The sequence below is a fragment of the Streptomyces sp. NPDC001634 genome, assembly GCF_040298185.1.
Lineage (GTDB): Bacteria > Actinomycetota > Actinomycetes > Streptomycetales > Streptomycetaceae > Streptomyces.
Genome location: NZ_JBEOZU010000030.1, coordinates 1 through 57,671, shown reverse-complemented (window position 1 = coordinate 57,671; position 57,671 = coordinate 1). Strand labels below are relative to the sequence as shown.

Below are 57,671 nucleotides of genomic sequence, written 5' to 3'. Positions count from 1 at the left end.
AAGCGGGGCGGCGCCTACTACTCGGAGGCGGCGGTCGACCTCGCCGCCTCGCTGCTGGGCGGCGGAGGTTCCCCGTACCAGGTGGTGAACGCGTACAACAGGGGCACGCTGCCCTTCCTGCCGGACGACGCCGTGATCGAGGTGCAGGCGGCCGTGGGACCGCACGGACCCACACCCCTGCCCGTGCCGGAGGTCGACCCGCTGTACGCGGGCCTGATGGCGAACGTGACGGCCTACGAGGAGCTGGCCCTGGAGGCGGCCCTGCGCGGCGGCCGGGACCGCGTCTTCCGGGCGCTGCTCGCCCATCCCCTCATCGGCCAGTACGCGTACGCCGACACCCTCACCGACCTGCTCATCGCGCACAACCGGGAGCACCTCGCGTGGGCCTGACCGCAAGTGTCCTCGCCATCGACGCGGGCAACAGCAAGACCGACGTCGCCGTCGTGGCCGCCGGCGGGGACGTCCTCGGCACCGCCCGGGGCGGGGGGTTCCGGCCGCCGGCCGTGGGCGTCGAGACGGCCGTCGACGCCCTGGCAGAGGCCGTCGAACGGGCCTTCACGGCGGCCGGAGTCACCTCGGCAGGCCATGTCTCGGCCTGTCTCGCCAACGCCGATCTGCCCGTGGAGGAGGAACAGCTGGCGGCCGCGCTGCACGCGCGCGGGTGGGGCACGTCGGTGGAGGTGCGCAACGACACCTTCGCCATCCTGCGCGCGGGTATCGCCGAACCGAGGGGCGTGGCGGTGGTGTGCGGCGCGGGCATCAACTGCGTCGGCATGCGGCCCGACGGCCGTACCGCCCGCTTCCCCGCGCTCGGCCGCATCTCCGGTGACTGGGGCGGCGGCTGGGGCCTGGCGGAGGAGGCCATGTGGTGGGCCGCCCGCGCGGAGGACGGCCGGGGCGGGCCCACGGATCTGGTGCGCACGCTGCCCGCGCACTTCGGGCTCGACTCCATGTACGCGCTCATCGAGGCGCTGCACCTGGGGTACATCGAGCACGACCGGCGCCACGAGCTGACGCCGGTGCTGTTCGCCACGGCCGAGGAGGGCGATCCGGTGGCCCGGGCGATCGTGCACCGGCTCGCCGAGGAGGTGGTCGCCATGGCCACGGTCGCGCTGACCCGTCTGGACCTGCTCGACGAGGAGACCCCCGTGCTGCTCGGCGGCAGCATCCTGGCCGCCCGCCACCCGCAACTCGACGACCGCGTACGGGAACTGCTGACGGCCCGCGCCCCCAAGGCGGTCCCCCAGGTGGTCACGGCCCGACCGGTCCTCGGCGCGGCCCTCCTCGGCCTCGACCACGTACAGGCCCCCACTCAGGTCCACGCGCGCGTGCGAGCGCATTACGAGGGCGAGTGACCACAGCCCGCAGCCGCGGCAGCCGCCGCGGCTGCGGGCATTCGTACCGCCGGTGCGACAGGGTTCCCCCGCCCCGTCCCCGGGAACCGAACACGTGCACCTCGCGTATTCATGAGCGAGGGGTGAAAGAGCGGGACTTACGGTGACCGCCGTCGGCACATACGCTGCGATCCGATCAAGATCGCGCCAAGGCCTTGTGCGGATGTCGGCCCCGGCAGCGATACTTGCCGCGGCACACCTGCGTCCGCTCCCGCGCACCGGGCGGAGGTAGCCGACGGATGACCAAGGGGGAGGTCAAGTGACACATCCGCAGCAGGGCGCCGCACCACCGGCGACGTCCACGATGCCGGCCGTACCGTCGCAGGCCGTCCCCGCCCCGCCGCGCCGCACGGCCTTCGCCGAGGGCGTCGACCAGCTGCGCGCCGCCGCGACCACCGAGCCCGGCCGGCTGCGCCTCATCGGCGCCGTGCTCGCCCTGCTCGTCGTCGCGTTCGGGGCCGTCACCGCCTGGCAGATGACCGACCGCTCGAACGCCGCCGACGACGTAGTGCACAGCAGCCAGCCGCTCAGCGCGGGCGCCGCCGACATCTACCGCTCCCTCGCGGACGCCAACACCGCGGCCTCCAGCGGTTTCCTCTCCGGTGGCCAGGAGCCCGCCGCGACCACCGCGCGGTACGAGAGGGACATCCAGACGGCCGCCGCCAAACTCGTCACGGCGGCCGCCAGCACCGAGCCCGGCTCCCCCTCCGCCGACACCATCGCCAAGCTCAACAAGCTGCTCCCGGAGTACAAGGGCCTCATCGAGCGGGCCCGGGCCAACAACCGGCAGGGCTTCCCGGTGGGCGGCGCCTATCTGCGGGCGGCGAACGAGACGATGCAGCAGGAGATGCTGCCGGCCGCGCAGGATCTCTACACCAAGGAGAACCAGCGGCTGCGCTCCGACTACGCGGGCGCGACCCCGTACCCCTGGTTCGCCATCGTCCTCGGCGTCCTCGCGCTGGCCGCCCTCGGCTGGGCCCAGCGGCGCCACTACCTGCGCACCAACCGGGTGCTGAACCAGGGTCTCGTCGCCGCCACGGCCGCCTGTGCGGTCGTCCTGCTGTGGCTGGTCGTCGGCCACAGCGTCGCCCGCGCGGGGCTCGACTCCTCGTACGACCACGGCGTCCGCTCGCTGAACGTGCTGCACGACGCCCGCATCGCCTCCCTGAACGCACGCGGCAACGAGAACCTGACGCTGGTCAGCCGCGGCGCCGAGACCAAGAAACTGTCCGACGGGACGGTCGAGGACGCGTACGACTACGCGTTCCAGCAGGACATGAAGACGCTCTCCGCAGGCCTCACGCAGGCCGAGTCCCTTGCCGACGACCAGGCGGGCAAGCAGCCCGTGACGGCCGCCACCGGCAATATGAAGGTGTGGCAGCAGCGCCACAAGCAGGCCCGGACCGCCGACGACGAGGGCGACTACCAGGCCGCACTGAACAAGATCATCGGTTCCAAGGCGGACCAGCCGACGGGCGAGTGCTTCGACAGCGTGGACGCGAACCTGGCGAAGGCGCTGGATCACGAGGAGAACGAGTTCAAGCAGGCGGCCGGCGACGGCCGGGGCGCGATGACCGGTCTCCCGGCGGGCTCGGCGGCCCTCGCCGTGCTGGGCGCGGCAGGCGCGCTGCTGGGCATCGGGCGCAGGCTTTCGGAGTACCGGTGAAAGGGGGACCGGCGGTGATCGCACGACGCCTGAGGGCGAGCCTGAAGGGCTGGGGCGGTGTGGGGGCGATGCTGGTCGCCTGTGTCCTCACCGCGGTCTTCGCACTGTGTCTGCCGCTGAGCCACGCAACCGGGGACGGCTCCTCGGGCACCGGCGGCCCGGGCCTCGCCGAGGCCACGCAGGCCAAGGACGACTCCTGCGGCCCCCACCCCGAGCAGCAGAGCCTGCCGCCGTCGAGCGACGAGGGGGGTCCGGCGGTCTCGGCCATCAAGAAGCGCGGCTATCTGTCGGTGGGCGTCGACCAGAACAGCTACCGCTGGGGCTACCGCGACCCGAACAACAAGGGCAGCGACCTGGAGGGCTTCGACATAGACCTGGCGCACGAGATCGCACGCCAGATCCTCGGCGACCCCAACTCGATCCGCTTCCATGCCATTCCCACCAACCAGCGCATTCCCGCCATCCGGAGTGAGCAGGTGGACATGGTGGTGCGCACGATGACGATCACCTGCGACCGGCTGAAGGAAGTGGCCTTCTCCGACCCGTACTTCAAGACCGGACAACAGGTCCTGGCCCCGAAGGCGTCGGCCATCACGGGCTACGACAAGTCGCTCGCCGGCAAGAAGATCTGCTCGGCGGAGGGTTCGACGGCCAACACCAAGCTGACGGAGGACAAGAAGTCCAGCCGTCTGGTGGCGTCCGCGGACATCTCCACCACCGTCCCCAACCAGCTCGACTGCCTGGTCAAGCTGCAACTCGGCGAGGTCGACGCGGTCGTGACCGACGGCGCGCTCGCCGCGAGCCAGGCGGCCCAGGACCCGACGGTCGAACTCAAGGGAAAGCCCTTCACCACCGAGTACTACGGCGTGGCGATGAAGAAGGAGGCCAAGGATCTGGTACGCCGGGTCAACCAGGTGCTCGTGGACTACCGCAAGAGCGGCTGGCAGGCCTCGTACGCCAAGTGGCTGTCCCAGACGCTGGGCTCCGATTCGGCGTCCTCGCAGCCGTCCTCCTGAGAGAAACAACCGACCTGATACCACTGGAGAGTCACCCCGGCGCACCGGACACGCGCCCAGGGCACGACGAGAGCGAGAGGTGATCGATGGGCGTCACGGGACCCACCGGGCCGGTACTGGACCGGGACGAGGTGGACCGTGCGCTGGCGCGGCTCGGCGCGGAGCACGAGGCCATAGAGACCTCGCTCCTCGCCCTGCAGGACCACGCGGGCCGCAGACTCCTCGAAGGCGCCGAGCTGACGGGCGTCACCAAGGAGCGCTGGACGTCGGCGGAGGCGTCGATCACCCTGCTGTGGGCGTACTTCGACGCCTACACGGACGCCCTGCGCCGCGCGCGAGAGATCCGCGCCCGCCGGCGCTGGTCCAGCCGCGAGGACCTGGCCGAGCTGACCGAACTGCTGCGCGGCGCGAGCGTCACCGTGGCGGGCAGCGCCGTGGCGGCGGCGAACGCGCCTTCGATCACGGGCAGCGGCAGGCTCAGCGAGCAGTTCACGCTCGCGCAGCTCGTGGAGCGGATGAACGAGCTGTACGCGTCCTCCCTCGACATGGTCGTCGCGGCCGACGCGGTGTGGTCGGCGCTGCCCGCCCGGATCGATTTACTGGCCGCGGAGTTGCAGCGCACCCGCCAGCTGGCGCACTCCGTGGGAGTCCGGCCCGGCGAGCATCCGGCGGGCGACGACCTGGAGCGGATCACGCGCACGCTGACCGCGCTGCGCGAGCAGGTGGTCTCCGACCCGCTGGCGTACTGGGTTCCCACGCAGGGGAGTTCGGCGCCCGGCGGCGGCCGGCCGGACACGACGACGTACGACCGCGAGGCGCGCGCCCTGGAGGAGGTGCGCCGGGAGATCGACGCCGTACTGACGGTCCGTCAGGACGCCGAGGCGCGGCTGGTCAAGCTGCGCGATGTGCTCAGTCGCGCGGACCGCACACTGGCGGAGGCCCGCAGCGCGCGCGGTGAGGTCCTCGCGAAGATCGCTGCCTCCGAGGTGCCCGCGGTCAGCGGTCCGCCGACCGCGCTGCAGGAGCAGCTGGCGACGGCCGCCGAGTACCGCAGACACGCCCAGTGGCACCGCCTCTCGCCGCTCCTGGAGTCCCTGGAGCAGAAGGCGGAGGACGAGCTGCTGCGCGCCCGCGAGTCGCTGACGGCGGTCACCGCGCCGCTCGCCGTCCGGGCGGAGCTGCGCGGCCGTCTCGACGCGTACAAGGCGAAGGTCGCCCGGCACGGCCTGGCGGAGGACCCGCTGCTGGTCGAGCGGTACGACGCGGCCCGCCGCATGTTGTGGAGCGCGCCCTGCGACCTGAGGGTCGCGGAGCAGGCGGTGCTGCGTTACCAGCAGGCGGCCGCCGAGTTGCTCGGCCAGCGCCGGCCCCAGCCGGGCGCGCCGGCCGACCGGAGGGGGGAAGCATGAGTCAGGCAGGGCAGAAGTGCCAGCGACCCGGCTGCGAGGGCTCGTACGAGGACATGGGCGGCGGCGAGCTGTACTGCGACACCTGTGGCCTTTCGCCGGTCGTCTCGGCGTCCGGCACGGCCGGCTCGTCGGCCACGCAGAAGTGCCAGCGGCCCGGCTGCGAGGGCTCGTACGAGGACATGGGCGGCGGCGAGCTGTACTGCGACACGTGCGGGCTTGCGCCGGTCGTCTCGTCGAGCGGCATGGTCGGTTCGACGGCGACGGGGATCACCGCGGGCGGAAAGGGCTCCCGCAGCTCGGGAAGCGCCGGTTCGCGCTCCAGTACCCGTATGTCGTCGCGGTCGTCGCAGTCCCGGCGCTCGGTGTCGGGCCGGCTGTCGGGCAAGTCCACCGGCCGGTCGGTGTCGGTGCGCAGCTCCGGTACGTCGTCCGGGAGTTCCGGGCGCAGCCGGCTCGGCCTCGGCCTGGTGCAGGTCCCGGACGTGCCGCGGCCCGACCCCCGTGCCATGGTGCTGGAGAACCCCGAGGTGCCCGAGCGCAAGCGGTTCTGCTCGCGTTCCGACTGCGGGGCCCCGGTCGGGCGGGCGCGCGGCGAGCGGGCCGGTCGCACGGAGGGTTTCTGCACCAAGTGCGGCCACCCGTACTCGTTCGTGCCGAAGCTGCAGGCCGGGGACATCGTGCACGGCCAGTACGAGGTCGTGGGCTGCCTCGCGCACGGCGGGCTCGGCTGGATCTACCTGGCGGTGGACCGCGCGGTCTCCGACCGGTGGGTGGTCCTCAAGGGTCTGCTGGACACCGGCGACCAGGACGCGATGGCCGCGGCGATCTCCGAGCGGCGCTTCCTCGCGGAGATCGAGCACTCCAACATCGTGCGCATCTACAACTTCGTGGAGCATCTCGACCAGCGCACCGGCTCGCTCGACGGCTACATCGTCATGGAGTACGTCGGCGGCAAGTCACTGAAGGAGATCGCCAACTCCCGCCGCACGCAGGACGGGAGACGAAATCCGCTACCGGTGGAGCAGGCGTGCGCGTACGGCATCGAGGCGCTGGAGGCGCTCGGCCATCTGCACAGCCGCAACCTCCTGTACTGCGACTTCAAGGTCGACAACGCGATCCAGACCGAGGACCAGCTCAAGCTGATCGACATGGGCGCGGTGCGCAGGATGGACGACGACGAGTCGGCCATCTACGGCACGGTCGGCTACCAGGCGCCGGAGGTCGCGGACGTCGGCCCGTCCGTGGCGAGCGACCTCTACACGGTCGCGCGCACCCTCGCGGTGCTCACCTTCGACTTCCAGGGCTACACGAGCGTCTTCGTGGACTCCCTGCCGGACCCGGACACCATCGAGGTCTTCCGCCAGTACGAGTCCTTCTACCGGCTGCTGGTCCGCGCCACCGACCCGGACCCGGCCCGCCGGTTCGCCTCCGCACAGGAGATGTCGGAACAGCTGACGGGCGTACTGCGGGAGGTCGTCGCCCTGCAGACGGGCCGCCCGCGTCCCGCCCTGTCGACGCTGTTCGGCCCGGAACTCAAGGTGACGGACACGGAGCTGTTCCCGAAACCGGCCGGGGACGTGTCGCGGCTGGGGGCGAGGGTGGTGCCGTCGCGGCGGACGCCCGGGGCCGGCCCCGCGTCGTCCAACTCCCTTCCCGCTGCCGCTTCGCCGGCCTCCGGAGCTCCCGGTGCCCCGGGCACGCCGGCCGTCGTCAAGCAGGTCAACGCCTCCGCCGCCGCCCTCGCCCTGCCGGTCCCCCGCGTCGACCCCGGTGACCCCAACGCCGGTTTCCTGGCCGGCCTCATGGCGTCCGCGCCCGCGGAGCTGATCGCCGCGCTGCACACCGCACCGTCCGCCTCCCCTGAGCTGCGGCTGCGCGAGCTGCGGGCCCGGCTGGAGATGGGCGAGACAGACAGCGCGGGACGGGCCCTGGACGCCCTGGAGGCGGACCACCCCGACGACTGGCGGGTCGTCTGGTACCGAGGCGTCACCGCGCTCGTCACCGGCGACCACGAGGCCGCCGCGCTCTCCTTCGACGCGATCTACGACGCGTTTCCCGGCGAGCCCGCCCCCAAGCTGGCCCTCGGCCTGTGCGCGGAGGTCCTCGGGCAGCTCGACAACGCGGCCGAGTACTACCGGCTCGTCTGGACGACCGACCCCAGCTATGTCAGCTCGGCGTTCGGCCTGGCCCGTGTACAACTGGCCGCCGGTGACCGCCAAGGCGCCGTACGCACCCTGGAGTCCGTGCCGGAGGCGTCCATCCACTACACCGCGGCCCGCGTCGCCGCCGTACGGGCGAGGCTGCGGCAGCGTACGGGCCAGGGTCCCGATCCGGCCTTCCTGGACGACCTCGTGGCCGCCGCGGGGCAGGTCCAGGCACTGGAGGCGTACGGCCTGGACGCCGTGCGGCGCGAGCAGTTGTCCACAGAGGTCCTCGGCAGTGCGCTGGACTGGGTACTCTCCGGTAGCCAGGGGGCCGCGCCGGCTGCGGGCCACGGACGGGCGCTGCTCGGCAGCGAGTTGGACGAACGCGGCCTCCGCTTCGGCCTGGAGCGCTCGTACCGGACGCTGGCCAGGCTCGCGGCGGGCGGCGAGGAGAGGATCGACCTGGTGGAACGTGCCAACCGTTACCGCCCCCGGACGTGGGTGTGATCGATGTCTCAGATGCCCCAGCCGACGGCGCTTTCGAGGTGCCCCAGTTGTGAGGAGCCCCTCGAGTCGGGCGACCGCTTCTGCGGCGCCTGCGGGTACGACCTGTCGGTGGTGCCCGCCCCGCCCTCGGACACCCCGACCCTGACCATGAACGGCGCGGCGCCGAACCTCCCGCCGGAGGCGGCGGCCTCCGTGGACTGGCCGGCCGCCCCGGCACCGGGCGGCCCGCACACGCCCGCCGCGGTGCATCTGCCGACCGACATCCACGGCACCGACTCCGGCGGCTCCGCCCTGCCCACCACGCCCGCCGTCCCGGGCGCCTCCAAGGGCGTACGGTTCGACCGTCCGTCGGAGCAGGACGACTACCACCTGGCCTCCCCCAAGCTCTCGGCTCCTCCCCCACTCTCGACTTCGCTCGAGCGGGGGGACCCCCATGAGCCGGGGGACCCCCATGAGCAGGGGGGACCCCCATCCCAGCCGGCCGACCCGCGTACCGCCGCCCCGTCGGCGCCCCCCGCCGGCGCGAAGGTCTGTGTGGCCTGCCGCGCGGGCAACGTGGACAGCGACGGCTACTGCGAGAACTGCGGCCACGCCCAGCCGCGCGAGCGCGACCACATGGAGCAGGAGCTGGCCGCGGTCGCCGCGGTCAGCGACCGGGGTCTGCGCCACCACCGCAACGAGGACGCGTTCGCGGTCTCCTCGACCGCGCTGCCCGACGGCTCGCCCGCCGTCGTCGCAATCGTGTGTGACGGCGTCTCCTCGGCGACCCGCCCCGACGACGCTTCCCTCGCCGCCGCCGAGGAGGCGAGCGAGGCGCTGCTGGAGGCCCTGCCCCGGGGCACGCACCCCCAGCAGGCCATGCACGAGGCGATCGTGGCCGCCTCGCACGCCGTCAACGCGCTGGCCACCGAGCCGGAGACGGCCCAGGAGCACACCCCGCACCAGAACGCGCCCGCCTGCACCCTCGTCGGCGCCGTCGTCACCGGGAGCCTGCTTGTCGTCGGCTGGGTCGGCGACAGCCGCGCCTACTGGGTCCCCACGGACCGTGCCGCTCCCCCGGCCCGGCTCACCGAGGACGACTCGTGGGCCGCGCAGATGGTCGCCGCGGGCCTGATGAACGAGGCCGAGGCGTACGCCGACGAGCGGGCCCATGCGATCACCGGCTGGCTCGGCGCGGACGCGTACGAACTGGAGCCACACACGGCTTCCTTCAAGCCGGACCGGCCGGGTGTAGTGGTGGTGTGCACGGACGGGCTGTGGAACTACGCCGAGGGCGCCGAGGAGATGGCCGAGGTGGTGCCGCCCGACGCCGGGCAGCGGCCGCTGCACACCGCACAGGTGCTGGTGGGTCACGCCCTGGACGGCGGGGGCCACGACAACGTAACAGTGGCGGTCGTCCCGTTCCCTGCCTCGCCCCAGGGGGCAGGATCCGCCTGAGGGTGTCCCCGGACACGCCCGGGGCCGGCGGGGCCGGCCCAAGGACCGGAGGGGACCGGTCCGCATCCAGTCATCACCCCACAGCAGTGGGGTCCTTGAGGGGGATCTGAGAAGGCATGGCCAATTTCTCGAAGTCGAACGTGCCGCAGTTCTCGGTCGACGTCTACCAGAACGAGTACCTGCCGGAGGGCGGCCGCGAGGTCAACGCCATCGTGACGGTGACGGCGACCGGCGGCGGCACGATCGGAAGCGCGGTCGCGGCGCCCCATCTCTACGCACCGGGACAGGGGCCGAACGCGGCCGTGGCGATCATGGTCGACTGTTCGGGATCGATGGACTACCCGCCGACGAAGATGCGCAACGCGCGCGACGCGACGGCCGCGGCCATCGACACCCTGCGCGACGGCGTGCACTTCGCGGTGATCGGCGGCACCCATGTCGCCAAGGAGGTCTACCCGGGCGGCGGGCGGCTCGCCGTCGCCGATGCGGCCACCCGTGACCAGGCCAAGCAGGCGCTGCGCAGGCTCCGTGCGGGCGGCGGCACCGCGATCGGCACCTGGCTGCGGCTGGCCGACCGGCTGCTGTCCTCGGCGGACGTCTCCATCCGGCACGGCATCCTGCTCACCGACGGCCGCAACGAACACGAGTCCCCCGAGGACCTGAAGGCCGCGCTGGACGCCTGTGCCGGCCGTTTCACGTGTGACGCGCGTGGAGTGGGCACCGACTGGGAGGTCAAGGAGGTCACCGGGATCGCCTCCGCGCTGCTCGGCACCGCCGACATCGTCGCGGATCCGGCGGGCCTGGCCGCCGACTTCACACAGATGATGGAGACGGCCATGGGCAAGGAGGTCGCGGACGTCGCGCTGCGGCTGTGGACACCGGTCGGCACGGAGATCAAGTTCGTGAAGCAGGTGGCGCCCACCGTCGAGGAGCTGACCGACCGCCGGACCGAGGCGGGCCCGCGCGCCGGGGACTACCCCACCGGCTCCTGGGGCGACGAGTCCCGCGACTACCACGTGTGCGTCCAGGTCCCGGCCGCGGCCGTCGGCCAGGAGATGCTGGCAGCGCGGGTCTCGCTGGTGATTCCGCAGGCTGGGGGCGCCCAGAACCTCGGCGCCCAGGGGCTCGTACGGGCCGTGTGGACCGACGACATGTCCGCGTCCACGTCGATCAACCCCCAGGTCGCGCACTACACGGGCCAGGCCGAACTGGCACAGGCGATCCAGCAGGGCCTCGATCTCCGCAAAGCGGGCGATTTCGATGGCGCAACGGCCAAACTGGGCCGCGCCGTTCAGCTCGCCAGTGCGTCGGGGAACGCAGATACTGCGAAACTGCTTGCGAAGGTGGTGGACGTCGTCGATGCCACGACAGGTACTGTGCGACTGAAGACGAAGGTCGCGGAGGCCGACGAGATGACACTCGAGACACGGTCCACAAAGACTGTTCGTGTAAAGAAGTGACGTAAGACCCGACAGCAGCGAGCCCGACCCCCAGGGGTTGGAGAACCACGCCGGTCACATCGACCGGCAGAAGGAGAGGGGGACGCGCCGACATGCCGACCTGCCCGAACGGACACCAGTCGGGTTCCGACGACTGGTGCGAGGTCTGCGGTCACCGTATGGCCGGTGCCGTGCCCCCGCCGCCTCCACCCCCGCCGCCCGCATCCGGCTACGGCTACCCGCCGCCCGGTTCGCCCCCGCCGCCTCCTGGTCCCGGCGGCCGGCCCGCGGGACATCCGAACATGACGGCCGAGCCGGAGCTCTGCCCGCAGTGCCGCACGCCCCGCGAGGGCGGCGCCCCGTTCTGCGAGGAGTGCCGGTGGAACTTCCTGACCAACACGGCGACCTCGTACACCCCCGCCGCACCGCGCCCGCCGGCCCCCAACCCGGCCATGCGCTTCCAGCAGGGCGGGCAGACCGTGCCCGGCCCCGACTCGTTCGACTACGAGCGCTCCCGGCCGTCGCAGGTGAACCGGCCGGCGGAACCGATTCCGCCGGGCCCGCCCTTCGGCAGCGAGCCGTCCGGGCCGACGCCCTTCGGCGCCCCCTCGCGTCCCTCCGGCTTCGGGGGCGACTCCGGGCCCCCGCCACCCTTCGGTGCGGATCCCTCGCGTCCGGTTCCTCCGCCGCCCGGGCCCACGTCCGGTGGTCCGGGTGGGCCGGGTGGCCCCGGCGGTCCGCAGACCACCGCTCCGGGAGTCCCGTCGGCGTTCCAGCCGAGCGGTCCGCCCGCCGCGTTCCAGCGGCCGGGCCCGCCTCCCCCGCCGCCGGCCCAGGGCTTCCCGCCGCCCGCTCCGCCGCAGTCCGGCGGTCCGTCCTTCGGCGGCGGTGACGACGACTGGGTCATCTCGCCGCCGTCGTCCTCCCCGGAGACCGGTGTGCCCGGCGTCCCGGGAGGCCTCGGTGGCGGTCAGGGCAGTGGCTACGGCTACCCGCCGCCCGGCCCCACCCAGGCGCCGCCCCACCCCTACGAGCAGCAGCCGGCGACCTGGACCGCGACCATCGGCCCGGACCGCGAGTACTTCATGGCGATGATGCAGCGCTCCGGCCCCGAGGCCGCGGGCCTGAACCTTCCTGCGTACTCCCCGGAGCAGCAGCGCACGCTCACCGGCAACCAGGTCACCATCGGCCGCCGCCGCCACTCCACCGGCGACACCCCCGACATCGATCTGTCGGTGCCGCCGGAGGACCCGGGCGTCTCGCACCAGCACGCGGTCCTGGTCCAGCAGCCGGACGGCTCCTGGGCGGTCGTCGACCAGAACTCCACCAACGGCACCACGGTCAACGGCGGCGAGGAACCGATCCAGCCGTTCGTGCCGGTTCCCCTGCAGGACGGGGACCGGGTGCACGTGGGCGCGTGGACGACGATCACGATCCGCCGGGGCTGAGCGGCGCGCTCCGCGTACGCGTACGGAACTCCTCACGGGCTCTCGTACGCGTACGCGGCCGTGTCTGCTCATTCCCGCGGCGTTCATCGCCTCATTGCGGCCCGGCGGTCACGGCAGCGGCCAGGCGTAAGGGCCGTCCGGGTCGTCCAGCCAGGCCCATGAGCGCTCGCCCCTGACCGTGATCCCGAAGCGTTCACGCGCGGGCAGGTCCTCGCGCTCCCACAGCATGTACGCCTCGTACGGGTCGAGGCTGCGCTGTGTCAGGCCGAGCAGGAACCGGAACAGCTCATGACTGCGAGCCCGGCGCGGCAGCCCGCCCAGGTCCTGCGGCTCCGGCTCGTGCCGGGTGCCGCCGCGCAACGGCACGAAGTAGGCGGGCGTGTGCAGGAAGCGCCCCTCTGCGTGCCCGGCGTCCCGCACTCGCAGCGCGATCAGCCCGGTCGCGAACGGCGCGAGGACAAGCGCCCCCGGATTGCACTGCGCCAGCCAGGCGCCCGGGATCGAACTCAGCGTGCAGGTCACGATGATCCGGTCGAAGGGCGCGCGCTCCGGTACACCGGCCGCGCCGTCGCCCGTGACCACGGCCGGGTGGTATCCCGCGGCCTCCAGGTGCTGCCGGGCGGACTCGGTGATCTCCGGGTCGAGGTCGATGGTGGTGACCAGTTCGCCGCCGAGGCGGTGGGCGAGCAGGGCCGCGTTGTAGCCGCTGCCCGCGCCGATCTCCAGGACGGCGTTGCCGTCCTCGACCTTCAACTCGGTCAGCATCTGCGCCATCAGGGAGGGCTGGCTGCTGGAGGAGACCAGTTCGCCGTCCTCGCGTACGAGGGTGGCGAGCGGGACATCGGCGTACGCGCCGCGCAGCCACTGCTCCCTGCGTTCGGGGTCGGGGTCGTCGCACCTTCTGCGCTCATAGCCGCCCAGGACGCCGATGTAGTACGACGGCACGAAGAGATGGCGCGGCACCGCCGAGAACGCCTGCCGCCAGACGGGATCGGCGGCCCAGGCTCCGCCGGCGTCGATCTCCCGCACCAGTTCGGCCCGCGCCGACGTGGCGAGGTCCTCCAGATCGTGGTCGAGAGCGTACGCGCCCATATCTCCACTGTGCTTCATCTCCACCGTGCTTCGGGAGACGACGACCCGATGCGGGCACGCGCGCACCCGGTCCGGGGCCCTTCGCCGGGGCCGGCCCTTCTCACCCCTTGGACCGCTGGTCCTAAGCCTTCGGTCCTCGGTCGCCGCGTCTGAGACCATGGACCATGTGAATGAGATCCGGCGCGGCACGCTTCAGGAGCAGACCTTCTACGAGCAGGTCGGCGGGGAGGAGACCTTCCGCCGCCTCGTCCACCGCTTCTACGAGGGAGTCGCCGAGGACCCGCTCCTCAAGCCCATGTACCCCGAGGAGGACCTGGGCCCGGCCGAGGAGCGCCTCACCCTGTTCCTGATCCAGTACTGGGGCGGCCCCACGACGTACAGCGAGAACCGCGGCCACCCCCGGCTGCGTATGCGCCACGCCCCGTTCACCGTGGACCAGGCCGCCCACGACGCCTGGCTCAAGCACATGCGCGTCGCCGTCGACGAACTCGGTCTCTCCGAGGAGCACCGGACGACGCTGTGGAACTACCTGACGTACGCCGCCGCGTCGATGGTGAACACCCCCGGCTGAGCCCTCGTGACCCCGGCCGACCGGCGCCGGGGTTCCCTCCGCGGGCCGCCGTCAGCGGACGCTGACGCCCAGCACACCGAGCCCGGCCCGGCGTACGGCGATCGACCCGTACGGCGTGCGCAGCCTCAGCCACGCGCCCGACGAGAACAGCCCCAGCGGCTCGTCGGCGGGCGCCTTCGGGGCGGGGCGCAGGAAGCCGAGCGACTGGGCCGCGTGGACGGCCCGCACCGGGAGCCCGGTGTCCCCCACCTCGCGGGACCAGATCTCCCTGCCGATCCGGTCGAGTTCGGGGCGCGTCCGCCGCTCCGGCGGCAACTCCTCCGTACGCGACCGGAATTCGGCCACCGCCGCGGCCACGGTCGCCCGCAGCTCGTCCGGCGTCGGCAGCCCTCGCTCCTGCCGCCAGCCGCCGCGCGGCGGCAGAACTCCGGCCCACGGCGGCCCGGTGACGGCGTCGGGCACGGCGGCCGTGGCCGCCGACTCGTCGACGGACTCCAGGAGTTCACCCGCGGACACGGTCACATCGAGTTGGACGTCCAGCCCGTTCTCGTACGGCTTGGCGAGCCGCACCGCACGGACCGCGAGCACCTCGAACGACGGTGGGCGCCCGAACACCGCCAGCGTCGTGCCGGTCGCCTGCAGGCGCACCGCGGCGCTGCGGTCGTAGTGGATCAGGCGGGCCAGGAAGGCGGCGAGGTCCGCCGCCTCCCCGTCGTCGGCGAGATGGAGCACCGTCATGCGGCGACGGCCTCCTCCTCGTCGTCCGTGTACTCCTGAAGGAACTCCCGTTCCTCCGCGGTGATCCGGCGCGGCCGCTGGGTCTCGAAGTCGAACGGCACGACCACCGTCGAGGCCCGGACGTAGAGGTGATCCTCGTCCTTGACCTCGTAGGTGATCGTGAAGGACGCCGCCTTGATCTCCGCGACCCACAGCTCCACGTCCACCGGCTCGCGCCGGTGGACGAGCTGCCGCTTGTAGTCGATCTCGTGGCGCGCCACCACCGACCCCTGCTTGAACTGCTTGTCCGGGCGCGTCAGGAAGTCGATACGTGCTTCCTCCAGGTAGCGGAGGAAGATCGCGTTATTGACGTGGCCGTACGCGTCCATGTCCGACCAGCGCAGCGGGCAGCGGTAGAGGTGCCGCAAGATCGATCAGCCCCGGGTCAGCTTCTTGTAGGTGGCACGGTGCGGACGGGCCGCATCCGGGCCGAGCCGCTCGATCTTGTTCTTCTCGTACGACTCGAAGTTGCCCTCGAACCAGAACCACTTGGAGTCGCCCTCGTAGGCGAGGATGTGCGTCGCCACACGGTCCAGGAACCACCGGTCGTGGGAGACGACGACCGCGCAGCCGGGGAACTCGAGCAGCGCGTTCTCCAGCGACGACAGCGTCTCGACGTCCAGGTCGTTGGTCGGCTCGTCGAGGAGCAGCAGGTTGCCGCCCTGCTTCAGGGTGAGCGCCAGGTTGAGGCGGTTGCGCTCACCACCGGACAGGACACCCGCGGGCTTCTGCTGGTCCGGCCCCTTGAACCCGAAGGCGGAGACATAGGCGCGGGACGGCATCTCGACGTGTCCGACGTTGATGTAGTCGAGCCCGTCGGAGACGACCTCCCACAGCGTCTTCTTCGGGTCGATGTTCTCGCGGCTCTGGTCGACGTACGAGATCTTGACGGTCTCGCCGACCTTGATGTTGCCGGAGTCCGGGGTCTCCAGGCCCTGGATCATCTTGAACAGCGTGGTCTTGCCGGCGCCGTTCGGGCCGATGACGCCGACGATGCCGTTGCGCGGCAGGGTGAAGCTGAGACCGTCGACGAGGACCTTCTCACCGAAGGCCTTGTTGAGCTGGTCCACCTCGACCACGATGTTGCCCAGACGCGGGCCCGGCGGGATCTGGATCTCCTCGAAGTCCAGCTTCCGCATCTTGTCGGCCTCGGCGGCCATCTCCTCGTAGCGGGCCAGACGCGCCTTGGACTTGGCCTGCCGCCCCTTGGCGTTGGAGCGAACCCACTCCAGCTCGTCCTTGAGGCGCTTCTGCCGCTTGGCGTCCTTCTGGCCCTCGACCTTGAGGCGGGTGGCCTTGGTCTCGAGGTACTTGGAGTAGTTGCCCTCGTAGCCGTGAAGGCGACCGCGGTCCACCTCGCAGATCCACCCGGCGACGTTGTCCAGGAAGTACCGGTCGTGGGTGACCGCGACGACGGTGCCCGGGTACTTGGCCAGGTGCTGCTCCAGCCAGTTCACGGACTCGGCGTCGAGGTGGTTGGTGGGCTCGTCGAGGAGCAGCAGGTCGGGCTGCTCCAGCAGGAGCTTGCAGAGCGCGACGCGGCGCTTCTCACCACCGGAGAGGTTGGTGACGGACCAGTCGCCGGGCGGGCAGCCCAGCGCGTCCATGGCCTGCTCCAGCTGGGAGTCCAGGTCCCACGCGTTGGCGTGGTCGAGGTCCTCCTGGAGCTTGCCCATCTCCTCCATCAGCGCGTCGGTGTACTCGACCGCCATCTGCTCGGCGATCTCGTTGAACCGGTCGAGCTTGCCCTTGATCTCGGCGACACCCTCCTGGACGTTCTCCAGGACGGTCTTCTCCTCGTTCAGCGGGGGCTCCTGGAGCAGGATGCCGACGCTGTAGCCGGGCGTGAGGAACGCGTCACCGTTGGAGGGCTGCTCCAGCCCCGCCATGATCTTGAGGACGGTCGACTTACCGGCGCCGTTCGGGCCGACGACACCGATCTTTGCTCCCGGGAGGAAGCTCAGGGTGACGTCGTCGAGAATCACCTTGTCGCCGTGCGCCTTGCGCGCCTTGCGCATGGTGTAAATGAACTCAGCCAAGAGAAACCGTCCGGCAGCTTGAAATCTGGCAGTGGGCAGATACACCCCATCTTGCCTGACCGCTACCCCTGGACGGAAACCCGTCTGGCCAGGGGGCTCTGACCTGGGGTTTCGCTGCTGGCGGCTGGGGCTCGACGTCGCTGTCGGTCGTCATCGATCGGCTTCGGGCGCCATCGCACGGCTCCGGGACGGCCCAGCGATCGGCCGCTGAGCAGGCCTTGCCCCGCAGAACAAGATCATCAGCCATGGACGTTATTTACGCAGGTCAGGGCGTTGGTATGAGTTGGTCTCGCCTGGTACGCGAGTTGGGCACGGCCGAACCGCCCACTATGGGCGACCACTTCCGGATCGCATCCAACACCAAGACCATGACCGCAGCGCTGATCCTCCTCCTCGCCCAGGACGGCAAGCTGCGGCTGAGCGACCCGGCGTCCGCCTACGCTCCCGGAGTGCCGGGCGGCGAACACCTCACCATCGCCGAGCTGCTGAAGATGCGCAGCGGACCAGTCCGGGCTCGCGCTCAAGGTCGCTGACACCCAGGGCGAGCCGAGCGCGAGCCGCGACAAGGCTCCCATCGGGTTGCATTACTGCCCGTCGCTGCAAAATTCCGCGCTGGATCGAAGACCGCAGCGGAATCAGATTAATCAGCTGGAAATATCTCCCGAGTTTTTCTGCAAGTTGGGCCGGGCGAGGGAAATTGCCACAGGCGCGAACTCCACGTTCTCCATACGGCTGGGCTAATTCTCAGCCGTCTACACATATCATTCCTCAACATTTCGCCATCGCCCCCAGTAAGCGTGTCGGGCAACATCGTCACGGGTCGCCCCTGTTAATCTGCGGCCCCCAGGAATCGTCCACAAAGGATTCAACGCGCCAGCTGGCGGACGAGATTTTCCTTAGCCAATTACTGGCGTATCCCGGTAGAGAGGATACGGACCATGCACGATTTTTCTCGCCGCGGCATGCTCAAGGCAACAGCGGCCGCCGGCGTCGGCGCGGTCGTTGTTCCGGGCATTGCGGCCGTAGGTGCCCCGGCCGCGAGCGCCGCGAGTGCCGCGAGTGCCGCGGGCGAAGGGGCCGGAAGGAAGTGCCCGCCGGCCCAGCTCACCGGCCGCATCGTCCGCCCCGACGACCCCACGTACACGGACGCGCGCCTCGGCTGGGACCAGCTCTTCTCTCACTATCCGCTGGTCATCGTCTTCGCCCAGAACACCCAGGACGTGGTCAACGCCCTCACATGGGCGCGGCAGAATGACGTCGCGCTGCGGGTGCGGAGCGGCCGCCACGCCCTCGAGGGCTGGTCGAACGTGGACAACGGTCTCGTGATCGACATCAGCGAATTGAAGTCGGTCCACATCGACACCGACTCTCGTATCGCGACAGTCGGCGCCGGGCTCAACCAGCTTGAAGCGGTGACCACGCTCGCGAAGCAGGACTTCGCGGTGACGACGGGAACGGAGGGCAGCGTCGGCCTGTCCGGTGCGACACTCGGCGGCGGCTTCGGCTTCCTCACCCGCTGGCTCGGCATGGCCTGCGACAGCCTTGTGGGGGCTGAGATCGTCGTCGCGTCGGGTGACGAGTGCGCCAAGGTGATCAAGGCGGATCTGCGCCAGAAGTCGGACCTGCTCTGGGCGCTCCGCGGGGCGGGGAACGGCAACTTCGGGATCGTCACGTCACTCACCTACAAAGTGGCACCGTTGAAGAGCGTCACTTATCTGCAGGCGACGTGGCAGGGTATTGGAGACCTCCACGCCATCTTCGACGCATATCAGCGTACGGCACCGACCACCGACGACCGCCTCGGAACCCAGCTCGAGATCCACAGAAACCAGATCTTCCTGTTCGGGGTTCTCCCCGAAGGAACGCCGGACGAGGCGAAGCAGTTGCTGGCCCCGATCCTGTCGATCGACAGCCCCGATGTCACGACGCAGGTCGGTAACTGGGGCGACGTATATGCGGGATTCCAGATTCCCACCGAGCTCGAACCCGCGAACTGGAAGTTCTTCTCGCAGTTCACCAGAAAGCCGTTCCCAAGCGAAGCGATCGACATCGTCACCTCGTTCATGCAGGACGCCCCGACGGATGACAGCAACTTCTTCGTCCAGGCCTTCGGCGGGAACGTCAGGAAGAGCCCCCGCGGCGGCACTGCGTTCCCGCATCGCGACGCGCTTTTCTACTCCGAGCCCGGCGTCGGCTGGGGAAAGCGTGGAACACAACCAGGCGTCTGCGACCCGCTCACCTCGCAGTGCCAGGCCTGGATCGCCGAGTTCAGCCAGGCGCTGCGGCCCTACGTGAACGGCGCCTACGTCAACGTGCCGAACATCGGACAGCAGGACTGGGAAACCGCCTACTGGGAATCCAACTTCGACCGGCTGCGCCAGATCAAGGCGAAGTACGACCCCCACAACGTCTTCCAGTACGACCAGAGCATCCCGCCCGCGTCATCGTCCCGGTCAGAGCACGACCACTGGTGACCTGCGTCCGCCCGGTTCTGAACTGATCCCCCGAAACTCAGCCACGATGGCGGGTGCTCCTACTGAGCACCCGCCACGTGTGTTTCCAGCAACCCCGCGCCGGCCTCAGCCGCGCTTCTCTCCACGTGCGACCCCTGTCAGGATTCCTTGACGGGCCGTGGCGGCATCCCAGGACGCGGCGCTCGCGCTGAAGCACGACTTCATCGGCACCGGCACCTCCTGCTCGGCCGGGCCCAGACCGCGGGTACGGCGAGCGAAGTGCTCCGCCGACAGGGCCTCGAACTGTCACAGGCGCGCCGCACGACCGTGCAGCTGCTGGAGGACGCCGGCGTGGCCGCAACCGGTGGTCAGGCAGCGAAGGATGCCCCCGCCTCCCTCGGCATGGACGTGGCCGAGGCCTGTAGCGGCCCTCGGCCACGCGGGCGCCTGAAGGCCATCCGGCAGTGTGGCATCGTGGCCGCCGTGGGAGAACTGGTGGAACGGGTGGACGAGCAGGATCGGGTACTGGGCGTGGTCGATCGAGGCGAAGCCATCCGTCACGGGTGGCTGCACCGTGTCGCCACCACCATCTGCCGCGACGCCGACGGCCGGATTCTCGTTCACCGGCGCCCTGATCACGCCTCCCGCTTTCCCGGCCAGTACAACTGGCTGATCGGCGGCGCCGTGGACATCGGCGAGTCCTATCCGGCCGCCGCCTCCCGTGAACTCGCCGAGGAACTCGGAGTCCGCGCCCCTGCGCGGTTCCTCTTCAAGTACCTGTGCCAAGGAGCGATCAGCCCGTACTGGCTCGGCCTGCACGAAGCCGACCTCGACCTGCCGATCGCGCCGGATGCCTCAGAGATCGCCTGGCACACCTGGCTGACGCCGGTCGAACTGCGCGACGCGATACGCATCAGGAACTTCGTTCCCGACGCCCGTGACTGTTTCGACCGCTACCAAGCGTTGACCGAGCGCTGAGCGACTCCTCGGCGCACGCCCGGTGACCGTCGTCCACAGAGTGTGGGTGGCCCCGGGCATCCCAGGAGGCGCGTCCGGGTCGCCGGTACCGGTCAGTCCTGCGTCGGTGGCGTCTTCTTGCGGATCAGGAGGAGGGCCGCGCCGCCGAGTACGACCAGGGCCATGGCCGTGCCCGCAATGAGCGGGGTCGCGTTCGAGGTGCCTGTTTCGGCGAGGTTGGTGTCCGTGGGAGCCGTGACGCCCGCAGTCGCGGGGCTGGGCTCACTGAGCGTCTGGGTGGTCACGTCGCTCCTGCTGCTCTCGGTCTTGCAGTCGAGGACCCCCTTGAACCATTTCTCGTAGCCGCCCGGCCCCTTGATCGTGAAGTCGTAGGCCTGGTCCTCCTGCAACGGGATGGTCACCGTCTGCGACCTTCCGGCCGGGATGGTGTGCTCGGACCCCATCAGCGCGAACGTGAACGCCTCGTCGCCCTTGTTCACCGCGGTGATGTCCATGCCGCCCTTGGCGCAGTTCCTCTCGGCCGACAGCGCGGGTATCGCGCCGGTGGCGGCCCAGTCCGCCGCCGCCGTCGCCGAGACGGTGGATTCGCTCGAACCGGCGAGTATCTGCGTCTGGCTGCGGGTCTCGGAGGCGAAGGCCCGGCCGACCGGCACGGTGGTCGACGCCTGGACGGTCAGCTCGGCCGAACCGTCCTGCGCCTTCTTCGGCACCTCGAAGTAGATCCGGCTGCCGTCCTTCGCGGACGAGATCTCCTTGCCGTCCTCGCCGACGATCTTCACTCCGTTCGCGACGGCGTCGGCCGGGGGCGTCACCGTCACGCCGTCCGCGTTGGTGTGCACCGTGACCGGGCCGAGCCGCTCACCCGGGTGGCCCGAGACGGCGGGCGGGTCGAGCGTCAGGGAGGCGGCGGGCTCCGGGAGGTTCTGCGCGTGCTTCTCCAGATAGTCGGCGAGCTTCTGCGCCTGCGGGGCGACCGCGTCCACGTCGGCACCGTCCGAGTAGCGCCAGATCGCCACCTGTGTGCCGGCCGCCGCGTCCTGCTCGGTGAGGCCCTTCGCCCCGGCCTCGGCCGCCAGCGCCGCCAGATCGTTGACCTGCGGGTAGGAGTTGCGCAGGATCCAGCGGATCTTGCCGGCGTTCCTGTTGCCGTTCAGGGACGTGCCGCTCCACGCCGTCTCGTGGTACTTGGCGTCCCTCTGCGAGGGGTTGTGGATGTCGATGCAGTAGGTCTGCAGGGTGCCGCCGCCGTCGACGGACATTTCGAACAGACCCGCGGCCACCTGCTCGTCCGTGCCGCCGTCGTGTATGACAGCGGCTCCGAACGTCTTGAGGCCGCTCATGGTCGCGGTCGCTCCCCCTTCGCTCTGCGGTGTCCCGTCGGCGGCCGCCACGCCCGCGGTGGCCAGCAGGCCCGCCGCGACGAGTCCGGACACCAGCGTCGCGGCGGCGAGGCGGGCGGCCCCTCGCCTGTGCGCGGACGCCGCAGAGAACGAAACAAACACAGAATTCCCCTTCGAGCAGGACCCGTTGATGTGGGGGGGTACGGTCCCACCAGCAGAGTCAGAAGCCCCGAGAGCTATGCCCGGCATCCTAAGGACGCGGCGCACCCCTCTCCCCAGTCATGACGTCGGATAACCGATCCGACTCGGAATCGTTATCGCTCACACAGCCTGTGAGCTGCGCTTATCGACAAATCCATGGGGATGTTCGGGCATCCTCCGCCGCATTCGCCGATAAACGGCAGTTCGGCCAGGGCAGGGCGAACCCGCCCTGACGTCATGTCACTCCGGCTGGCTCCGCGTGCGGTTGAGCCGCCGCCTCACGTTGATCCGCATGCTCGGGCCGACTTTCCGGATCTGTCTCCCAGTTGGGTTCGGGCTGCGGCGAGCCCCCGGTCTGTGCCTCGGGCCTGGACGACCGCCGGAAGGCCGACGTGCCACGCGACAGATCGTGGCCGATCGCCGCCGCATCCAGGTCCGCCGACAGCCAGCCCTGTCCGTCCCGCTGCTCGGTCCGCACCTTCAGCCGCCCCTGTACGACGAGCGGGTCGCCCACGGCCACGGACGCGGCGACGTTCGTGGCCAGGGAACGCCGGGCCCACACCGTGAAGAAGTTCGTATGCCCGTCCGTCCACGCGTTCTTCTCGCGGTCCAGATAGCGCGCCGTCACCGCCAGCCGGAAGCGCGCTGTGGGACCCGTCGGCGATTCCCGGTACACCGGCTGGGTGGCGACGTTGCCGACCACGCACACCATCGTCTCGTTCATGCGATACCCCTCCCTCGGCCCGGCTGCCGCGCCGGGCCCACAACGCGTACGGGCCCATCCCGTACGGCGGCGTCTGCCGCGGCGGTCACGCCATGTCGCATGCCGCCGCCGGTGCGACGACCGCGTTCGCTGCGATCGCCGCGAGATCAGACTGCCTCCGCCGGCCCGAACCCGCTGAGCGCTGTGGGCCACCGCCTGGTTGTGGACAACTCCGCCACCCGAACGAGTACTTCCGCTCCGGTCCGGCCGCCCCTCCCCACGGAACGCACGGCAGGACTCGCGGTGGGGGCGCGGCAGGACCCGCGGCGGGACTCACCCCACCCGCGCCCCCGCCACGGCCCCGGTGGCCTTGGCGTACTGCTCCCGCACCTCCCCGTACCGCAGCAGCTCCGCCGCCACCGGATCCAGCACCCGGGCCCGCCCGCATCCGGCGGCCGCGTCACGCAGCCGCCGTTCCGCCTCGAGCCCGTATCGCCGGGCCGGTCCCCGCGCGGCCATCCTGCAGCCCCACTCGATGGCCGGACCTCCGACCAGGCCGACCGCCATCAGCAGCAGCGGCACCCCGAGGACCGGCGCCATGAAACCGACCATCTGCCCCAGCAGCCACAGCACGCCCACGACTTGAAGGAGCGTCATCACAGCCTGTGCCAGCACCGCTACGGGCCACCAACCCGGGCGCGGCGGCCCCGCGGGTGGCACCGCTTCGCGCACGGCCAGTTCGTCCAGCGCCTCCGGCAGTCCTTGCGCGCTGCGTACCGCGGCCTCACGCACCGCCTGGGCCCAGGGCACGGGCAACCCGGCCGCGGCCCGGTCCGCCACCGTCCGCACGGCCTGCTCCACGCGCTGCCGGGCGGCCGTCTCCTCGTCGGCGGGCGCCCCCACCGACAGCCGTCCGGTGGAGGGTTCGCGCCGGTCCAGACACCAACGCCACAGCCGTAGCCAGGGCGCGCCGCACGCGCGATTGGCGTTGCGCAGCCACGCGCGCTCGGCCGCCTCTCCCGCGGCCGTCGCGCCCACCGCGTCCGCGAGTCGTCCGGCGAACTCCTCGCGCGCCTCCTCACCGAGCCCGGTACGCGCCCCGGTCGCGTAGACGGGACGCAGCCGGGCCGCGGCAGCGTCCACGTCGGCGGAGATACGGCGTGCGGCCGCCCCGCGCTCGGCCACGAACTGCCCGAGCGCCTCGCGCAGTTCGCCCACACCCTCCCCGGTGAGCGCGGACAGCGCGAGCACGGTCGCGCCCGGTTCGCCGTACTCCCCCAGGGCGATCCCGTCCCCGTCGAGCAGCCGCCGCAGATCGTCCAGCACCTGGTCGGCGGCCTCCCCGGGCAGCCGGTCCACCTGGTTCAGGACGACGAACATGACCTCGGCGTGTCCGGCCATGGGACGCAGATAGCGCTCATGGAGGACTGCGTCGGCGTACTTCTCGGGATCGACGACCCAGATGACCGCGTCGACGAGTGCCAGGATGCGGTCGACCTGCTCCCGGTGCTGCACGGCCGCGGAGTCGTGGTCGGGCAGGTCGATCAGGACGAGCCCCCGCAGCTGCGACTCGCCGTCCGCGCTCGGCACGGGGCGCCGGCGCAGCCGCCCGGGGATGCCGAGCCGGTCGATGAGCGTGGCCGTGCCGTCGCTCCAGCTGCATGCGATCGGCGCGGCGGTGGTCGGCCGCCGCAGACCGGTCTCCGAAATGGTCACTCCGGCCAGCGCGTTGAAGAGCATCGACTTGCCGCTGCCGGTGGCACCCGCGAGGGCGACCACGGTGTGCTCCCCGGAGAGCCTGCGCCGTGCGGCCGCCTCGTCCAGGACCCGGCTCGCCTCGGCGAGAGTGCGGCTGTCCAGTCGGGTCCGTGACAGGCCCACCAGCTCCCGCAGCGCGTCCAGTCGCGACCGCAGGGGGCCGTCGTAGGCGAGGGAAGCGGGCTGTCGTACGACCGCGCCGAGTACGGCCGTCTCCTGCCCGGAGGCCGTGTCGGGCGCGCGTCTGGCGATCAGTCCGTCGTCCCATACGGTCCCGGACTCCTGACGCGCCCCCGGTTCGTCGAACTCCACGCGCGCGTGCCGGCAGTCGTCCTCGATGCCCCCGTACTGGCCGCCAGGCCCCTCGTCCCCGTACCGGACTTCAGCTTCCCGGCCTCCGTGCCGGGCCTCGGTCTCCGCACACCCGCATCGGTCCCCACCCGCCACGCACCCGTTCCGGGCCCCGTCTCCCAGGTACACCTGGCGGGCCTCGTCCTCCACGCTCGCGTCCATGCCCTTGTCCGATGAACGCACTGCCGGGAATCCGTCTGAACGCACCGCCGGGAATCCGTCCCGTGCGGCCGCATCCGGGGTATCACCTTGCTCAGGCGACTCAGTTTTCACATCCGTTTGCCCGAAATCGTGTTCCACGCGTGCGTGCTCACCGTCGTCGTCCCCTTTGGGGAGTGCGGTGGCGCACCGCTCGCCCTCGGGCCGTTCATCGGTCGCGGCGGCGGTCCTGTCCGTGGGCTCGTCCTCGGAGTGCTCGGCGTGCTCAGGGTGCTCGGTGGCGGCGGTCACCGCGGTCACCTCTCCTTCTGCAGTACGGACAGCGCGGCGATGAGTTCGGCCTGGGGCTCGGCCTGGACGTCGAGGGCGTCGAGAGGGGCCATACGGCGCTCGCGTTCGGTGCGCAGCGCCCGGTCGAGGTATTCGGAGAGCAGTCGCGCGGCGCGGTCACGCAGCCGCAACGCCCCTTGTGCACCGATCCGTTCGGCGAGACCCTCGCCGGCCGTCTGCGCCCTGCGTCCGCCCAGCAGGGCCGTGGCGACGAGGGCGGCCACCGACTCGGCATCCGAGGCGGTGCTCTTGTCGAGGTCGCGCACCAGTTCCTCGGCGTACTCCTCGAGGATGCGCCGCCAGCGTCGTACGGTCATCCCGATCCGGTGCTCGGCGCTCTCCAAGGTGGGATCACGGTCGGTCAACCCCGCGACGCCGGCCGCCGGTTCGCGCCGCCAGGCGTCGTCGATGCGCTCGTCGGCGGCCGTGACGGCGCACAGCAGCAGAGCGCCCAGGCTTCCGACGAGGGCGTCGAGCAGTTCACCGGCAGTGCAGTCCAAGGGGTAGCTGCGCCACCGCTTCAGGGCGTCGCCGGCGAGGACCGCACCGGACTGCAGGCGCTCCTGCACACGCGCGTACTCGGTGTCGTACGCCGTGTCGACGGCGGCCGTGAGCCGCAACGCCGCGGCGTACTGGGCGGCGGCGGCCCCCGCCAGCTCGGGCATGCGCGAGTTCAGGGAGTCGAGGACGCCGTGTGCCGTCCGGAGCATGGCGGCCTCACGGGCGGCTGGATCCTGTACCTGGTGCGTGAGCCACGCGTGCAGGGGCGCGACGGCGGTGGCGGGCAGGAGTCCCCCGCCCCAGGCGGACTCGGGCAGTTCGGGGACGGTGAAGCGGGGCACGTGGCCGAGCCCGGCCTTGGCCAGCAGGGCGCCGTACTGCCGCGACACCTCGGCCACCACCTGGTGGGGTACGCGGTCGAGCACGGTGATGAGGGTCGCCCGGTGCTCCTTGGCGGTCCGCAGCAGGTGCCACGGGACGGCGTCGGCGTACCGGGCGGCGGTGGTGACCAGGACCCAGATGTCGGCGGCGCAGATCAACTCGGCGGCAAGAATCCGGTTGCCGGCCACCAGGGAGTCGATGTCGGGCGCGTCGAGCAGGGCGAGCCCGCGCGGCAGCGTGTCGGCGGTCTCGATGCGCAGCACCCGTTCCTCGCGCCCGACGAGAGGGGACAGCTCGTCGCCGCAGTCCTGATGCGGCACCCACACGCGCGTGAGGTCGGGCAGGATGCGCAGGCCGCTGAACCAGTGGTGGTCCTCGGGATGGCAGACGAGAACGGGCGTACGGGTAGTGGGCCGCAGGACGCCGGCCTCGCTGACCCTGCGCCCCACGAGGGAGTTGACGAGGGTCGACTTACCGGCCCCGGTGGATCCGCCGACAACGGCCAGCAACGGCGCTTCAGGCTCTCTCAGCCGGGGCACCACATAGTCGTCGAGCTGTGCAAGGAGTTCGTCGCGGTTGGCACGCGCGCGTGGAGCCCCCGCCAGGGGCAGCGGGAAGCGTGCGGCGGCGACACGGTCGCGCAGGGCGAAGAGTGCGTCGAGCAGCTGAGGCCGTACGTCCAAGGTCACCACATGCGAAGAATGCCCAATTTTGGATGCTTTCTGAAGCATATGGGCGTGTCTGCGCGCCAACAGGACACACGGGACGGAAGGGGCGACTGGGACGCAGGCATAACGAGTGCACAACACCCGGGGCGCGAGACGTCAAAAGCGATGCACGATTCGTACCTGCCTGCGATTATCAGGACCGCTTCACCGAACCTCCACATCGAGCCACGGAGGCGAAGCATCAGGGACAGGGACCCGGGAGCCCTATCCTTGTCCCCGGCAAGGTCACGGATCAGCCCGACCCGGGCACCACGACACGCCATCACACCGGCCCCCGTAGCTCAGTGGATAGAGCAGGCGCCTTCTAAGCGCTTGGCCGCAGGTTCGAGTCCTGCCGGGGGCGCCACACCCCGCCCTCCCTTCGGGAGGGCTTTTTTGCTGGGCCGTACCGGTGGGCAGCGGCGACAATCCCATACCGAGGAATACATTTCGGGACGCCCGCCGGACGTGGCCACTCTTTCGCCACCCAGGTCGCGTATGCGAAATTATCCGAGCCGCGATCGTTTGTCGCCACCCGCACACCCTACAGGCCGGTGACCTGCACATATGCCGGGAAGGGCGATATCGGAACACTCAATTTGAACGACATTTACGTGTCGACAAAACGATTCCCTTCGGGATCGCGTGTTGTGTATGAAAAAGGCACCATTGGAGCTAAAAGGACCTGGTCAGCCGTGCCATAAGCGATCAATAAAGCTCACTTGTGTTCTTCTTCAGCTGGAATCTTCCGACAGGCTGCATTCGGCAGCTGACGCCTGTCCTCAGCTGTGTTGCGCCTACGGCATGAAGGGGTCAAACCTCGTGAGTCAAGGTAACGGCATGCGACTGGGTGCTCGACGCACCGGAGCACTGTCGGCGCTCACCGTCGTGAGCATCATGACCGCGCTGGCTTCGGGCATGGCATCCTCCACCGCGGCCGCCGCTGCCCTCAGCCACGTCGTTCAGGCCAAGGGGGCGCGTTCCCTCGCTCAGGCGCAGCCGATCCCCGCCCCCTGCACCGGCGAGATCTACGAGTCGGTCGGCGGTGCCGGCGCCGGCACCGTGCTCAATCTCGGCACTCCGGGAGCGGGCACCATCACTTTCGCTCCGGTGCCCCCGGGTACCGCGTACACCAACGGCTACAACGCCATGGGTATCCACCCGACCACTCGCGTTCTGTACGCCATCGACTCGACCAACAACCATCTGGTGTCCATCGACGCCACTACAGGTGCGGTCACCGATCTCGGCGCGACCACGCTGCCCACCCTCACCACAGGCGCGTACAACATCGGTGGATTCGACGCGAACGGCAACTTCTATGTCACGGTGACGGGCTCCGCCACCCTGTACCAGATCGATCTGACCGGCACTACTCATACGGCCACCGGGATTCCGCTCCACAACGCGGCCGGTGTCTCGCAATCCCTCAGCGACGCGGACATCGTGTTCTCGGGCGGCTACTTCTGGGGCGCCACCACGACCGGGGACATCGAGCGCATCGCCCTGGACGGCACCGTAACGGTCTTCGCCAACCCGGGTCTGCCCGGCGGCGCCGGAGGTGCCTACGTTTACGGCAACGGGGACCTGGGGTTCATCCACAACACCGTCACGACCGGCCCCGCCGTTGTCTCCCGGGTCTCGGTGAACAACCCGATCAACCCGACCTTCACTGTGGTCTCGACGCAGACGGCGCCGAACGACGCCGCCATCGACGCCACATCGTGCTTCGGAGCCAACGCGAACATGGCGATCACCAAGCAGGTGAGCCCCACCAGCTACAAGCCCGGTTCCCAGATCACCTACACGCTCACGGTGACGAACAACGGCCCGGACCCCTCGAGTGGTTACGCGGTCGACGACACGCTGCCGATCGGCTTGAACAACGTCAACGTGGTCACCGGTGCCAACACCAACTGCACCCTCAACGGCACGAGCATTTCGTGCACTGGCGGCGCGCTGGCGAGCGGGGCGAGCGACGTCATCACGGTGACGGCCACCGTCGGGCTGAACTTCTCGGGCCCCCTGACCAACACGGCGACGGTCATCGGCAACGACATCGACTCGGACCTCACCGACAACACCGCTTCGGTGACGACCGCGCAGGCGAGCGCCGACCTGCAGGTGACGAAGACGGGCACGGCGTCGGCGAAGCCGGGTGACCCGGTCAGCTACACCATCACCGTGCACAACAACGGCCCGGACGACTCCAGCGGCTGGACCGTCACCGACCCGCTTCCTCCGGGGCTGGTCAACCCGGCGACCAGCACCGCCGGTTGCGGCATCCTCAACAGCGTACTGACCTGCACCGGTGGTCCGCTGGCGGCCGGCGCCGACTTCGTGATCACCGTGACCGGCTACGCGGGCCAGGGCTTCACCAGCATCCAGAACACCGCGGGTGTCACCGGCACGGACCCCGACCCGGACACCTCCAACAACCAGAGCACGGCGGCCATCCCGATCTCGCCTCGATCGGCGGACCTGGCGATCTCGAAGGCGGGCCCGGCTTCGGTGAAGGTCGGCGACCCGGTCACCTACACCCTCACCGTGCACAACAACGGCCCGGACGACTCCACCGGCTACACCATCACCGACGCGCTCCCGCCAGGACTACTCAACCCCACCACCAGCAACCCCGGCTGCAGCATCACCAGTAGCCAGCTGACCTGCACCGCAGGCCCACTGGCCAACAACGCCAGCAACACAGTCACCGTGACCGGCACCGCCGGCCCGGGCTACACCACCATCCGCAACACCGCCTCAGTCCAAGGCAACGAAACCGACCCGAACCCCAACAACAACACAAGCACCGCAAACACCCCCGTCACACCACAACAAGCGGACCTGGCGATCACCAAGACCGGCCCCGCCACGGTGAAGGAAGGCGACCCGGTCACCTACACCCTCACCGTGCACAACAACGGCCCGGACGACTCCACCGGCTACACCATCACCGACGCGCTCCCGCCAGGACTACTCAACCCCACCACCAGCAACCCCGGCTGCAGCATCACCGGTAGCCAGCTGACCTGCACCGCAGGCCCACTGGCCAACAACGCCAGCAACACAGTCACCGTGACCGGCACCGCCGGCCCGGGCTACACCACCATCCGCAACACCGCCTCAGTCCAAGGCAACGAAACCGACCCGAACCCCAACAACAACACAAGCACGGTGGAGACCCCGGTCACGCCGGTCACCCCGCCCCACCAGGCGCACGCCGACCTGCAGCTGACGAAGTCGGGCGCGGCGTCCGCGGACCCGGGTGACCCGGTCACGTACACCATCACGGTGAAGAACAACGGCCCGGACGACTCGACCGGCTGGACCGTCACCGACCACCTCCCGTCGAAGCTGCTCGACGCGCACACCTTGACGCCGGGATGCACCATCTCCGCCGGCGTGCTGACCTGCACCGGAGGCCATCTGGCGAAGGGCGACAGCGTCACGATCACCGTGACCGGCACGGCGGACCAGGGCTTCTCCAACATCGAGAACACCGCGTCCGTCGAGGGCAAGGAGGACGACCCGAACCCGGACAACAACAAGGGCAGCAACGAGACCTACAAGCCCGGCAGCCTGACGATCACCAAAACGCAGGAAGGGCCCAGCACGGTGAGGCCCGGCGACACCGTCAAGTACACCATCGAGGTGCACAACACCGGTGACATCCCCTACACCTCCTCCCACCCGGCCAACTTCAGCGACGACCTCTCCGGTCTGCTGGACGACGCCCAGTACAACGGTGACGCGGAAGCCAGCACCGGAGACGTCACGTACGACGAGCCCACGCTGAGCTGGCAGGGCGCGCTCGAGCCCGGTGAGACGGCGACCATCACGTTCTCCGTCCACGTCGACCGGCGGCCCTTCGGCGACCTGAGGCTGAACAACACCATCGTGTCCTCCTCCGAGGGCAGCAACTGCCCCGAGAGCGGCCCTGCCACGGAGTGCTCGACCGAGGGAAGGGTCGACGCCCGGGACAAGGACAAGGACAAGGACCACCGCAAGGACCACCACAAGGGCCACAAGAAGGACAAGGACAAGGACCACAAGCGCCGCGGCATTGAGGCGGACAGGCCTCGCGTCGCTCAGCACGTCTGATCGATGGCAGTGTGCCCCGGGCCCTGTGTCGGGTCCGGGGCACTGTCACGTCTTCACCTGGTTGTTGACCTGAAGGAGACACGGAACGTCTTCGGCCAGTATTTTCCGGTCAGCAGGAATTCACCGGTTCCCGGAATGGCCGCGATTCCGTTGAGGACCGAGGCGTGTGACTTCTCGTCAGGTGTCAGCAGGCCGGAGGCGTCCACCTCGGCGGTGACATGCCCCGTGGCCGGATCGATGCGTACGATGCGGTCGGTCTCCCAGAGGTTCGCGTAGACGGAATCTCCCGAACACTCCAGTTCGTTGATACGGGGTACCGGCTTCCCCTGCTGCGTGACCTCGACCCCACCGACTTCGGCGAACGTATCCGGGTCCCGGAAGGCCAGGTGTGACGTTCCGTCGCTCATGACCAGCCGCTTCTTTCCGCTCTCATGGCAGAGCCCCCACCCCTCGCCGGAGTACGTGACCCGACGCAGCTCCCGCAGAGTCTTGGCATCCCGTTCGATGGCCACCCCGTTCTGCCACGTGATCTGCCACAACCGCTGTCCGAGCACCGTCAGCCCCTCTCCGAAGAGAGGTGCGGGCAGGTTCATCTGACGGTCCGGGGGCTTTGCGGGCGGTCCGACCCGGATGGACGAACCACCTTCGCCACCCGTGCTCTCGAACAGGAGGCCGTCGGACAATTCCAGTCCTTCGGTGAAGGCATCTTCGTCGTGAGGGAGAACCTGCAGAACCTCGGCTCTCAGGTGTTCGACGCTTGTGTCGGACGACGGTTCAGCCCGGTTGAGCAGCGTCGCGGCAACAGTGAACGAGGCCGCCGCAACCACGGCAGTCCTCTCCAAGGTGTGCACGGTGTGGGGCTTCCTTCCCTCTCGCGCATATCGCTTCGACCATGCCGGGAGTGCCGATCGGCAATGAGGTGACAGCTGCGATGTGATTGTTTGACAGTATGAGGCAATGTCAACGGGTTCGAATGACGCATCGGGGTTCCATCACCATGGCACACCGCAGCATCGAGGAGGAACCTGATGGCAGCGAAGAAACGAGCCCGCTTCGGTCGAAGTCATATCTGGGTGGCCATGGCGGGTATGGCGTTTCCTCTGGTGCTGGCAATCGCATCGGGAGCCACGGCCATGAGCCCCCGTCAGCCACTCGCTCCGGAACCGGACGACCCCGCCGAAAAATGCGATGTTTCCACTGGGCCTTATCAGCGCCAAGTGGAAAAGTACCTGAGCCTGCCACAGGACGGAAAGCAGTCAGCGGCGGACTGCGCGGCCATTCAGAAGATGCAGCAGAAGTACGAGATCAGCCCGGCGGACGGATATGCCGAGCTGGAGAGCTACCGTGCCGCGATGGTGGAGTGGGCCACGGCGCACAAGAGGTCACTCAAGGGATGCCCCAAACGGCCGCGGCGCGTGGTATGCGTCGATCAGTCCCACCAGGTGCTGTGGGTGCAGGTAGCAGGGAAGGTCACCTTCGGGCCCGTCCCCGCGCGTACCGGGATGCCCGGCCATAGTACGCGGAACGGATTGCATAAAATCTACCGCCGTGTGCAGGATTTCTGGTCCGATCTGTACCCTGGTCCGATGCCGTACAGTCAATTCTTCGACCGCGGCGAGGCCCTCCACGCCAGCTACCGTTTCATTTTCGAGGACCCTGGCTCACACGGCTGTGTTAATCTCCGTTACGACGATGCCGAGGCGCTCTGGCCCTTGCTCCGTATCGGTGACAGTGTGTACGTCTGGGGCAAGCGGAACGGCGATTGACCGGATCGGTGGGGGCTGAATTCACTCGTCCGGTGCGGATACACCCGAGGGGCGTGTCATACAGCATCACCCCCTGAACGGCGCGATTAGTCTCCGCTATCGCTCACCCTTGTCAGAAGAATCCAGGGGAATCTCGTGCCTGTCATCTCTTCACCCGGCCCTCATGTCCGTCGCCTCCTGGCAACGGCAGTCATCCTGGCCGGCCTCGGTGGTACAACGGCCGCCTGCGGTCTCACGGGTTCCCGCGATGCCGCGGACGGCCACCACCCCGGACACAGCGCTTCGACCGCGTCGGCCGTGGCACCGGGCGATCCCATGAGCGCTTCGAAGCCGGTGGAACTCAAAATCCCGTCCGTCCGCGTATACGCCAAGCCGCTGCTGAAGCTGGGACTTGACGACAAGCATCAGTTCCAGGCTCCGCCCGTGGACAAAGCGGATCAGGCCGGCTGGTACACCGGCGGTGTCACACCCGGCGAGAAAGGTGTGTCCGTCGTGCTCGCGCACTACGCCACGGTCAAGGGCCCGGGGCTGCTGTGGGACGCCGGACGGGTGAAGGTCGGAGATCCCATCGAGGTGAAGCGGGCCGACGGGCGTACGGCCAGGTTTGTCGTGCAGAAGATCGAGCAAGTGAGAAAGGAGAAAGTCACCGCACGCGATGTGAAGCTGAACTCGAAGCATGCGGAACTACGCCTCATCGTGCCCGGCCGCAGTCTCGTCAGGGAGGGACTCCCCGGAGCAGGCCGGAAGAACGACGTGCAGAAAGAGAAAGGTGACGGGGACGCTGTGCTTCGTTACAACATCGTTTTCTATGCCGACCTGAGAAAGTAGCTGCCGACGGTCGTCCCGTCGCTCTCGTCGCGCCATCCGGCCGCCGCACACCGTTCGATAAGGTGCTCCCAGCTATCAAAAAGGGGGCTGGCATGCGGCTTCGCTGCGCCGTGCTCGACGACTTCCAGCAGATCGCGGCCTCCATCGCCGACTGGTCGCCGGTGGAGGACCGGGTCGATGTCGTGTCGTTCACCGAGCACTTCGTCGACGAGGACGCCCTGGCCGAGGCGCTCGCCGAAGTCGACATCGTCGTCACCCTGCGCGAACGAGTGCCGTTCCCCGCTTCGCTGTTCGCCAGGCTGCCCCGGTTGAAGCTGCTCATCGCCTCCGGGATGCGGAACAGCGTCATCGACTACGCCGCCGCCGAGGCGCACGGTGTGACCGTGTGCGGTACCCAGAGCTCCTCCACCCCGCCCGTCGAGCTGACCTGGGCCCTGCTGCTCGGTCTCGCGCGCGGCATCGTCGAAGAGAGCAACGCCCTGCGCCACGGCGGGCCCTGGCAGAGCACCGTGGGCGCGGATCTGCACGGACGGCGGCTCGGGCTGCTCGGGCTGGGCAAGATCGGCAGCCGGGTGGCGCAGGTCGGGCTCGCCTTCGGGATGGAGGTCGTGGCCTGGAGCCAGAACCTCACCAAGGAGCGGGCGGAAGAGGTCGGCGTCGAACTCGCCCCGTCCAAGGACGAATTGCTCGCGGGCAGCGACTTCGTCTCCGTGCACCTCGCGCTCGGCGACCGCACCCGCGGGCTGATCGGCCCCCGTGAACTCGCGCTCATGAAGCCCGGCGCGTATCTGATCAACACTTCACGCGCCGCCATGGTCGACCAGGACGCCCTGCTCGGGGCCCTGCACGAGGGACGCATCGCCGGTGCGGGCATCGACGTGTTCGACGTGGAGCCGCTCCCGGCCGACCATCCGATGCGAACCGCGCCGCGCCTGCTCGCCACCCCGCACCTGGGCTATGTATCCCGGGCCAACTACGCGACGTACTACGGCCAGGCGGTCGAGGACATCCAGGCATACCTCGCGGGGAAGCCCGTACGCCGCCTGGGCTGACCGGGCGCCACCTCGATCCGTCCCCGTCCGGCGTCGGCTCAATCCGACCGGGACCGCAGCAATCCGTCCCCGCCCGGGGCGTCGGCTCAAACCGACCGGGACCGCAGCAATCCGTCCCCGCCCGGGGCGTCGGCTCAAACCGACCGGGACCGCAGCAATCCGCACCCGTCCGGCGCGCCGGATCAATCCGACCTGGCGCCACCTCAATCCGCACCTGTCCCGGCGGGGACCAACCCGACCTGGCGCCACCACGATCCCCACCCGCCCCGACACCGGACCAACCCGACCAGGCACCACCACGATCCCCACCCGCCCCGACACCGGACCAACCCGACCAGGCACCACCACGACCCCCACCCGCCCCGACGCCGAACCAACCCGACCAGGCACCACCACGACCCCCACCCGCCCCGACGCCGAACCAACCCGACCCGGCGCCACCACGACCCCCACCCGCCCGGCGCCCGACCAACCCGGCCGCGACCGCAGCAATCCGCACCCGTCCCGACGCCGGGACGAGCCGAACGGGCGTGGGACGGATGCTCCGTCCTACGCCGCGTGCGCCCGGCGGCCGGGCCAACGCCTCGTGTCATCGGCCTCGTAGGCTGCGGGCCGGTAGGAGCACGTGCGCGGCGGTGTTCAGGGTCTCCTCGGCGCCCGCGAAAGCGGCCAGCCGTTCCGGCTCGACCGGCCTGCCGGGCACGGCTTCGGGCCAGGGCCGGGTGGCGAACAGGAAGTAGGCGATGCCGCGGGCACGGACCGCGGCCAGCCACTCCGGCGGTGCGGTGCACTGGGCTTTCAGATACGGCATGGTGACGACGGCCTGGCCCGCCTCGACCAGCAGCGTCACCGGCAGACTGGGCCGCTGGGTGCCGTCGGTGATCTCCTCGCCCACGTTCAGGCCGTTCGCGTGCAGCAGCGCCCTGATGGCGGCCGTGGAACCGTCGGGGCCGCTCTCGCCGTCGCCGAGGGAGTAGGCGAGGAGATAGGGCATGTCTCCGTCGGGGGCTTCGCCGCTCCAGGCCATGACGACGAGCGTGCCGAGGTCGGCGGCGCGGAAAGGGCGCGTTTCGCTGGAAGTTGTGGTCACCGCGGCACCGTATCGACGGGCCGGGGCATCGCCGGACGCTTGCTCGCCCGACCGGGGGATTCGGCCGACGGTGACCACACGAACGAGGGACCTGCGGGGACGAGGAGGAACTCAGCCGCCCTGGAGGCGGAGTCCGCCGAGCAGCCGGGCCGGGCCGCCGTGCTGGTTCAGGTCGGTAGCCGCGCTCTTCACGGTGCTGAGCAGCGAGTCCTTGTTCTCGGTGTCCAGGGAGTCGGACTGGTGCTGGAGGGGGTTGACGTCGAGGGTCTGCTGTCGGGCGATGGTGTCCAGGGCGCCGTTGAGGCTCGTGGGTGGGAGGCCGGGGGCGCCGTCGGCGAAAGCCGGGGCGGCGGCTCCGGCGAGGACCAGGGACCCGGCGACGACGACGGCGGCCTTGAGAGACTTCATGGTGTTCCTTTCTTCGGCAATTCATGTCGGCTGGGTGAGTCGGCCGTTGTCCGTCCGATGCACGGCACAACGCCAACCGGCCGCCCTCCGGAGGGAGAACGGCCGGCAGAAGGGTCCGCTGAAACTTCAGCCGTTGGTGCAGGCGTTGCCGAATGCCGGGTTCAGCAGGCCGACGACGTCGGCCGAGTTCCCGCACGCGCCCACCGGGACGTGGATCGGGGCCTGCGCGGTGTTGCCCGCCACGACGCCCGGGGAGCCAGTGGAGGCGCCGGATGCGCCAGCGTCGGCGGCGGCGATGCCGGCGGTGCCCGCCAAGGCCGCAGCGGCAACGGTGGTCAGGGCCAGGCTCTTCGCGATACGCGACATGGAGAGGTACTCCTTGGGGGATCGTCACAACAGCCGGACGGAATGCCCGACGTTGAGACAACTGCGCACTGCTCGCCCGGGTTGCGCGCCCGATGGGGTGATATCGGGTATGACCATGTTTCATCGTTCCGACACACTTGACTGGTTTCGCCACCACATGGTTTCGCCACCGCATAGGAACAGTGGCGGGAGTGGCGATCCTCCCCCGCTGCCGCGCCGGGCACGGCGGGCATCTGGGCGGGCAGTACGTACGTCCAACTGCAGCGCTTCTCCCGCGCGATGCCATCGACCGAGCCGGCCTCCGCGTCGCGGGAGGTGAACGGTCCGGCAGGAGCGGGCGCGGGCCTCATGGCCGTCGCGCGTACGTGTCGTAACACTCACGGCACCTGGCGGACGCCATCCGCGCGGCACACCTGGCCACCCGCAGCCGCGCAGACGGGCCGGACCCGCTGCGCCGGGCCCGGCCCGCCGGTCCCCGCGTCCCCCCGAAGCGACCGCCGGAGGCCCAGCGTGCCGTCAGGTGATCCGGCCGGTCTTGGAAAAATGCGCACTCCGGTGCGGGGAGAGCACAAGACTCGTCGCCTCACCCGTCATCCGGTCCGCCCCCGGCAGCCCCGGCCGCGCCACCGCCCCCCGCGCGGCCGCGAACTCCCGCGGCGTGCATCCGGTCATCGCCCGGAACTCCCCGCTCAGATGCGCCTGGTCGTAGAACCCGCAGAGCGCCGCCGTCTCGGCCGCCGACCGGCCGGAGGCGAGCAGCCGCCGCGCCCGTTGCAGCCGCAGTACGCGGGCCGCGGCCTTGGGGCCGAGCCCGATCTGTTCGCGGAACCGGTTCTCCAACTGCCGTACACTCCAGCCGACCTCCTCCGCGAGCCGCGGCACCGGCACGGCGCCCCAGGTCCGCCGCAGCACCGACCATGCACGCACCACCCGGGCCGAACTCGGCGTCCCCTCCTGGACCCAGCGCGCAAGCACGTCGTCGAGCAATCCGAAACGTTCCGCCCAGCCGGGTAACGCGGACAGCGCGGCGGCGAGTTCACCGACGCCCGCCCAGCGCGACCCGCCCGGGCGACCGCCGCGGCCGAGCAGATGCGGCAACACGTCCGGATCCACGGGCCGGTTGGTCAGCTCCCACTGGGGTGTGCCGAAGAGCGTGAACGCGGCCCACGGCGTGAGCAGCACCTCGATGCCGGAGATACGGCCGCCGTGTTCACCGACGGCCGAGGTGGTGGTCAGCCCGGAGTACACCGACACGAGTGTCGCCGGGGGCCGGCCGGCGCGCGAGATGCGTATGGGGCCGTCGAAGCCCAGCAGGAGCGTCGCCGCGCCGATGGGTGTCTCCAGACGGCTGCGGGGACCGTCGAGTGCGAGCCGGATCCCGCGGTAGCTGATGATCCCGGGACGCAGCCGGGGATGGGGCGGTGCGACCACGGTCTCCCAGCTGCCGCCGGGCCCGTGTCCGCGCCGCGTCACGATCCCACTCGTCATCCGCCCTCCCCCAGCGCACACCGGAAACCACCCATGGTGCCCGCCGGCGAAAGGCGCCGGAAGCCCCGCCGGCCGCCGGGTTCGGTGTGTACGCCGGCCCCGGGAGCAGCTTTGTCTCCTGCGAAGGCCTACACGCCTACGCCCCGCACGACCTCAGGAACGCCCGCGTCCGCTGCGCGATCGGCAGCGGCTTGTCCGGCTCGCACGGGTACATGTCCTGCTCGACGATCGCGAACAGGTCGACGTCCAGCTTCTGCGCCGCCTCCAGCACCGGGCCGAGCGCGGGCACACCGGACGGCGGCTCGCACATGACGCCCTTCGCTACGGCCGGGCCGAACGGGATCTCCTGCGCCCGCACCTCCGCCAGGATCTCCGGGTCCACCTGCTTGAGGTGCAGATAGCCGATGCGCTCGCCGTACGTCTCGATCAGCTTGACGCTGTCCCCGCCGCAGTACGCGTAGTGCCCGGTGTCCAGGCACAGCGACACCAGGGAGGAGTCGGTGCCGTCGAGGAAGCGGACGACGTTCTCCTCACTGTCGATGTGGGTGTCGGCGTGCGGATGGACGACGATCCCCAGGCCGTACCGCTCCAGCACCTCGCGCCCGAGCCGCTCGGTCAGCGAGGTCAGGTTGCGCCATTGCTCGGGCGTCAGCGTGTCCGGCTCCAGCACCTCGCCCGTCTTGTCGTCCCGCCAGAAGGAGGGGATGACGACCAGATGCGAGGCGCCCATCGCCTGGGTGAGCGCGGCGATGTCCGAGACGTGCGCCCAGGTCCTGTCCCAGACCTCCGGCCCGTGGTGCAGGCCCGTGAAGACCGTGCCGGCCGACACCTTCAGGCCACGTTGCGATGTCTCCTCGGCGAGGACGGCGGGATCGGTCGGCAGATACCCGTACGGACCCAGCTCGATCCACTCGTACCCGGACTGCGCGACCTCGTCGAGGAAGCGCTGCCAGGGCACTTGCCGGGGATCGTCCGGGAACCAGACGCCCCAGGAGTCGGGAGCCGAACCGATCCGGATACGGGAAAGTGAGGACGGAGGTGACAACGACGTCATGGGCGTCAGCGTGCGGGTGCGAAGAAGAGGTGTCAAGCACTGGTCCGAATGTCTGGACAAAACATTGACAGGGTTCGGCGTGCGGGGCTAGAAAGCCGGGGAGAGCCGATTCGAAGGGGACTCGATGGCGTACGACGTGATCACCATGGGGCGGATCGGAGTGGACCTCTATCCGCTGCAGACGGGTGTCCCGCTGCACCGGGTGACGTCCTTCGGGAAGTTCCTCGGCGGCTCGGCGACCAACGTCGCGGTCGCGGCGGCCCGCCTCGGGCACCGCACAGCGGTGATCACCCGTACGGGCGACGACCCCTTCGGCACATACCTCCACGAGGCGCTGCGCGGCTTCGGCGTGGACGACCGCTGGGTCACGCCGGTCCGGGGACTGCCGACACCGGTCACGTTCTGCGAGGTGTTCCCGCCGGACGACTTCCCGCTGTACTTCTACCGGCAACCCAAGGCGCCGGACCTGGAGATCGACGCGCACGATCTGGACCTGGACGCGATCCGCGCGGCCCGGATCTTCTGGATGACAGGCACGGGCCTGAGCGAGGAGCCCAGCCGCACCGCCACGCTCGCCGCGCTCGCGCACCGCGCCAAGGCCGGTACGACGGTCTTCGACCTCGACTGGCGGCCCATGTTCTGGCACGACCCCGCCTCCGCGCGCCCGTTCTACGCCGAGGCCCTGCGCCACACCACCGTCGCCGTCGGCAACATCGACGAGGTGGAGATCGCCACCGGCGTGCGCGACCCGCACAGCGCCGCCCGCGCCCTCCTGGACGCCGGCGTCGAACTCGCGGTCGTCAAGCAGGGCCCCAAGGGTGTCCTCGCGGTCAACGACAAGGGCGAGTCGGCCGAGGTCCCTCCGCTGCCGGTCAATGTGCTCAACGGCCTGGGCGCGGGCGACGCCTTCGGCGGGTCGCTCTGCCACGGACTGCTCGCAGGCTGGGACCTGGAGCGGATCATGCGGTACGCGAACGCCGCGGGCGCCATCGTCGCCTCCCGGCTGGAGTGCTCGTCCGCGATGCCCACGGCCGACGAGGTCGAGGGCGCGGTCACGGCGGGAGCGGTGCTGTGAAGGCCGTGAACAGCACCACCGCGCGCGTGGACGCCGAAAAGAACACCACCGCGCGCGTGGACGCCGAAAAGAACACCAACGCGCGCGTGGATACGGAAAAGCGCGCCCCCGCGCGCGTGGACATCGCCGAGCTCGTCGATCTCCGCACCCGCCGGCCCGAGGCGGTCGCCGAGGCCGCCGCCCGCCGGGCCCGGCGTCCCCTGATCGACGGCACCGGCCGGCTGATGATCGTCGCCGCCGACCACCCGGCCCGCGGCGCCCTCGGCGTCGGTGACCGCAAGATGGCCATGGCGAACCGCGCCGAACTGCTGGAACGGCTCTGTCTGGCGCTGTCCCGCCCCGGAGTCGACGGGGTGCTCGCCACCGCCGACATCCTTGACGACCTGCTGCTGCTCGGCGCCCTCGACAACAAGATCGTCATGGGGTCGATGAACCGCGGCGGCCTCCAGGGCGCCTCCTTCGAGCTGGACGACCGGTTCACCGGCCACCGCCCGCAGGACATCGAGCGGCTCGGCTTCGACGCGGGCAAGCTGCTGCTCCGCATCGACTACGACGACCCGGGATCGCTCAACACCCTGGAGGCCACCGCCCGCGTCATCGACGAGATGGCCGAGCGCCGGCTCCCGGTCTTCGTCGAGCCGTTCATCAGCCGCCGCACCCCCGAGGGCCGGGTCCGCAACGACCTCGGCGCCGAGGCCGTGACCAGGTCGATCGCCATCGCCAGTGGCCTCGGCGGCAGTTCGGCGTACACCTGGCTCAAGGTCCCCGTCACCGAGAACCCGGACGACATGGCCCGGGTGATGGAGGCCTCCACCCTGCCGGCCGTGCTGCTCGGCGGCGATGTCGGCGAGGACCAGGAGGGCGCGTACGAGAAGTGGCGCGGCGCCCTGCAACTGCCCACCGTCAAGGGCCTGGTGGTCGGCCGTTCGCTGCTGTACCCGGCGGACGGTGATGTCGCCGGAGCCGTGGACACCGCCGTAGGACTTCTGTGAGGGTCGCATGAGCAACGAGCTGTACGTCCCCAGGGGCGCCACCGCGAACGCGCAGTACGTCCTGGACATCGACCCGAAGCGGGCCGGCTGGAGCCACAGCAGCCTGCGGATCGTGGAGCTCGGGCCGGGTGGCACACACACCTTCACCACGGGTGACAGCGAGTGGATCGTGCTTCCCCTCGAAGGCACCGCTACCGTGCACATTGAGGACAAATCGTTTCAACTCCTGGGCAGGGACAACGTGTTCGCGGGGGTTTCCGACTTCGCGTACGTGCCCCGGGACGCCCGAGTACAGATCGCCTCCGGCGCGGGAGGCCGCTTCGCCCTGGCAGGAGCGAAGTGCGAGCGCCGACTCCCCGCCCGCTACGGCCCCGCGCCGGAGGTCCCCGTCGAAGACCGCGGGAGCGGCAGCTGCGCCCGCCAGGTGCGCAACTTCGCCTCTGCCGACGCCTTCGAATGCGACAAGCTCATCGCCGTCGAGGTCATCACGCCCGGCGGCAACTGGTCCTCGTATCCGCCGCACAAGCACGACGAGACGCGGCCGGGCGAGGAGACGGAGCTGGAGGAGATCTACTACTTCGAGATCCAGGGACCGAACGGTTTCGGGTACCAGCGCGTATTCCCCTCGCGTGAGGGCGGATCCGACGTCCTCGCCGAGGTCCGCACCGGCGATGCCGTCCTCGTCCCCGACGGCTGGCACGGCCCTTCCATCGCCCAGCCCGGACACACCATGTACTACCTGAACGTCATGGCCGGCCCGGGCGAGGAGCGCCAGTGGCGGATCTGCTTCCACCCGGCCCACGTAGAAAGCACAGGGGGATACCGATGACCTCGACGACGAGGCTCACGGTCGCTCAGGGGCTCGTACGCTTCCTGGCCGCCCAGTACACCGAGCGCGACGGCGTGCGCCGTCGGCTGATCGACGCCACCTGGGGCATCTTCGGCCACGGCAACGTCGCGGGCCTCGGGCAGGCGCTGATCGAGTACGGCGACGTCATGCCGTACCACCAGGGCCGCAACGAGCAGTCGATGGTGCACGCGGCAGTCGGCTACGCGCGGCAGTCGAACCGGCTGTCCACACACGCCGTGACGACGTCCATCGGCCCCGGCGCGACCAACCTGGTCACGGGCGCCGCCCTCGCCACGGTCAACCACCTTCCGGTCCTGCTCCTGCCCGGCGACGTCTTCGCCACCCGCCCGGCGGACCCGGTCCTCCAGCAGCTCGAGGTCCCGTACGCCGGCGATGTGTCCGTCAACGACTGTCTGCGCCCGGTCTCGAAGTACTTCGACCGGATCACCCGCCCCGAGGCGCTGATCCCGGCCGCCCTCCAGGCGATGCGCGTGCTCACCGACCCGGTCGACACCGGCGCGGTCACCCTCGCGCTGCCGCAGGACGTGCAGGCGGAGGCGTACGACTGGCCTCAGGAGTTCTTCGCCGAGCGGACCTGGACGGTGCGCCGTCCGGGCCCCGACCCGGTCGAGCTCGCCGAGGCCGTCCACGCGATCCGTGCCGCCCGGCGCCCGCTCGTGGTGGCGGGCGGCGGAGTCCACCACAGCAGCGCCGAGGGAGCCCTCGCCGAGTTCGCCGAGGCCACCCTCATCCCGGTCGCCTCCACCCAGGCCGGCAAGGGCTCGCTGACCTGGGACCATCCGCAGGACGTGGGCGGCATCGGCCACACCGGCACGGCGACCGCCGACGAACTGGCCCGTACCGCCGACCTGGTGATCGGCGTCGGCACCCGCTACACCGACTTCACCACGGCCTCCGGAACCCTCTTCGCCCGTGACGGCGTCCGCTTCCTCAACCTCAACGTCGCCCCCTACGACGGCCACAAGCTCTCCGGGCTGCCTCTGATCGCGGACGCACGCACCGGCCTGGAGGAGCTGACCGAGGCACTGGAGCTGCACGACCACCGCGTCGATGCGGCGTACGTCGCCGAGTACACGGAGGACAAGCAACGCTGGGAGCACCGCGTGGACGCCTGCTTCGAGGCCGAGGAGCCGGACGTACGGCCGACACAGCCGCAGGTCATCGGCGCCCTGGACGCCTTGGTGGACGAGTCCGACATCATCATCAACGCGGCCGGCTCGCTCCCCGGCGATCTGCACAAGCTGTGGCGGTCCCGTTCCCGTGACCAGTACCACCTCGAGTACGGCTACTCGTGCATGGGCTACGAGATCCCGGCCGCGATCGGTGTGAAGATGGCCGCGCCCGACCGGCCCGTGTGGGCGCTGGTGGGCGACGGCACGTATCTGATGATGCCGACGGAGATCGTCACGGCCGTGCAGGAGGGGATCGCGATCAAGATCCTCCTCGTGCAGAACCACGGCTACGCATCCATCGGCGGACTGTCGGAGACCGTGGGCGGCGAGCGGTTCGGCACCGCCTACCGCTTCCGCTCGGCCGACGGTACGTACACGGCGGCGCCGCTGCCCGTGGACCTCGCCGCCAACGCGGCCAGCCTCGGTATGCGCGTGCTGCGCGCGAAGACCGTGAGCGACCTGCGGGTCGCCCTGGCCGAGGCGCGCGCCGCGGACACTCCCACTTGTGTCTACGTGGAGACCGAAACCGCAGACACTGTGTCGGGCGCGCCTCCGGCGCAGGCCTGGTGGGATGTACCCGTGGCCGAGACCGCGACCCGATCGTCTGCGGTCAAGGCGCGCGAGGAGTACGACCGGCACGTCTCGACCCGACGCCGCCATCTGTGAAGGAGTTCTTGGGCATGACGAAGATCGTCAACCACTGGATCGGCGGCAAGACCGTCGAAGGCGCGTCGGGCACGTACGGGCCGGTGACGGACCCGGCGACCGGCGCGGTCACCACGAAGGTCGCCTTCGCGACCGTGGACGAGGTGGACGCGGCCGTCGCGGCGGCCAAGGACGCGTACCGGACCTGGGGCCGGTCCTCGCTCGCGCAGCGCACGTCCATCCTCTTCAAGTTCCGTGCACTGCTGGACGCACACCGCGACGAGATCGCCGAGCTGATCACCGCCGAGCACGGCAAGGTGCACAGCGACGCGCTCGGTGAGGTGGCCCGCGGCCTGGAGATCGTAGACCTGGCCTGCGGTATCAACGTGCAGCTCAAGGGCGAGCTGTCCACGCAGGTCGCGAACCGTGTGGACGTGGCCGCGATCCGGCAGCCGCTGGGCGTCGTCGCGGGCATCACGCCGTTCAACTTCCCGGCGATGGTCCCGATGTGGATGTTCCCGATCGCCATCGCGTGCGGCAACACCTTCGTGCTCAAGCCGTCCGAGAAGGACCCGTCGGCGTCGATCCGTCTCGCCGAACTGCTCGCCGAGGCCGGTCTGCCGGACGGCGTCTTCAACGTCGTCCACGGCGACAAGGTGGCCGTGGACCGCCTCCTGGAGCACCCGGACGTCAAGGCGGTGTCCTTCGTCGGCTCGACCCCGATCGCCCGCTACATCCACACCACCGCCGCCGCCAGCCACAAGCGCGTGCAGGCGCTGGGCGGCGCCAAGAACCACATGCTGGTCCTGCCGGACGCCGACCTGGACGCGGCGGCGGACGCCGCGGTCTCGGCGGCGTACGGCTCGGCGGGTGAGCGCTGCATGGCCATCTCGGCCGTCGTCGCGGTCGGCTCCATCGGCGACGAGCTGGTGGCCAAGATCCGCGAGCGCGCCGAGAAGATCAAGATCGGTCCGGGCAACGACCCGGCCTCCGAGATGGGCCCGCTGATCACGAAGGCGCACCGCGACAAGGTGGCGTCGTACGTGGCGGGCGCCGAGGCGGAGGGCGCCGAGGTCGTCCTCGACGGCACCGGCTACACGGTCGAGGGCTTCGAGGACGGCCACTGGATCGGCATCTCGCTCCTCGACAAGGTGCCCACCACGGCGAAGGCGTACCAGGACGAGATCTTCGGCCCGGTCCTGTGCGTGCTGCGCGCGGAGACGTACGAGGAGGGCGTCGACCTCATCAACGCCTCGCCGTTCGGCAACGGCACCGCGATCTTCACCCGGGACGGCGGCGCGGCCCGCCGCTTCCAGCTGGAGATCGAGGCAGGCATGGTCGGCGTCAACGTGCCGATCCCGGTCCCCGTGGGCTACCACTCCTTCGGTGGCTGGAAGGACTCGCTCTTCGGCGACCACCACATCTACGGCAACGACGGCACGCACTTCTACACCCGCGGCAAGGTCGTCACCACCCGCTGGCCCGACCCCTCCGAGGCCCCGGCAGGCGTGGACCTCGGCTTCCCGCGCAACCACTGAGGGTGACCCGAAGCCCTGATGAGGCCGTCCGTTATACGGACGGCCTCATTTTTTTACGCATCCTTGCTGCGGTTCCCGTACGGTGAAAAGCCGCCGAGCGGCAGTGCATTCGACACGTGAATCAGTTGTAGATCACCGTTTCGCCACTGATTTCGTAGGTGAACACCCATTGACGTGACGGTTTTCGTCGGGGTTCCATCAGCGCCGGGAGCGGACGAAGTGACGTACGACAAGAGCCGCCGGAGGCGATAGCGCTCCCGACCGCCATCATCTGCCACACGAGTCGATCGGAACCGCCACATGACCGACACGCTCCGTCCTGTCGAGAACGCCGTCACAGTGGAGTCGGACAGTCCACAGAAGCTCAAGCGTTCCATCGGCGTGGTCGGCGGCACCCTGCTCACCCTGTCGTGCGTGACGCCCGCCTCCACGCTCTTCGTGGTCGTCCCCGACCTGTTCGGCTCGCTCGGCACCGCCACCGCCCTCACGATCGCCATCGGCTCCGTCCTCTGTATCGCCGTGGCGTTCTGCTACTCGGAGCTGGGCACCCTCATCCCCAGCGCGGGCGGCGAGTACGCCATGGTGTCGACGCTGGCCGGACGGCTCGCGGGCTGGCTGGTCTTCGTGCTGTCCCTGCTGGTCGTCATGATCGTCCCGCCCGTGATCGCGATGGGCACCGCGGACTACCTCGCGCCGGTCGTGCATCTCGACCCCTCGATGACGGGTGCCGGGGTCATGCTGCTGGCCACCCTCGCCGGCCTGCTCGACCTGCGTGCCAACGCGTGGATCACCGGTGTCTTCCTCGTCCTCGAAGTGGTGGCCGCGGGCCTCGTCGCGGTCCTGGGCTTCGCGCACGGCCAGCGTGGCGTCGACAGCCTGGTCTCGATGCAGGTGGCCGGTTCCGGCGCCCACGCCGACACCGTGACGGCCATGATGGTGGTCTCCGGGCTCGCCATCGCACTCTTCGTCACCCAGGGCTTCTCGACCGCCGTCTACCTCTCCGAGGAACTGGAGCACCCGCGCCGCAACGTCGCCCGCACGGTCCTCGCCACCCTCGCCATCTCCACGGTCGTCATCCTGGTCCCGGTCGTCGCGATCACCATGGGCGCCTCCGACCTGAAGGCACTGACCGGCGGCGACATCAGCTCCATGGTCACCGCCTGGTCCGACTCGGCCGTCGGCACCTTCGTCAGCCTCTGCGTCGCCCTGGCGATCATCAACGCGGGCATCGTCATGGTCATCCAGAACTCCCGCGTGCTGTTCGCCTCCGCCCGCGACAAGGCCTGGCCCGAGCCGGTCAACAACGGCCTCGCCAAGCTCGGCCGGTTCGGCTCCCCGTGGGTGGCCACCCTCGTGGTCGGCGTCCCCGGCGCACTCCTGTGCTTCGTCAACCTGGACACCCTGTACGGCGTCACGGGCGTCTCGGTGACCGGCATGTACCTGTTGGTCGCGGTCGCCGCCCTGCTCGCCCGGCGCGGTGGGCACGAGACGGCCCCGGCCTGGCGGATGCCGCTGTGGCCCGCGATGCCCGTCCTGCTGATCGCGGTCCTCGCGTACATCCTCAGCCAGCAGGAGACGAGCTACCTGCTGTGGACGGGCGGCATCACGGCGGTGGCCACGCTGTACTGGGTCCTGTACCTCCGCCCGCGCCGCGACACCCGCTGGCTGGTGTCGATCCCGGAGGACGCGCAGGCCTGAGCCCGCCCCCACGGGCTCGGATGAAGCGGACGGAATGGCCGAAGAGGTGCTCGGCGGCGGCCACTTCGGCGGCGGTGGTGGCACGGCGGATCCATGGGCCTTCGTACCACGGCTGCGGTATGCGGCATCAGGTCCATACGCCCCTGGGAGGGGGCGCAGTTCAGCCCGGCGGCTGCCCCGGTTGTCGGTGGCGGCGCTTACCGTTGACGCATGGATCTTCGACTGCCCGCGGTCCGCGGGCTGCGCCGAGGGACCGTGGCCGCCGTGGCCGCGGTCCTTCTCGTGCTGGCCTGTGTCGGTACGTGGACGGCCGTCGCCTCGGACGACGCGCCCGCCGTGCACCACACCGACAGAGTGATGGACATGGGCGGCGGAGTACGGATCGACACCTCGTACTTCACCTCGGGGTCCGGCGGCCGCCGCCCGGCGGTCCTGCTCGGGCACGGCTTCGGCGGCACCAAGGACGACGTCAGGGACCAGGCGGAGAAACTCGCGCGGGACGGATACGCGGTGCTGACCTGGTCGGCACGCGGCTTCGGGAAGTCCACGGGGAAGATCGGGCTGAACGACCCGAAGGGCGAGGTCGCCGACGTCTCGAAGATGATCGACTGGCTGGCGAAGCGGCCCGAGGTCGAGCTCGACAAACCCGGTGACCCGCGCGTGGGCATGGCCGGTGCGTCCTACGGCGGGGCGATCTCGATGCTGGCCGCGGGATACGACCACCGCGTGGACGCGATCGCCCCGGCGATCACCTACTGGAACCTGGCGGACGCCCTCTTCCCGAACGGCGTGTTCAAGAAGCTGTGGGCCGGCATCTTCATGAACTCCGGCGGTGGCTGCGACAAGTTCACCGCCGAGCTGTGCCGGATGTACAACCGGGTCGCGGAGTCCGGAAAGCCCGACGCCCAGGCACGCGCCCTGCTCGATGCGCGCTCGCCGTCCGCCGTCGGCAAGGACATCAAGGTGCCCACACTCCTCCTGCAGGGCCAGTCCGACTCGCTGTTCCCCCTCGGCCAGGCGGACGCGGCGGCCAGGACGATCCGGGCCAACGGCGCGCCCGTGGACGTCGACTGGATCGCAGGCGGGCACGACGGCGGTGACATGGAGACGAGCCGCGTCCAGGCGCGTGTCACGACGTGGTTCGACCGCTATCTGAAGGACGAGAAAGGCGTCGACACCGGGCCCGCCTTCCGGATCACCCGTACCGGAGGCATCGACTCCACGAACGGCGTGGCCCTGCTGCGGGGCGCGAGCGGGAACGCCTATCCCGGTCTGGAGAACGGGCAGCGGACCATCGAGCTCAGCGGTCGCGAGCAGCACTTCTCGAACCCGGCGGGCGCGAACCCGCCCGCCGTCTCCGCACTCCCCGGCCTGGGCGGCTCGGGCGGTCTGTCCCAGCTGTCGTCGCTGGGCATCGGGGTCTCGCTCGATTTCCCCGGGCAGTACGCACACTTCGACTCACGGCCCGTGCGCAACGACCTGTGGATCACCGGCTCGCCGACCGTGACGGTCCATGTGACCTCGACGAGCGACGACACCGTCCTCTTCGGGAAGGTGTACGACGTCGGCCCGGCCGGCACCCAGCAGGTACTGCCGTCACAACTGGTCGCCCCGGTCCGGGTCGAGGGCGCCAAGGGCGGCAAGGACGTCACGCTGACGCTGCCCGCCGTCGACCACGAGGTACAGAAGGGCCACCGGCTGCGGCTCGTCCTCGCCTCGACGGACCTCGGCTATGCGTCCCCGGCGGCGCCCGCCACGTACACGGTCTCCCTCAAGGGCACCCTGAAGGTGCCGACCGCGCCGGGCGTGACGACCGCGGCGGCCCCGCTTCCCTCGTGGGTCTGGTGGCTGCCGCCGGCCGGTGCGGTGATCGCCCTGGTCCTGCTGCTGACGGGCCGGCGCCGTACGACGGCACCGGCACCCGACCCCGCCCTGACCGAAGTGCCGCTGCAGATCACGGACTTGAGCAAGCGGTACGCGAAGTCGGCGGACCGGTACGCGGTGCGGGACCTGTCCTTCCGCGTGGAGAAGGGCCAGGTGCTGGGCCTGCTGGGGCCGAACGGCGCGGGCAAGACGACGACGCTGCGCATGCTGATGGGCCTGATCAAGCCGGACGGCGGCGAGATCCGCGTCTTCGGCCATGCGATCCGCCCGGGCGCCCCGGTGCTGTCACGGGTCGGGGCCTTCGTGGAGGGCGCGGGCTTCCTGCCGCACCTGTCCGGCCGGGAGAACCTGGAACTGTACTGGCAGGCGACGGGCCGTCCGCCCGAGGACGCGCACCTGGACGAGGCCCTGGAGATCGCGGGACTGGGCGACGCGCTGGCCCGCGCGGTGCGCACGTACTCCCAGGGCATGCGCCAGCGGCTCGCCATCGCCCAGGCGATGCTCGGCCTGCCGGACCTGCTCATCCTCGACGAACCGACCAACGGACTGGACCCGCCACAGATCCGTGAGATGCGCGAGGTCATGATCCGCTACGCGGCGGCGGGCCGTACGGTCATCGTCTCCAGCCATCTGCTGGCGGAGGTCGAACAGTCCTGCACCCACCTGGTGGTCATGGACCGCGGGCGCCTGGTCCAGGCGGGCCCGGTGGCCGAGATCGTGGGCTCCGGCGACACCCTGCTCGTCGGCCTGGCGACCGACATCGCCGACCCGCTGGTGGAGAAGGTGGCCGCGCTGCCCGGAGTGTCGTCGGCGGTACGGACGGAGGGCGGACTGCTCGTACGCCTGGCACCGGACGCGGCGGCCGGGGCTCCGCGCGCCGAGGAGACCGCGGATGCCGTCGACACCACCGCGGGTGAGCTCGAGCCCGCGGGCGTCGGCCCGCGCCTCGCCCGGTCGACGGCAGGATCCCCGGGCGCCCTGGAGCCTGTCGGCGCGGGCGGGGTCCCTCTCGATGCCTCGGCCACGGGGGCGCGCGACAACGCCGCCACGCTCTCAGGAGCGGGCGCCGAACTGGCCGTGCACGCCGACTCGCCCGTGGGCACCGGCACAGAGCCGGTCGCCGTCTCGGGGCTGCCCGCCGAGCAGACCGGGGCCACCGGGGTCTCCCGATCGGTCGCGGGCGCCGAGCGGACCGACTCGACCGCGGCCTCCGGGCCGTTCGCGTCCGCCGAGAGCTCCGTCAGGGGCTCCGCCGAACCGGTCGTCTCCGGATCCACGGCTGCCGCACGGCTGCTCGTCGAGCTCGTCCGGCTCGAAGTCCCGGTGTCCTCGCTCGGCCCCCACCGCCGTCTCGAGGACGCCTTCCTCACCCTGATCGGAGGTTCCGCATGAGTACGCTCGCCGAGCGGGCGGAGACGGCCGACGGGTACCGGGCGCGGGGCACACTGCCGCTGCGCGTCGAGCTCGTCCGGCAGTTGAAGCGGCGCCGTACCCTCGTCATGGGCGCCATCCTGGCCGCGCTGCCGTTCGTGCTGGTCGTCGCCTTCGCCATCGGCGGCAACCCGGGGAGCCGCAACGGCCAGGTCACGCTCATGGACACGGCCACCGCGTCCGGAGCCAACTTCGCCGCGGTGAACCTCTTCGTCTCCGCCGGGTTCCTGCTGGTGATCCCGGTCGCCCTGTTCTGCGGTGACACTGTCGCCTCCGAGGCGAGCTGGTCCTCGCTGCGCTATCTGCTCGCGGCGCCCGTCCCGCGCGCCCGGCTGCTGTGGTCCAAGCTCGCGGTCGGGCTCGGCATGAGTCTCGCGGCCATGGTGCTGCTGCCGGTCGTCGCGCTCGCGGTGGGTACGGCGGCGTACGGCTGGGGGCCGCTGGAGATCCCCACCGGCGGCGCCCTGTCCCCGGGCACGGCGGCCCAGCGGCTGGTCGTGGTGGTGGCGTACATCTTCGTGTCCCAACTGGTCACGGCGGGGCTCGCGTTCTGGCTGTCGACCAGGACGGACGCACCGCTGGGCGCGGTCGGCGGAGCGGTCGGCCTCACGATCGTGGGGAACGTGCTGGACGCGGTCACCGCCCTCGGCCACTGGCGCGACTTCCTGCCCGCTCACTGGCAGTTCGCCTGGGCGGACGTCGTCCAGCCGCTTCCGGAGTGGTCCGGCATGATCCAGGGCACGGCGGTTTCCATAACGTACGCACTCGTGCTGTTCGCGCTGGCCTTCCGCGGTTTCGCCCGCAAGGACGTCGTCTCCTAGGTCAACGGAGGATCACCCACCGGTCTCGACGGCCGCCCACCGTGGCCGCTTCGAGATCCATCCGCAACGCCCCGTACCGCACATCGGGGCCCCTTCCGCCGTCACAGTCACAAGACGTCGACGTCAACGGACGGAGGGGGCACCGATGGGGCGGTACCGGATACGACGACCGGTCGGCACGCTGTTCGCGCTCACGATCGCGGGCGGCCTGCTGCTCACCGGCTGCGCAGGGGGCGAATCGAACGGGTCGAGCGACTCGAACAGGGCGAACAGGGCGAACGGCTCGCTTCCGTTCCCTTCCCCTGCGTACAGCTCGGGGCGGCCCGACACCGAGGAGAGCGCGAACCACCTCTCCACGTTCGCCCTGGACGTGGACACCGCCTCGTACGGCTACGCACGCCGCACCCTCGCCGAGGGCCGGCTGCCCGAGCCGTCGACCGTCCGGCCGGAGGAGTTCGTCAACAGCTTCCGCCAGGACTACGAGCGCCCGCACGGCAACGGCTTCACGGTCACGGTCGACGGCGCCCGCACCGGACCGGGCGACTGGTCCCTCGTCCGGGTCGGCCTCGCCACCCGCGCCGCGCAGCCGGAGGCCGAACGCCCCGCCGCCGCACTGACGTTCGTCGTCGACGTCTCCGGCTCCATGGGCGAACCCGGCCGACTCGACCTGGTCAAGGACTCCCTCGGCATACTGACGGACCGGCTGCGCGACGACGACTCGATCGCGATCGTCACCTTCAGCGACGAGGCCGAGACCGTCCTGCCGATGACCCGCCTCGGCAGCCACCGCGCCCGCGTCCATGACGCGATCGACGAGCTGGAGCCGACGGACTCGACCAACCTCGGCGCGGGTGTCCGCACCGGGTACGCCACCGCCGTCGAGGGTCTGCGCCCGGGCGCCACCAACCGGGTGGTGCTGCTGTCCGACGGGCTCGCCAACACCGGCGACACCGATGCCGACACCATCCTGGAACGCATCGCGAGCGCCCGCCGCGAGCACGGCATCACCCTCTTCGGGGTCGGCGTGGGCAGCGACTACGGCGACGCGCTGATGGAGCGCCTCGCCGACCAGGGCGACGGCCACACGACCTACGTCTCGACCGCGGAGGACGCCCGCACGGTCTTCAGCGAGCAGTTGCCGCAGAACGTCGAGCTGACGGCCCGGGACGCGAAGGCGCAGGTCGCCTTCGACCCACGGACCGTACAGGAGTTCCGCCTCATCGGCTACGACGACCGGCGCGTCGCCGACAAGGACTTCCGCGACGACCGCGTGGACGGCGGCGAGGTCGGGCCCGGCCACACCGTCACCGCGCTCTACGCGGTCCGCACCCGGCCCGGCGCGACCGGCCACCTGGCCACCGCGACCGTCCGCTGGCAGGACCCCGGCACCCGGGCCCCGCACGAGGAGTCGGGACAGCTGGAGACCGGCGCCCTCGACGGCGACCTGTGGCATGCCTCGTACGGCCTGCAACTCGCCGCGACCGCCGCGTACTTCGCGGACGACCTGCGCCACGGCGACACCCACGGGAGCGCACTCCCCGGCCGGCCGGGACTCGCCGCACTCGCCGACCACGCCGGCGCACTGGCGACGCGCACCGCGGACACGGATGTGCGCCGCCTCGCCGAAGCGATCCAGGAGGCATCCGACCTGCAGGGCGCCGACTAGGCCGCCCCACCTCGCCCGCCGCGGCGAACAACCCCTGTGCGCACCGTTGAAATTCAGTGACTCATGAGTAAGTTGACTCACAAGTAAGTACGCATGTCCGCACGCGAGCCGCGACCGGAGCCGTCATGGGCGTACGCAGGGATCTGAAACGGGCACAGCAGCGCAGCGACCTCGCGGCGCGCACCGAGGTCGAGCTGGTCAGGGACGGGACCGGCGCGGTCCGCGAGGTCCGCACCGCTCCGATGGCACCGCGCGCCACCACGGGCAGCACCGCCGACCTGCCCTTCACCAACGCCGCCGAGGCGCCCGGCGCCGTGGTGCTGCGGCGCCGGGAGGGCGCGAGCTGGCGGCCGGTGACCGCGGCCGCCTTCGCCGCCGATGTCACCGCCGCCGCCAAGGGGCTGATCGCCGCGGGCATGGAACCGGGCGGCCGCGTCGCGGTCATGTCCCGCACCCGCTACGAGTGGACCGTCCTCGACTTCGCGATCTGGGCGGCGGGCGGCCAGACGGTCCCCGTCTACCCCACCTCGTCCGCCGAGCAGGTCGAGTGGATCGTCCGTGACTCCCAGTCCCGAATCGCCGTCGTGGAGAGCGCCGAGAACGCGGAAACGGTCGCGGCGGCGACCGCCCGACACCCCGAACCTCCGCGGGTGTGGCGCCTGGACGAGGACGCGCTCGGCCAACTCGCCGCGCTGGGCCGGGCCGTGTCCGACGAGGAGGTCGCCAAGCGCCGCGCCGCGCTCACCCCCGAAACGGTCGCGACGATCTGCTACACCTCCGGCACCACCGGACGGCCCAAGGGTTGTGTCCTCACCCACGCCAACCTCCACGCGGAGGCCGCCAACACCGTCGAGCTGCTTCACCCTGTCTTCAAGGAGGTCACCGGCCAGGTCGCCTCGACCCTGCTGTTCCTGCCGCTCGCCCACATCCTGGGCCGCACCCTGCAGATCGCCTGTCTGATGGCCCGTATCGAGCTGGGTCACTTCCCGAGCATCAAACCCGACGAACTGCGGCCGGCGCTGCGGCAGTTCCGCCCCACCTTCCTCGTCGGGGTCGCCTATCTCTTCGAGAAGATCCACGACACCGGGCGCGCCACCGCCGAGAAGATCGGCCGCGGGGCCTCCTTCGAGCGCGCCGACCGTATCGGGGTCCGGTTCGGCGAGGCGTACCTGAACAAGTTCCTGGGCACCGGCAAGGGCCCCGGCCCCGGCCTGTACGCCGCCTGGGCGCTGTACGACCTGCTGGTCTACCGGCGCATCCGCAAGGAGCTCGGCGGCCGCATGCGTTACGCCATCAGCGGCGGCTCCCCGCTCGACCGCAACCTCAACCTGTTCTTCTACGCGGCCGGGATCATCGTCTACGAGGGCTACGGCCTCACCGAGACGACCGCCGCCGCCACCCTCGTGCCGCCCCTCGGGCCCCGCCCCGGCACGGTCGGTCTCCCGGTCCCGGGCACGGCCGTCCGCATCGCCGACGACGGCGAGGTCCTCATCAAGGGCGGCCCGGTCTTCGGCGCGTACTGGAACAACCCGGCCGCGACGGATGCGGTCCTCAGCGAGGGATGGTTCGCGACGGGGGACCTCGGCGCCTTCGACGAGGACGGTTATCTCACCATCACCGGCCGCAAGAAGGACATCCTCGTCACCAAGGGCGGCAAGAACGTCTCGCCCGCCGTCCTGGAGGACCGGCTGCGCAGCCGCCCGCCGGTCGGGCAGTGCATCGTCGTCGGCGACAACCGCGCATATGTCGCCGCCCTGATCACACTGGACCCCGAGGCGGTCGCGCACTGGCTCGCCGTGCGCAAGCTGCCCCCGGACACCCCGATGTCCGAGGTCGTCCGCGACCCCAGGATGCGTGCGGATGTCCAGAAGGCCGTCGACCACGCGAACCAGGCGGTCTCCCGGGCCGAGTCCATCCGCAGGTTCACGCTGGTCGAGGGCGAGTTCACCGAGGAGAACGGCCTGCTCACCCCGTCACTGAAGATCAAGCGCCATGCGGTGACGGCGGCGTACGCGCGGGAGATCGAGGAGTTGTACGGAGAAAGGGCCTAGCAGAAAGCGGCCCGCCGAAGTGTTCGGCGGGCCGCTTCTCGTACGCCTGTCTCAGCTGACGCCCTGGACGCCGGTGGCGGTGGTGCCAGGGGTGGCAGGAGTGGCAGGGGTGGTGGTGCTGGTGCCGTTGCCGGACAGGAGCGGGATGTTGTCCAGGACGTGCGACAGCGGCTCGTCGCCCTTGGCCTGGGTGGAGTTCTCGGTGCACTGCTGGTTCGGGGGGGCCGACAGGACCGGGATGTCCTGGACCCCGACGGGAACGAGACCCACGAGCGAAGTGGCGCTGGCCTTCGCCGGCAGACCGATGCAGGGCTTGTTCAGGGAGCCCTGGACGAGCGCCATCTGCGGGCTCATGGTGCCGTAGGTGGCCGAGTTGCCGTACTCCTGCGTCGAGGTGCCGCTCGTGGACGTCGTGTCCCCGTCGTCGCCGAGCGCCAGCGCCTGCTGAGCGGTGGCAGCCGAGGCGCCGACGATGGACGCGGCGACCATTGCGGCAGCCATAACCTTCTTCATCACTTACCAGTCCCTTCTGGAGAAACCCCGTCCGCCGGAGCTCTCTGGACAACTGCCGGGCGATCACTTGGTTGCTCTCATTCACTCCGTTGGCCCATGCGGGGAGGTCGGCATCCGCTTCACATTTTCACCGCGGATTAACTCGATTGCCGCATCGAAGAACCCGACCGGGTGAACAGCCGAAACCAATCAAAAGGGTCCGGGTTGGTGCGAGCAGCAGGAACATGTGTCTCTGCAGGAAAGGAACTTGAAATGTTCAAGAAGGCAATGGCCGTGGCGGCGGTCGCGGCTTCCGTCGTCGGTGCCTCGGCGGCGGCCGCCCCGCAGGCGCTTGCCCTCGGTGACGACACTGGCACCACGTCCACCAGCGGCACCTCGGCGCAGACCTACGGCAACCAGGCGACGCAAGGCGCCATGAGCCCGCAGCTCAGCCTGGTCCAGGGCTCGGCGAACAAGGCCTGTGTGGGTCTGCCGGCGAAGGCCAACGCCACTTCGCTCGCGGGTCTCGTTCCCGTCGGGGTCCAGGACATCCCGGTCCTGTCGGCCGCGCCGAACCAGCAGTGCACCGAGAACTCCACCCAGGCGAAGGGCGACGAGCCGCTGTCGCATGTCGTGGACAACATCCCGGTCCTGTCGGGGAACGGCACCAGCAGCTGACCTCCCGCGCGGTGCTGTATTCGTATGAATTCAGCGATGGCGTTCGAGTGAAACATGCGGCGCTCCGCGTTCGGGAGTTGCTTCTGCCGTCTATTCCTCGTTTCACAGACTGCAGGTCGTGCGGCGGGCAGTTCAAGCTGTGCCCGCTCGGTTCACGCCGTCACAGGGGCACGACCGCACAGAAGGGAAACTCCGTGAAGCACAAGAAGAGCGCTGCCGTCCTTGCCGGCGCCATCATGACCCTTGGTCTGGCCGCGCCGGCCATGGCCGACAACGGTGTTACGGGTTCCGCGGTCGGCTCCCCGGGCGTCGTCTCCGGGAATGTCATCCAGGTTCCCCTGACCGTTCCCGTCAACGCGTGCGGCCTCGGCATCAGCCTCGTCGGGCTGCTGAACCCGACGACCGGCAACGCGTGCTCGAACAGCATCTGACGTCATAGCCGCCAACGGCTGACGTCGTCACAACACCAGCCGCCCGGCGGTGTCACGGCCGGCCTTGGACTGCTCTTTTCGCTTCCAGGGCCGGCCTTCCCACTTCTCCTACCTCTACCAGCAGGAAGACAACGAGATTGCGACAGACCCTGAGCAGGGGAATGGTCGCGGCAGCCGCCGCGACGGGCATTCTGTCCCTGTGCGGCAGCCCGGTGCACGCGGACTCGCACGCCGACGGCACCTCGGCCGGATCACCCGGCGTCGCCTCCGGCAACACCGTCCAGGCCCCCGTGGATGTCCCGGTCAACCTCTGCGGCAACACTGTCGACGTGGCCGCCGCGTTGAACCCGGCCTTCGGTAACGCCTGTGCCCACGGTTCCAGTGGGCAGGGGGCGACGGTCGGCTCGCAGGCCACCGGCTCCGCGACCGGATCACCCGGCGTCATTTCCGGAAACAACGTCCAGGCCCCCGTGTCCGCCCCGGTCAACGCCTGCGGCAACGCGGTCAACGCCGTCGGTTTGCTGAACCCGGTCTCCGGCAACGGCTGTGCGAACGGCTCCGGTGGGAAGGGGGCGACGGTCGGCTCGCAGGCCACCGGCACCTCGAGCGAATCACCCGGCGTCGCCTCCGGCAACACCGTCCAGGCCCCCGTGGATGCCCCGGTCAACCTCTGCGGCAACGGGGTCATGGCTGCCGCCCTGTTGAACCCGGTCTCCGGCAACGGCTGTGCGAATGGCTCCGCCACTCAGGCACCCCCGTCGACCCCGACGACCCCGACCACACCGACGACGCCGACGACCCCGACCGGGCCCGGCACGCCGACGACCCCGACAACCCCGACCGGGCCCGGCACGCCGACGACCCCGACAACCCCGACCGGGCCCGGCACGCCGACGACCCCGACAACCCCTTCGGCTCCGACCGTCCCGACCGTCCCGGCGCAGACGCCCCGCGACAGCGGCTCCGGCAACAACCACAACCCCGGCGGGCAGGACAACGGCCGGCCCGTGACCCCACCGCGGACGATTCCGGTGCACGCACCGCACGTGCCGCAGGCCGGCTCGCGAGTGGTCCCGCCCTCCGTGCCCTCGCACAGGGCGCCCGCCCTGGCCCAGACCGGCAGTGAGGGCGTGCTCGCGGCCTCGGCCGTCAGTATCGCGATGCTGGCCGGCGGCCTCATCCTGTACCGACGGGGCCGCGTCACATCCCACCGGTAGCGCGGCGGGGGGCGGGCGCCCCCCCCCCCGCCCCGCCGACCCGCGGCCCACCCAC

45 protein-coding genes and 1 tRNA gene (1 of these 46 running past the window's edge) are annotated in these 57,671 nt (G+C 70.3%); 31 read left to right on the top strand and 15 right to left on the bottom strand.

Annotated features, from left to right (window positions below; translation table 11 throughout):
- The 9 genes from ABT186_RS21495 to ABT186_RS21455 form a co-directional block, all read left to right on the top strand.
- Positions 1-390 carry the 3' end of a 6-phospho-beta-glucosidase gene (locus ABT186_RS21495; RefSeq protein WP_351926285.1) on the top strand. 876 nt of this gene lie to the left of the window's left edge, so 390 of the gene's 1,266 nt are visible here — the last part of the coding sequence; its start codon lies off the left edge, out of view; the stop codon is at positions 388-390.
- Positions 381-1,355, top strand: coding sequence for an N-acetylglucosamine kinase (locus tag ABT186_RS21490; RefSeq protein WP_351926283.1), 975 nt, complete (start codon positions 381-383; stop codon positions 1,353-1,355). The genes ABT186_RS21495 and ABT186_RS21490 overlap by 10 nt, the downstream gene beginning before the upstream one ends.
- Before the next feature lie 343 nt (positions 1,356-1,698).
- Entirely contained in the window at positions 1,699-3,060 is a 1,362-nt protein-coding gene (locus tag ABT186_RS21485) for a GlnX family signal transduction membrane protein (RefSeq protein WP_502973279.1), read from the top strand.
- A 14-nt stretch (positions 3,061-3,074) separates the two neighbouring features.
- Entirely contained in the window at positions 3,075-4,076 is a 1,002-nt protein-coding gene (locus ABT186_RS21480; protein ID WP_351227717.1) for a glutamate ABC transporter substrate-binding protein, read from the top strand.
- 86 nt (positions 4,077-4,162) lie between these two features.
- Positions 4,163-5,485: a hypothetical protein gene (locus tag ABT186_RS21475; RefSeq protein WP_351227719.1), complete on the top strand. Its 1,323-nt coding sequence runs from the start codon at positions 4,163-4,165 to the stop codon at positions 5,483-5,485.
- Positions 5,482-8,136 (top strand): serine/threonine-protein kinase, encoded by a 2,655-nt coding sequence (locus ABT186_RS21470; protein WP_502973273.1) that lies wholly within the window; start codon positions 5,482-5,484, stop codon positions 8,134-8,136. Before ABT186_RS21475 ends, ABT186_RS21470 begins: the two co-directional genes overlap by 4 nt.
- Before the next feature lie 3 nt (positions 8,137-8,139).
- Positions 8,140-9,573, top strand: a complete 1,434-nt coding sequence (locus ABT186_RS21465; RefSeq protein WP_351227721.1) for a PP2C family protein-serine/threonine phosphatase — start codon at positions 8,140-8,142, stop codon at positions 9,571-9,573.
- Positions 9,574-9,689: 116 nt separating this feature from the next.
- Positions 9,690-11,033 carry a vWA domain-containing protein gene (locus ABT186_RS21460; RefSeq protein WP_351227723.1) on the top strand — a complete coding sequence of 448 codons (1,344 nt, stop codon included), beginning with the start codon at positions 9,690-9,692 and terminating at the stop codon, positions 11,031-11,033.
- Positions 11,034-11,125: 92 nt separating this feature from the next.
- The gene (locus ABT186_RS21455) at positions 11,126-12,460 is read left to right on the top strand and encodes an FHA domain-containing protein (protein WP_351227725.1); all 1,335 of its coding nucleotides are present in this window, start codon (positions 11,126-11,128) and stop codon (positions 12,458-12,460) included.
- 108 nt (positions 12,461-12,568) lie between these two features.
- Here ABT186_RS21455 and ABT186_RS21450 read toward each other — a convergent pair whose 3' ends face one another.
- Positions 12,569-13,552 carry a methyltransferase domain-containing protein gene (locus ABT186_RS21450; RefSeq protein WP_351227727.1) on the bottom strand — a complete coding sequence of 328 codons (984 nt, stop codon included), beginning with the start codon at positions 13,550-13,552 and terminating at the stop codon, positions 12,569-12,571.
- Between the two features lie 157 nt (positions 13,553-13,709).
- Between ABT186_RS21450 and ABT186_RS21445 the strand changes: the two genes are divergently transcribed.
- A complete protein-coding gene (locus tag ABT186_RS21445; protein WP_351227728.1) occupies positions 13,710-14,123 on the top strand; it encodes a globin in 414 nt (137 codons plus the stop codon).
- Positions 14,124-14,174: 51 nt separating this feature from the next.
- Here the strand turns inward: ABT186_RS21445 and ABT186_RS21440 are convergent, their stop codons facing one another.
- From ABT186_RS21440 to ettA, 3 genes are read right to left on the bottom strand one after another with little or no spacing between them, the layout of a single operon-like run.
- Positions 14,175-14,861 (bottom strand): DUF8185 domain-containing protein, encoded by a 687-nt coding sequence (locus tag ABT186_RS21440; RefSeq protein ID WP_351926279.1) that lies wholly within the window; start codon positions 14,859-14,861, stop codon positions 14,175-14,177.
- Entirely contained in the window at positions 14,858-15,268 is a 411-nt protein-coding gene (locus ABT186_RS21435; RefSeq protein WP_351227731.1) for an acyl-CoA thioesterase, read from the bottom strand. Before ABT186_RS21435 ends, ABT186_RS21440 begins: the two co-directional genes overlap by 4 nt.
- A gap of 6 nt (positions 15,269-15,274) precedes the next feature.
- Positions 15,275-16,939 (bottom strand): energy-dependent translational throttle protein EttA, encoded by a 1,665-nt coding sequence (ettA, locus tag ABT186_RS21430; protein WP_351227733.1) that lies wholly within the window; start codon positions 16,937-16,939, stop codon positions 15,275-15,277.
- Between the two features lie 218 nt (positions 16,940-17,157).
- On the opposite strand from ettA, the gene ABT186_RS21425 reads away from it, so the two are divergent.
- From ABT186_RS21425 to ABT186_RS21415, 3 genes are all read left to right on the top strand, one after another.
- Positions 17,158-17,472 carry a serine hydrolase gene (locus ABT186_RS21425; RefSeq protein WP_351926277.1) on the top strand — a complete coding sequence of 105 codons (315 nt, stop codon included), beginning with the start codon at positions 17,158-17,160 and terminating at the stop codon, positions 17,470-17,472.
- Between the two features lie 405 nt (positions 17,473-17,877).
- Positions 17,878-19,413 carry an FAD-binding oxidoreductase gene (locus tag ABT186_RS21420; protein WP_351926275.1) on the top strand — a complete coding sequence of 512 codons (1,536 nt, stop codon included), beginning with the start codon at positions 17,878-17,880 and terminating at the stop codon, positions 19,411-19,413.
- A 462-nt stretch (positions 19,414-19,875) separates the two neighbouring features.
- Positions 19,876-20,370, top strand: a complete 495-nt coding sequence (locus tag ABT186_RS21415; protein WP_351227762.1) for an NUDIX hydrolase — start codon at positions 19,876-19,878, stop codon at positions 20,368-20,370.
- 92 nt (positions 20,371-20,462) lie between these two features.
- Here the strand turns inward: ABT186_RS21415 and ABT186_RS21410 are convergent, their stop codons facing one another.
- The 4 genes from ABT186_RS21410 to ABT186_RS21395 form a co-directional block, all read right to left on the bottom strand.
- Entirely contained in the window at positions 20,463-21,872 is a 1,410-nt protein-coding gene (locus ABT186_RS21410) for a Cys-Gln thioester bond-forming surface protein (protein ID WP_351926273.1), read from the bottom strand.
- 274 nt (positions 21,873-22,146) lie between these two features.
- On the bottom strand, positions 22,147-22,635 hold the full coding sequence (locus ABT186_RS21405) for a single-stranded DNA-binding protein (RefSeq protein ID WP_351227741.1): 489 nt from the start codon (positions 22,633-22,635) through the stop codon (positions 22,147-22,149).
- A gap of 312 nt (positions 22,636-22,947) precedes the next feature.
- A complete protein-coding gene (locus ABT186_RS21400) occupies positions 22,948-25,182 on the bottom strand; it encodes a GTPase (RefSeq protein WP_351926271.1) in 2,235 nt (744 codons plus the stop codon).
- The gene (locus ABT186_RS21395) at positions 25,179-26,786 is read right to left on the bottom strand and encodes a dynamin family protein (protein ID WP_351227745.1); all 1,608 of its coding nucleotides are present in this window, start codon (positions 26,784-26,786) and stop codon (positions 25,179-25,181) included. Before ABT186_RS21395 ends, ABT186_RS21400 begins: the two co-directional genes overlap by 4 nt.
- Positions 26,787-27,092: 306 nt before the next feature.
- On the opposite strand from ABT186_RS21395, the gene ABT186_RS21390 reads away from it, so the two are divergent.
- Both ABT186_RS21390 and ABT186_RS21385 read left to right on the top strand, forming a co-directional pair.
- A tRNA-Arg gene (locus ABT186_RS21390) sits at positions 27,093-27,168 on the top strand.
- 473 nt (positions 27,169-27,641) lie between these two features.
- A complete protein-coding gene (locus ABT186_RS21385) occupies positions 27,642-30,902 on the top strand; it encodes a DUF6923 family protein (protein WP_351926269.1) in 3,261 nt (1,086 codons plus the stop codon).
- Positions 30,903-30,955: 53 nt separating this feature from the next.
- Here the strand turns inward: ABT186_RS21385 and ABT186_RS21380 are convergent, their stop codons facing one another.
- Positions 30,956-31,729 (bottom strand): glutaminyl-peptide cyclotransferase, encoded by a 774-nt coding sequence (locus tag ABT186_RS21380; protein WP_351926319.1) that lies wholly within the window; start codon positions 31,727-31,729, stop codon positions 30,956-30,958.
- A 201-nt stretch (positions 31,730-31,930) separates the two neighbouring features.
- Here ABT186_RS21380 and ABT186_RS21375 point away from each other — a divergent pair, with 201 nt between their 5' ends.
- From ABT186_RS21375 to ABT186_RS21365, 3 genes are all read left to right on the top strand, one after another.
- Positions 31,931-32,668: a L,D-transpeptidase gene (locus ABT186_RS21375; RefSeq protein ID WP_351227753.1), complete on the top strand. Its 738-nt coding sequence runs from the start codon at positions 31,931-31,933 to the stop codon at positions 32,666-32,668.
- 315 nt (positions 32,669-32,983) lie between these two features.
- Entirely contained in the window at positions 32,984-33,496 is a 513-nt protein-coding gene (locus tag ABT186_RS21370; protein WP_351926267.1) for a sortase domain-containing protein, read from the top strand.
- A 92-nt stretch (positions 33,497-33,588) separates the two neighbouring features.
- Complete coding sequence (locus ABT186_RS21365) at positions 33,589-34,548, top strand: D-2-hydroxyacid dehydrogenase family protein (protein ID WP_351926265.1); 960 nt, start codon at positions 33,589-33,591, stop codon at positions 34,546-34,548.
- Between the two features lie 589 nt (positions 34,549-35,137).
- Here ABT186_RS21365 and ABT186_RS21360 read toward each other — a convergent pair.
- From ABT186_RS21360 to ABT186_RS21340, 5 genes are all read right to left on the bottom strand, one after another.
- On the bottom strand, positions 35,138-35,638 hold the full coding sequence (locus tag ABT186_RS21360) for a DUF5949 family protein (protein ID WP_351233000.1): 501 nt from the start codon (positions 35,636-35,638) through the stop codon (positions 35,138-35,140).
- A 111-nt stretch (positions 35,639-35,749) separates the two neighbouring features.
- Positions 35,750-36,046 carry a hypothetical protein gene (locus ABT186_RS21355; protein ID WP_351232998.1) on the bottom strand — a complete coding sequence of 99 codons (297 nt, stop codon included), beginning with the start codon at positions 36,044-36,046 and terminating at the stop codon, positions 35,750-35,752.
- A 126-nt stretch (positions 36,047-36,172) separates the two neighbouring features.
- Complete coding sequence (locus tag ABT186_RS21350) at positions 36,173-36,412, bottom strand: chaplin (RefSeq protein WP_351232997.1); 240 nt, start codon at positions 36,410-36,412, stop codon at positions 36,173-36,175.
- A 516-nt stretch (positions 36,413-36,928) separates the two neighbouring features.
- Entirely contained in the window at positions 36,929-37,900 is a 972-nt protein-coding gene (locus ABT186_RS21345) for a helix-turn-helix domain-containing protein (protein WP_351926263.1), read from the bottom strand.
- A gap of 136 nt (positions 37,901-38,036) precedes the next feature.
- Positions 38,037-38,954 carry a sugar phosphate isomerase/epimerase family protein gene (locus ABT186_RS21340; protein ID WP_351232993.1) on the bottom strand — a complete coding sequence of 306 codons (918 nt, stop codon included), beginning with the start codon at positions 38,952-38,954 and terminating at the stop codon, positions 38,037-38,039.
- Positions 38,955-39,078: 124 nt separating this feature from the next.
- Here ABT186_RS21340 and iolC point away from each other — a divergent pair, with 124 nt between their 5' ends.
- The 10 genes from iolC (at position 39,079) to ABT186_RS21290 (ending at position 54,798) form a co-directional block, all read left to right on the top strand.
- Positions 39,079-40,029 carry a 5-dehydro-2-deoxygluconokinase gene (gene iolC, locus ABT186_RS21335; RefSeq protein ID WP_351232991.1) on the top strand — a complete coding sequence of 317 codons (951 nt, stop codon included), beginning with the start codon at positions 39,079-39,081 and terminating at the stop codon, positions 40,027-40,029.
- 116 nt (positions 40,030-40,145) lie between these two features.
- The gene (locus ABT186_RS21330; RefSeq protein ID WP_502973278.1) at positions 40,146-41,021 is read left to right on the top strand and encodes a Cgl0159 family (beta/alpha)8-fold protein; all 876 of its coding nucleotides are present in this window, start codon (positions 40,146-40,148) and stop codon (positions 41,019-41,021) included.
- A 7-nt stretch (positions 41,022-41,028) separates the two neighbouring features.
- On the top strand, positions 41,029-41,850 hold the full coding sequence (gene iolB / locus ABT186_RS21325; RefSeq protein ID WP_351232989.1) for a 5-deoxy-glucuronate isomerase: 822 nt from the start codon (positions 41,029-41,031) through the stop codon (positions 41,848-41,850).
- Positions 41,847-43,730 (top strand): 3D-(3,5/4)-trihydroxycyclohexane-1,2-dione acylhydrolase (decyclizing), encoded by a 1,884-nt coding sequence (gene iolD / locus ABT186_RS21320; RefSeq protein WP_351926261.1) that lies wholly within the window; start codon positions 41,847-41,849, stop codon positions 43,728-43,730. The genes iolB and iolD overlap by 4 nt, the downstream gene beginning before the upstream one ends.
- A 14-nt stretch (positions 43,731-43,744) precedes the next feature.
- Entirely contained in the window at positions 43,745-45,247 is a 1,503-nt protein-coding gene (mmsA, locus tag ABT186_RS21315; protein ID WP_351926259.1) for a CoA-acylating methylmalonate-semialdehyde dehydrogenase, read from the top strand.
- Positions 45,248-45,547: 300 nt separating this feature from the next.
- Positions 45,548-46,945, top strand: coding sequence for an APC family permease (locus ABT186_RS21310; RefSeq protein WP_351232983.1), 1,398 nt, complete (start codon positions 45,548-45,550; stop codon positions 46,943-46,945).
- Positions 46,946-47,155: 210 nt separating this feature from the next.
- Entirely contained in the window at positions 47,156-50,221 is a 3,066-nt protein-coding gene (locus tag ABT186_RS21305; RefSeq protein ID WP_351926257.1) for an alpha/beta fold hydrolase, read from the top strand.
- Positions 50,218-51,081, top strand: coding sequence for an ABC transporter permease (locus ABT186_RS21300; RefSeq protein WP_351232979.1), 864 nt, complete (start codon positions 50,218-50,220; stop codon positions 51,079-51,081). Before ABT186_RS21305 ends, ABT186_RS21300 begins: the two co-directional genes overlap by 4 nt.
- Before the next feature lie 145 nt (positions 51,082-51,226).
- Entirely contained in the window at positions 51,227-52,747 is a 1,521-nt protein-coding gene (locus tag ABT186_RS21295) for a vWA domain-containing protein (protein WP_351926255.1), read from the top strand.
- Positions 52,748-52,872: 125 nt separating this feature from the next.
- On the top strand, positions 52,873-54,798 hold the full coding sequence (locus ABT186_RS21290) for an AMP-dependent synthetase/ligase (protein WP_351926253.1): 1,926 nt from the start codon (positions 52,873-52,875) through the stop codon (positions 54,796-54,798).
- A 51-nt stretch (positions 54,799-54,849) separates the two neighbouring features.
- Here ABT186_RS21290 and ABT186_RS21285 read toward each other — a convergent pair whose 3' ends face one another.
- Entirely contained in the window at positions 54,850-55,314 is a 465-nt protein-coding gene (locus ABT186_RS21285; RefSeq protein ID WP_351232975.1) for a rodlin, read from the bottom strand.
- Positions 55,315-55,563: 249 nt separating this feature from the next.
- On the opposite strand from ABT186_RS21285, the gene ABT186_RS21280 reads away from it, so the two are divergent.
- The 3 genes from ABT186_RS21280 to ABT186_RS21270 all read left to right on the top strand — a co-directional run bounded on the left by ABT186_RS21280 (position 55,564) and on the right by ABT186_RS21270 (position 57,616).
- Entirely contained in the window at positions 55,564-55,968 is a 405-nt protein-coding gene (locus ABT186_RS21280) for a rodlin (RefSeq protein WP_351232973.1), read from the top strand.
- A gap of 236 nt (positions 55,969-56,204) precedes the next feature.
- Entirely contained in the window at positions 56,205-56,399 is a 195-nt protein-coding gene (locus ABT186_RS21275; protein WP_351233002.1) for a chaplin, read from the top strand.
- 137 nt (positions 56,400-56,536) lie between these two features.
- Positions 56,537-57,616, top strand: coding sequence for a chaplin (locus ABT186_RS21270; RefSeq protein ID WP_351926251.1), 1,080 nt, complete (start codon positions 56,537-56,539; stop codon positions 57,614-57,616).
- Positions 57,617-57,671: the final 55 nt, after the last annotated feature.

Excerpts from the sequence above, each read along its gene's own strand:
- ABT186_RS21440 (WP_351926279.1), bottom strand. The coding sequence starts at position 14,861 with ATGACGGTGCTCCATCTCGCCGACGACGGGGAGGCGGCGGACCTCGCC.
- ABT186_RS21450 (WP_351227727.1), bottom strand. The coding sequence starts at position 13,552 with ATGGGCGCGTACGCTCTCGACCACGATCTGGAGGACCTCGCCACGTCG.
- ABT186_RS21310 (WP_351232983.1), top strand. The coding sequence starts at position 45,548 with ATGACCGACACGCTCCGTCCTGTCGAGAACGCCGTCACAGTGGAGTCG.
- ABT186_RS21295 (WP_351926255.1), top strand. The coding sequence starts at position 51,227 with ATGGGGCGGTACCGGATACGACGACCGGTCGGCACGCTGTTCGCGCTC.
- ABT186_RS21420 (WP_351926275.1), top strand. The coding sequence starts at position 17,878 with ATGCACGATTTTTCTCGCCGCGGCATGCTCAAGGCAACAGCGGCCGCC.
- ABT186_RS21370 (WP_351926267.1), top strand. The coding sequence starts at position 32,984 with ATGAGCGCTTCGAAGCCGGTGGAACTCAAAATCCCGTCCGTCCGCGTA.
- ABT186_RS21345 (WP_351926263.1), bottom strand. The coding sequence starts at position 37,900 with ATGACGAGTGGGATCGTGACGCGGCGCGGACACGGGCCCGGCGGCAGC.
- ABT186_RS21455 (WP_351227725.1), top strand. The coding sequence starts at position 11,126 with ATGCCGACCTGCCCGAACGGACACCAGTCGGGTTCCGACGACTGGTGC.
- ABT186_RS21470 (WP_502973273.1), top strand. The coding sequence starts at position 5,482 with ATGAGTCAGGCAGGGCAGAAGTGCCAGCGACCCGGCTGCGAGGGCTCG.
- ABT186_RS21365 (WP_351926265.1), top strand. The coding sequence starts at position 33,589 with ATGCGGCTTCGCTGCGCCGTGCTCGACGACTTCCAGCAGATCGCGGCC.
- iolC (WP_351232991.1), top strand. The coding sequence starts at position 39,079 with ATGGCGTACGACGTGATCACCATGGGGCGGATCGGAGTGGACCTCTAT.
- ABT186_RS21355 (WP_351232998.1), bottom strand. The coding sequence starts at position 36,046 with ATGAAGTCTCTCAAGGCCGCCGTCGTCGTCGCCGGGTCCCTGGTCCTC.
- ABT186_RS21485 (WP_502973279.1), top strand. The coding sequence starts at position 1,699 with ATGCCGGCCGTACCGTCGCAGGCCGTCCCCGCCCCGCCGCGCCGCACG.
- iolB (WP_351232989.1), top strand. The coding sequence starts at position 41,029 with ATGAGCAACGAGCTGTACGTCCCCAGGGGCGCCACCGCGAACGCGCAG.
- ABT186_RS21475 (WP_351227719.1), top strand. The coding sequence starts at position 4,163 with ATGGGCGTCACGGGACCCACCGGGCCGGTACTGGACCGGGACGAGGTG.
- ABT186_RS21405 (WP_351227741.1), bottom strand. The coding sequence starts at position 22,635 with ATGAACGAGACGATGGTGTGCGTGGTCGGCAACGTCGCCACCCAGCCG.
- ABT186_RS21340 (WP_351232993.1), bottom strand. The coding sequence starts at position 38,954 with ATGACGTCGTTGTCACCTCCGTCCTCACTTTCCCGTATCCGGATCGGT.
- ABT186_RS21275 (WP_351233002.1), top strand. The coding sequence starts at position 56,205 with ATGACCCTTGGTCTGGCCGCGCCGGCCATGGCCGACAACGGTGTTACG.
- ABT186_RS21445 (WP_351227728.1), top strand. The coding sequence starts at position 13,710 with ATGGACCATGTGAATGAGATCCGGCGCGGCACGCTTCAGGAGCAGACC.
- ABT186_RS21300 (WP_351232979.1), top strand. The coding sequence starts at position 50,218 with ATGAGTACGCTCGCCGAGCGGGCGGAGACGGCCGACGGGTACCGGGCG.
- ABT186_RS21375 (WP_351227753.1), top strand. The coding sequence starts at position 31,931 with ATGGCAGCGAAGAAACGAGCCCGCTTCGGTCGAAGTCATATCTGGGTG.
- iolD (WP_351926261.1), top strand. The coding sequence starts at position 41,847 with ATGACCTCGACGACGAGGCTCACGGTCGCTCAGGGGCTCGTACGCTTC.
- ABT186_RS21385 (WP_351926269.1), top strand. The coding sequence starts at position 27,642 with ATGCGACTGGGTGCTCGACGCACCGGAGCACTGTCGGCGCTCACCGTC.
- ABT186_RS21350 (WP_351232997.1), bottom strand. The coding sequence starts at position 36,412 with ATGTCGCGTATCGCGAAGAGCCTGGCCCTGACCACCGTTGCCGCTGCG.
- ABT186_RS21305 (WP_351926257.1), top strand. The coding sequence starts at position 47,156 with ATGGATCTTCGACTGCCCGCGGTCCGCGGGCTGCGCCGAGGGACCGTG.
- mmsA (WP_351926259.1), top strand. The coding sequence starts at position 43,745 with ATGACGAAGATCGTCAACCACTGGATCGGCGGCAAGACCGTCGAAGGC.
- ABT186_RS21280 (WP_351232973.1), top strand. The coding sequence starts at position 55,564 with ATGTTCAAGAAGGCAATGGCCGTGGCGGCGGTCGCGGCTTCCGTCGTC.
- ABT186_RS21465 (WP_351227721.1), top strand. The coding sequence starts at position 8,140 with ATGTCTCAGATGCCCCAGCCGACGGCGCTTTCGAGGTGCCCCAGTTGT.
- ABT186_RS21460 (WP_351227723.1), top strand. The coding sequence starts at position 9,690 with ATGGCCAATTTCTCGAAGTCGAACGTGCCGCAGTTCTCGGTCGACGTC.
- ABT186_RS21290 (WP_351926253.1), top strand. The coding sequence starts at position 52,873 with ATGGGCGTACGCAGGGATCTGAAACGGGCACAGCAGCGCAGCGACCTC.